We start from the raw sequence: 55342 nt of genomic DNA, 5'->3' as shown, positions 1-55342 counted from the left end.
TCGATCGGGGTCACGAAGATCTTGCCGTCGCCGATCTGGCCGGTCCGGGCTCCGGTGGAGATGACCTCGACCGCCTTGGCCGCGAGGTCGGACGCCACAGCGATTTCGAGGCGCAGTTTGGGCAGGAAGTTCACAATATACTCGGCGCCGCGATACATCTCGGTATGGCCCTTCTGCCGGCCATAGCCCTTCACTTCGGTCACCGTCATGCCGTGAACGCCGATGGCCGTCAGAGCCTGACGCACTTCATCGAGCTTGAAGGGTTTGATGATCGCGACCACGAGCTTCATGCAGGATTCCTCTTCGGGGGCGGTGTACGACCCTGCTTACGCAATCAGACAGCTTTATGCCATCCCCGTTGGCATGGCGCGTGGAAATTGGGCGGCGACCTGCCTTCGGGGCGGGCCGTTTGCACGCCAAGACGGCGAAGCGGGATTCATGGCTGGAAGCGGAGCAACTTACGTCGCCGGCTTCTCGCGGCGCTCGCGCACTGAGCCTTCCTGCGCCACGGTCGCCACCAGCGTGCCGTCGGGCTTGAAGATCAGGCCGCGCGCGAGGCCGCGACCGTTCTGGGCGCTCGGCGAATCCTGACTGTAGAGCAGCCATTCGTCGGCGCGGAACGGGCGGTGAAACCACATGGCGTGATCGAGACTGGCCGCCATCGCCTGACCGTCGAACAAAGTGCGGCCATAGCGGGCCATGATGGAATCGAGCAGCGAAAAGTCCGACGCATAGGCCAGCGCGCACATATGGAGCGCCGGATCGTCCGGCAGCTTCGCGGCGGTACGAATCCAGAAATTAATCCGCCCCTCCGGAATCTTCTCGCCAGCATAACGCTGGAATTCCACCGGACGCAGCTCGATCGGGCGATCGGACTCGTAATAGCGGCGGATGAAATCGGGCATCTTCTCGATGATCGGATGTTTCGACAGCTCTTCCGCAGTGAGCTTGTCCGGCGGCGGCACGTCCGGCATCGGATCCTGGTGGTTGAACGAGTCCTCCTCCTCGGCGTGGAACGACACCATCATCGAGAAGATCGCATGGCCGTGCTGGATCGCGGTGACACGCCGGGTCGAATAGCTCTTGCCGTCGCGCAGGCGCTCGACCTCGTAGACGATCGGAATCTGCGGGTCGCCGGGCAGAATGAAATAACAATGCAGCGAATGCGGCATGCGGCCTTCGACGGTGCGGCACGAAGCCACCATGGCCTGGCCGATCACCTGGCCGCCGAACACCCGCTGCCAGCGCGTTTTCGGGCTGCGCCCGCGGAACATGTTCACCTCGATGGTCTCGAGATCGAGGATATCGATCAGATCGATCAGGCTCTTGGACATGTCGGCATCTTTCGCTCAGCGGCAATATTAAGGGAGGTTTACCAAGACCTTGGCCGCGCAGGCCCCGGTCCCATTGCCACCCTTGTTTCGCGATCCTGTTTCGCCCAGCTATAAGCGCGTGGCAACAGCGAGAACGGATATCATGGCGGCACAACGAGGCATTGTCATCGGCGGCGGAGCGTTTGCCGGACTGGCGCTGGCTTTGGCGTTGCGGCAGGGGCTTGGCCCCGATCTGCCGATCATTGTCGCCGATCCCGCGCTGGCGAACCGGCCGAGCCGCGATCCGCGCGCCACGGCCATCGTTGCTGCCTGTCGGCGGCTGTTTGATGCTCTCGGTGTCTGGGATGCTGTGGCTGCCGAAAGCCAGCCGATTCTCGACATGGTCGTCACCGATTCCAAGCTGGAAGACGCCACCCGTCCGACCTTCCTGACCTTCGGCGGCCATGTGGAGCCGGGCGAGCCGTTCGCACATATGGTCGAAAATCGCCGGCTGATCGACGAACTCGTGATCCGCGCCGAAGCGGCGGGCGTCGACCTGCGTGCGACCGCGGTGACGACATTCGATTCACGGGCCGACGGTGTCAGCGTCACGCTCGGGGATGGCAGCGTGATCGAGGCAGCTCTTCTTGTCGCTGCCGATGGCGCGCGCTCGAAGCTGCGCGAGCGTGCGGGCATCGCGACCCATGGCTGGGATTATGACCAGTCCGGTATCGTCGTCACTGTCGGCCATGAGCGCGATCATGACGGACGTGCCGAAGAACACTTCCTGCCCGCCGGGCCGTTTGCAATTCTGCCTTTGACTGGCAAGCGTTCGTCGCTGGTGTGGACCGAGAAGCGCGCGGAAGCCGCGCGCATCGTCGCTTTGCCAGATGATGAATTCCATGCCGAGCTCGAGCAGCGGTTCGGCCTGCACCTCGGCGAGGTCAAAGCGCTCGACAAGCCGCGGGCCTTTCCGCTCGGCTACTTCGTCGCGCGCTCCTTCATCGGCGAACGGTTGGCGCTGATCGGCGACGCCGCACATGTGATCCATCCGATCGCGGGGCAGGGACTCAATATGGGTCTCAAGGACGTCGCGGCATTGGCAGAGACCATCGTCGATGCTGCACGACTCGGCATGGATTTCGGCCAGAGCGATGTGCTTGAGCGCTACCAGCGCTGGCGCCGCTTCGACACCATGACGATGGGTGTCGCGACCAATGTGCTGAACGTCCTGTTCTCGAACGATCTGCCATTCGTGCGCAGCATCCGCGACATCGGTCTCGGCATCGTCGATCGGCTGCCGCCGCTGAAAGGCGCTTTCATCAAGCAGGCTGCGGGATTGTCGGGGGAAGTGCCGCGGCTTTTGAAGGGCGAGGCACTGTAGTCAGCACGTCATGCGGTCACGCCGCTCAACGTGGAAGATTTCTGCTTCTTCTCGCCTTCGAACAGCGGGCGCTCGCGGATCAATCCTTCGCCGACGAGATCGAAGAAGGCCCTGACGCGCGCCGTATTCTTCAAATCTGCATGAGTCACGATCCAGAGTTCACCCTCGAGTTCCTTGAGGGGCTCAGATAGTGCTCTTGCCACCCCGGCGTCGTGATCTGCGAGATAGCACGGCATCAGCGCGAGCCCGATGCCGGCTTTCGCTGCGACGAGCTGATTGACCAGACTGTTTGTCCGATAGACGAAGGCGTTCGATGGCGCGGCGCGTGACAGCCAGTCGGCAGCCCCGATGCCTGATGTTGTCTCCTCCCAGCCGATCAGGGAATGGCGATCGATCTCGGATGGATTCGATAACGGGCCGCCAATTGCCTCGAGATAGGCAGGGGCGGCGTACAGTGCCCATGCGATGGCCGACAGTCTGCGTCCCCAAAGATCGCCTTCTTTCGGACGGATAGGGCGCAATGCGATGTCGGCTTCGCGGCGCGAAAGACTCAGCACGCGGTTGTCGATCACCAGCTCCACGACAATGCCAGGGTGAGTCTGCTGGAACGCGGCGAGAAGCGGCGTCAGCCGGCTATAGGCCAGCGTTTCGGACGACGTGACCGTCAGGCGGCCGGACAAACGATGATCGCGACCGGATATATCGCGATCAAGCGCCAGCGCCTCGTCCTCCATGCGCTCCGCGCCGGCAGCCATCCGCGCACCGGCCTCCGTCGCTTGGTAGACGCCGCCTGGAAGTCGTTCGAATAGGCGCACGCCAACCTTGTCCTCCAACGCTTTCAGGCGGCGGAAGGCCGTGGAGTGATCCACGCCGAGTGCTATTGCCGCCGCTGTCAGACCGCCCGCGCGTTGGATGGCGAGCGCCAGCCGAAGTTCGTTCCAATCATCCATGCCGACGAAGATAGCAGTGTGGCTGCTTGCAGTCACGCAAGCGTCGCTGGCGAAATGCCAATGGGACTTGCGTTTTCGCGGGCGCTACCTTGCTGGTGCGATAGCGGCCCCACGACGGATGCAACGAAAGATCCAACCATGAAACTCTATTACGCCACCGGTACCTGTTCGCTCTCGCCGCACATTGTTGCGAACGAGGCGGGTATCCCGCTTGAAATCGTGCGGGTGGATATCCGGAAGTCGCCCCACGTCACCGAGGCGGGCAGCGACTATTCGGCGGTGAACCCGAATGGCTATGTGCCAGCGCTGGCGCTCGATGACGGCACAGTGCTGACCGAGGGCACCGCGATCGTTCAATACCTTGCGGACCTCAAACCCGAGAGCAGGTTGGCGCCGCCTGCCGGCACACCGCAGCGTGTCGAGCTGCAATCCTGGCTCAATTTCATTGCCACCGAACTCCACAAGATGTTCAGCCCGTGGCTGTTTCACCCCGAATATGGCGCACAGGCGGCAGATGTTGCACGCGTAAAGATCGCAGAGCGGCTGGCGTCGGTCGAGCGCCATCTGGCAGCGGGCAGGCCGTTCCTGCTCGGAGAAGGCTTCACGGTGGCCGACGCCTATCTGTTCACGATCGTTGGGTGGTCCAACTTAGCAAAGGTGGATCTGTCCAACTTTCCGTGTCTGCGCGACTTCATGGCTCGCGTCGAAGCGCGACCCGCCGTGCAGCAGACCATGCGCGCCGAGAGAATAAAGGTGAGCGCATGACCGTGGATCAACCAGACGCACCAGCACTGACGCTGGTCAGCCATCATCTCTGCCCTTACGTGCAGCGAGCGGCCATCGTGCTTGCCGAAAAGGGTGTCTGTTTCGAGCGGCGCTATATCGATCTCGCGCACAAGCCGGACTGGTTTTACGCGATCTCCCCGCTGGGCAAGGTTCCGCTTCTGCTTGTGCGACGCGACGGCAACGACACTGCCGTGCTCTTCGAAAGTGCGGTGATCTGCGAATACATCGAAGAGACGCAGACAGGCGTGCAGCTTCACCCTTCCGATCCGCTCGAACGAGCCGGGCACCGTGGCTGGATCGAGTTCGGCTCGTCGATCCTCGCGGATCTGTGGGGATTTGAGACGGCCACCGAAGCGAACAGCTATGAAGCGAAGCGGAAGATGTTGGCCGGCAAATTCGGTCGCATCGAGAAGGTGCTAACCGCAGCGCCGTTTTTCGCGGGGCAGCACTTCAGTATGGTCGATGCGGTTTACGCGCCAATCTTCCGCTATTTCGATGTGTTCGATACCATCGCTGACACGGAAGTCTTCGCCCAAATACCCAAGGTTCGGGCATGGCGCGCAGCGTTACGCAGGCGTCCGAGTGTAGCGAACGCTGTCACGGCCGACTACGCCGACCGGTTGCGTGCATTCCTCGCTGAGCGCGACGCACATCTTCTCAAGATCGCAGCATGAGGCAGCCATGAGCCAGGGCGTCGCATGGCTGCTACTGATCGTGGCCGGGCTTCTGGATGTGGGGTGGGCGATTTCGATGAAATATGCCACGGGTTACACCCGACCGGGCTGGACCATCCTGTCGCTGATTTTCCTCGCCGCGTTCGTCTATCTGCTCGGCCGGGTTCTGGAGGTTTTGCCGGTGGGGTCCGCCTACGCGGTATGGGTCGGGATCGGCGCAGCCGGGACGGTCCTGTTCGGAAGCGTGCTGTTTGGCGAATCGATGAGTCTGCTGCGCGGCGGCGGGGTCGCCCTCATCGTCGCGGGAATCGTCGCCTTGAGATTTGCGCCGGCATGAGCCGCCACATCAGAAATTCAGTCGATCTTCCGCGCTTCTTCCGGGAGCATGATCGGAATGCCATCGCGGATCGGATAAGCAAGCTTGGCCTGGCGCGAGATCAGCTCCTGGCGGGCGGCATCGAATTCGAGTTGGCCCTTGGTCAGCGGGCACACCAGAATCTCGAGCAGCTTGGCGTCGACGGTGCTTTCGGCGCGCTCGATTGGCGGTGTGGTCATGAGTGCGCTCCGGTGATGCGGTCGTTGATCATGGTTATTTATCAGAATTACTGCAGCGGTGGGTCGCCGCTGGTGCGCTTCTTGGCCAGATCCATTTCAGTGACAGCGATCAGGATCTCGGCGCGGGTCTTGAGATCGGGCGCTTCGAGCATCGCCTGTTTCTCGGGCGGACCATAGGGCGACATCATCGCCAGCGCGTTCACCAGGGCCTCGTTGGGCGCCTTGTCGATGCCTTCCCAATCCACTTTCAGGTTGTTGGCCTTGAGGAAGTCGGTGAGCACCGCGAGCAGCGCGGCCCGGTCGACATCGTCTTCGCCCTTGCGTGCGGTGAAATCGTCGATGAAGGGGAAGTAGTCGACCTTGCACTGCCGGTACGCCGTCAGCACCGAGAGTTCCCGCACCACTTCGAAACGGGAAACGCCGGTCAGTTCGAGGATGTAGCGGCCGTCACCGGATTCGGCGAGCTGGGTGATGCGCCCGACACAGCCGACTTTGAACAGTGCCGGCTTGGCCTCATCCGGCGAATGCGCCGCATCGGGCTGGATCATGCCAATCAGCCGGTGCCCGTCGCGAAGCGAATCGTCGATCATCGCCAGATAACGCTGTTCGAAAATGTTCAGCGGCATCTGGCCACGCGGCAGGAGCAGCGCGCCCGGCAACGGAAAGACCGGGATCACCTCGGGAAGTTCGGCAGGCCCGCGATAGTCGGCATTGATGGGCATGTCCGGTTCCGATTCGTCACACGAGAAGAATTACGAGAACAGGATAGTCGATAACCGCCTGCGGCCGTCAACGGTGGCCTCATCCGTTGGTCCCCAAGCGTCGAAGAACTGGATCAATTGCTTGCGGGCGCCGTCGTCATCCCATTTGCGATCACGCTTGACGATTTCAAGCAGGTGACCCGTGGCCTCACTGCGCTGATTGGCGCCATTGAGCGCGATCGCAAGGTCGAAGCGGGCCTGATGGTCGAGCGGATTCGCGGCGACCTTCTGTTCCAGTTCGGTGACCGGACCGAGCGCACTGGCCTGTTCGACCAGATCGATCTTGGCCTGCACGGCCTTGACCGCAGCGTCCTCACGCTTCGCGACCGGGACGAGCTCAAGGGTCTGCTTGGCCTGCTCGATGGCGCCGGTCTCGACGTAACAGCGGGCAAGGCCAGCAATGGCGGCGATATTGCCGGCATCGGCGGCAATCACCTCGCCATAGATCGAAGCGGCGGTGGCCGGATCGCCTTCAGCCAGAATCGCTTCGGCTTCCTGAAGCAGTTCTGCTGCCGTGGGCTCGGCGCCGGGCATGCCGGCTGTCAGCTTGTCTATGAACGCATTGACCTGACTCTCCGGAACCGCACCCATGAAGCCATCGGCCGGCTGGCCGTTGACGAAGGCGATCACGGCGGGGATCGACTGGATGCCCATCTGGCCGGGAATCTCCGGATTCTCGTCGATGTTCATCTTGACCAGCTTCACCTTGCCCTTGGCGGCGGTCACGGCTTTTTCGATGACAGGAGTCAGCTGGCGGCATGGACCACACCAAGGCGCCCAGAAGTCGATCAGGACCGGCTGGCGCTTGGATTCCTCGATGACGTCCTGCACGAAGGTGCGGGTGGTCGTGTCCTTGATGAGAGCGGTTGCTGCCTGCGGCGTCGAACCTGCCTGCGGCGTCTGTGCGCCGCCCTGATCCATGATGGTCACGTGAACCTCGCTCGATGTCTGAAAAATTTGGCTGCTTCTAGCATGGCCTGAGCGATTAAATGGCGTCCGTGACAGTAATTTGCAATCCGGTGAAATAGGTCCGGCAGGGGTCGATTCGACCCGAGAAGCGACATTTGACTGTTTTGAACCGTTTTCCGGGCCGAATCGGGCTCAAAGGGCCATAAATCGCGATTAACTCGCCGCGATCCGAGTTGCAGTCTAACTGTTGCATTCGCCACCGGCATTTGGCATAGGTCTGCGCGTCGGCGGCGAGCAATCGCCGCCTGTCTTCTCGGATGCGGGTGTAGCTCAGTGGTAGAGCACGACCTTGCCAAGGTCGGGGTCGAGGGTTCGAATCCCTTCGCCCGCTCCAGAATTTTCCTGGTTTTTTGGCATCAGTTTTATCGATCACAGGCCGCCGTCCGGCGGCCTTGTCGTTTGTGATCCGCAGGCACGTAGATCCGCCCCGCATCGCTTGAAATCATCGGGCGTTGGGCAGACAATCCACGGGCGAAGCGGGTACGAGACTGACGATGCCGTCGACCACTGATTCCAACCTGGAAATTGCCAAGCGTGCCAATGACGAGGCGCGGGCGGATTTTGCGACCTGGGTGATGATGGCGAAGCTGAAAAGCCTCGACGCGCTGCCGCAGGAAGCCCAGACATTCTATGCGGGCTATCTCGCGCTGCTGGCGCGTGGCAAACAATCCGAGCCAGCCGCGGCCGAAGCCACCATCCAGACTGTCTACCGCAGCTATTATTCCCGCATGGGCGGCACCGGCATCGCGCCCATCATCAAGACGGCTTCGAGATCAAGACCAATGCCCGACGACAACAATAACAATGTCACGCCCTTTCGCCGGATCAAGCCCAACACGCCACCGCCCCCGCGCGAAAAGAAGAAGCTGCCGGTCGCGTTGATCTTCATCGGGTTGATTTTGCTGGCTGTGGCCTGGCGCTATCTCACCAAGGGCAGCCTTTAAAAAACGTAGCAGTGATCGCGCGATGATGCGGTGCGATGCACCAATTGCATCAGGCTACTGGAACTAACTTTCAAAATTTTTTTCAAGATGTCGTCGTGATGGCGACGTCTTTCATTTGCGCGAGCGTTAGTTGCGCTTTTCACCTGCGACATTTGTGCTAGCATCTCACTGTCTGAGAAAATCACAGACCAATAAAGTTCGTCTCGAACGTTCAATAAGACATAGCAGCCGCAACAAGCTGCACAGGGAGTGACGCGATGAAATCGATGACTGGTCGATCCGTTGTTGCGTGCGCCGCCATCCTCGCTACGGCGATCGGCATGGCCTCGCTCAATCAAGCGAGCGCACAGCAGAAGCTCAAGAGCTACAAATCCGATACCAAGGAATTCTGGACCAATCCGCCGGACGACTGGTTCCTCGGTGACGAGACCGAGGCACAGAAGGGGCTGGCGCCGCCGTCGGGCCCGCCGACCGGTGCGTCCGATGCCGAACTCGCAGCCATGATGAAGAAGATCAAGCTGCCGCCGGGATTCAAGATCGAGGTCTATGCATCCGGCGTGCTGGCGGCGCGGCAGATGGCCTGGGGCGATAAAGGCACGCTCTTTGTCGGCTCGTTCGGCCTCGGCAACGTCTATGCGATCACCGACAAGGGCGGCAAGAAAGAGGTCAAGACCGTCATCAAGGGCATGAAGATGCCGACGGGCATCGCCTTCCAGGACGGTGCGCTCTATGTGATCGATATCAACAAGCTGATCAAATACGAGAATGCCGAGGCAAATATCGACAAGCTCGGTGACGGCAAGGTGGTCTACGACGACATGCCGTCATTCGCGGCACATGGCTGGAAGTATCTCGCGCCGGACAAGGACGGCTGGTTCTACGTTCCGTTCGGACCTCCCTTCAACATCGGCATTCCGCCGACCAGCCTCTCGCAGATCCGCCGTGTCGATCCCAAGACCGGCAATGCCGAAATCGTTGCGCTGGGCGTGCGCAACTCGGTGGGCGGCGACGTCGATCCCCGCACCGGCAAATACTGGTTCACCGAAAATGCGCGCGACTGGATCAGCGACGATATGCCGAGCGACAAACTCAACATGATCTCGAAGCTTGGCGAGCATTTCGGCTATCCGCATTGCCATCAAGGCAACATGCCGGATCCGAAATTCGCCATGGGTCACAAGTGTTCGGAATTCACGCCGCCGGTGTTGAATCTCGGCGCCCATGTCGCTCCGTTGGGGATGAAGTTCTATACCGGCAGCATGTTTCCTGCCGAATACAAGAACAACATCTTCATTGCGGAGCATGGCTCGTGGAACCGGCACAAGTATCAGGGCGCACGTATCAAGCGTGTGATCGCCGGGCCGGATGGCAAGAACGCCAAGCAGGAGATCTTCGCCTCCGGCTGGATCGAGGGTGACCAGGGTTATCTCGGCCGTCCTGCCGATATTGTTCTGGCCAAGGATGGATCGCTGCTGATTGCCGACGATTGGGCAGGCGCAATCTATCGCATCAGCTACGCGAAGTAAGTCGCGAATTGCGTGAGGCTGGAGTTGCGTCATCCGCAGCTCCAGCCTCATGTATTCTGGAATGGGAATGTGGCTCATGCATCGTTCTGCAATCGCAGCTGTTCTTGTCTTTCTAGTTCTTGGTTCTGGGTCCAGTCCGGCTGATGCCGCCGATATCGCCGCGGGCAAGGAGAAAGCCGAGCTCTGCAGCGGCTGTCACGGCGAAAACGGCATCTCGCAAATGGAGAACATCCCTTCGCTCGCCGCACAGCCGGATCTGTTTATCCAGTGGCAGCTGGTGTTCTTTCGTTCAGGCACCCGCAAGAACGAACAGATGCAGCCGATCTTGGAGCAGATCGACAACAACGACATCCGTAATCTCGGCGCCTATTTCGCTTCGCTGAAGCCGCCGGAGGGCAAAAAGCCCGATGACAATCCGGATCTGTCGGCCAAGGGCGCGCAAGCGGCGGTCGGCCGTCGCTGCGCGTCATGTCACACGGAAAGTTATGGTGGCACGAAGGCGGTGTCGCGTATCGCCGGACAGCGCGAGGACTATCTCGTCAAGGCGCTGCGCGATTACAAGTCCGGCGTCCGCGCCGGTGGGGGCATGGCAGCGATGGCTGAGGTTGCCTATTCGCTCAGTGAAGAAGAGATCACTGCGCTGGCGCATTATCTGGCGCATCTATGAGGGGAAATCCGTAGCCCGGATTGCGATTGGCCTGATCCGGGCTACGTTGCGATGCTTACGCTACCCGCTGATGCTCATACGCCTTGAGATGCGTATAGATCATCCGCAGTCGCGGCACGGCAACCTTGGCGGCATCGGCGCGGGCGATGACATCGCCGACGATCTGGTCGGCCTCGATCTGCGCCTTGTTGAGGATGTCGCGATACATCGAGGCGGTCATCTTCGAACCTTCTGCTGTCAGCATGCCCTCGGTGCGTTCGAGGAAGGCTGCCCGCGGTGCGAAGCCGTTGGCCTTGGCGACGCCACTCATCTCATCCCGCACGCCGAGGATGAAGTCTCGGCCGCCAGGTGCCGCGACGATGTCACCGACAGCGCCGCGCATCGCGCTGGTCGAGCCGGCAATCGTCGCCAGGAACACCCACTTCTCCCACATATCCTGCATGATATTCTCGGAGGCCGCGCCTCCAAAGTTGCCGGTCGCCATGATCGCAGCGATCGCCTTCACGCGATCTGAACTGCCGCCCTTGCGTTCGCCGAAGCTGAGCACCTGCATTGGCGCCATCTGGACGACCTCGCGCGCCTCGTTGAGCGTCGCTGCGATCTGGCATTGGCCGCCCATGACGTTCTCGGCGCCGAACTTCTTCTCCAGTACGTCGAGATGCTTCATGCCGTTGAGCAGCGGAATGATCGCCGTGTTCGGCCCAACCGCGGGTGCAAAGGACGCGATGGCGTCGTCGAGGTCGAAGGCCTTGCAGCTCAGCAGCACGACATCGAATTTCTCCTTGATCGCATCTGCCTGCACCGTCGGCGGATTCTTCAGGGTCACGTCGCCGTGCGGGCTCTTGATGACAAGGCCGGCGCTTGCCAGCTCACCGGCGCGCTTCGGGCGAACCAGGAAAGTGATGTCATTGCCGGCCTGTAACAGCCTGCCGCCGAAATAGCCGCCGATGGCACCGGCGCCGACCACGAGAATACGCATTGGGATGAGTCCATGTTGGATTGGAACGTGAAGCTGTCAAACAGTAGCCCGTCATTGCGAGCGAAGCGAAGCAATCCAGTTCCTTGTCGATGCAGGGCTGGATTGCTTCGTCGCAAGAGCTACCTGCAATGACGGCTGCGAGAAGGTGCTCGCTACCACTTCTCCCCGAACGGGCGAATCTCCAGTTCAAACGTCCAGGCGCTACGCGGCTGCTGATAGAGCTGCCAGTATGACTGGGCGACCGACGCAGGCGGCATCAACAAATCGGGATTGTTGAGCGCCTCCTTGCCCCACATCTGCTCGCGGCGTTCGCGCACCCAGGCGGTGTCGACGCCGCTGTCGATAATCAAATGGGCAACATGGATGTTTTTCGGGCCGAGCTCGCGGGCCATCGCCTGAGCTACTGCACGCAACCCGAATTTGGCCGATGCAAAAGCGGCAAAACCACTGCCGCCACGCAAGCTCGCGGTGGCGCCTGTGAAGAAGATGTTGCCCTGGCCGCGCGGCATCATCAGCCGTGCAGCTTCGCGCCCGGCCAGGAAACCGGAATAGCAGGCCATCTCCCAGACCTTGCGAAACACCCGCTCGGTTGTCTCCAAAATTGGGAAATTGACGTTGGCGCCGACATTGAAGATGCAGACCTCCAATGGCGCGTGCGCATCGGCGTCATTGAGGAAGGCGGCGATCTCGTCTTCCTTGCGGGCATCGAGCGAGCGCGCCACGATCGTGCCGCCCATAGCCTCGATCTCTGCCACCAAAGGCGCCAGCTTGTCGCCGTTACGGCGCCCAGCGAACACCGTGAAACCTTCGGCGGCGAATTTCTTGGCGATCTCCGAGCCGATAAAATCACCGGCGCCGATGACCGCGACAGTCGCGTTGCGCTTCTGCATGATGTGCTCTCCGCTATTTGCCGGCGCCGGTAATCAATTCCTCGACCTCGCGCAACTGCTCCTTGCCGAAGAACATCTCATCGCCGACGAAGAAGGTCGGTGAGCCGAACGCGCCGCGCTCGACAGCGGTCTGTGTATTGGCCACCAGTACCGCCTTCACCTCCGGCTCCTGTCCGCGTGCGAACAATCTTGCGCCATCGAGACCGGAGTCGGTGAGTGCTTTTATGGCCACTTCGGGGTCATCCATCTTCTTTGGCTCGCCCCACATATGATGGAACGCGGCGTCGACGTATTTCTCGAACACGCCGTCAAACTGTGCCGCGATGGCGACGCGCATCAGGTTCAGCGTGTTGACCGGGAAGAACGGATTCATCGTGTAGGGCTTGACGCTGAAGCGCTTCACGAACCGCTCGGTCTCGATTTGATGAAATTCACGTTTGTTCTTGACGCCGGCATAGGTCTCCGCCGGCGAGCGATTATTGGTCGCCTTGAAGATGCCCCCCAGCAGGACCGGGACGTATTCGAATGTCACGCCGGTGCGCGCTTCGATCGCCGGGATCGCCAGATGGCTGAGATAGGCGTTGGGGCTGCCGAAATCGAACAGGAATTGTGGCGACGTCTTGGTCAAGGCGGTCTCCCGAATTTTTATTGGGTGCAGTGTGGCGCAGCACGTGCGATGCGTCCACATCTTTTATGATGACCGTAATGCTATGGCTTGACGGCGCACAGTGTCAGATCAGACGCTGTACGGTCCGTTTGCGCCACACCAGCATGTAATAGCTCATCTGCAGAACAAACATGGCGCAGAAGGTGATGGGGTAGGCGGCCCAGACGCCATCGAGACCGATAGTGCGGCTGAGGATGACGGCCGAGGGCACCTCGATGGCAACGATGGCGAAAACCAGAAGCGCCAATGGTGCAAATACCGTTCCGCTGGCACGCAAATTCCGGAGAATGTTGTGGCCATGCCGAACAGGATCGAACTCCACAGTACAATGTGAAGCGACCGCTGTGCGAGTTCGAGGACCGCCGGATCGACGATGAAAAAGCTCATGAGGGTGCGGGAGAACAGGTAGGCGATCGCCACCAGTCCGCCGGTCAGGACGAGGTTCATCAGCAATCCGGTGCGGACGATGGCGCCGAGCTGGTCGGCCTGGCCGCGGCCGATGGCCTGCGCGCCGAAGATCGAGGCCGTAATCGAGATCGAAATGGCGGGAAACTGTACATAGCTCAAAATCTGGTTGACCGCGCCATAAGCGGCGGTCGCGTTGGAGCCGAAGCCGTTGACGAGGCCGAGCAGCACAAGTTCGGCGACCGACATTACGGCCATGCCGATCGCGGAAGGGATACCGATCCGCAACACCTTGCGCAGCAGCGCGGGGTCAAGCCGTATTCTGCGCAGGAACTCCGCGTCGGGCGCGAGCGCGTGTTTCTTGCGGCGCAGGTACATGGCGAGCCAGAGCAGCGTGAACGCGCTCGACGCGGCCGCGGCGCAGGCAGCGCTGGCCACGCCAAGTCGCGGCAGGCCGAACCAGCCCTGGATCAGCGCCGGTGTGACGGTGAGGCCTATGAATGTGGACAGTGCCAGCGCCCATAGCGGCGTCACGGTGTCGCCGACGCCGCGCATCATCGATGTCATCAGAATGAAGATGAAGGTCGCCGGCATCGCCAGCATCATGATCCGGGCATAGGCGCTGGCCTGGTCGAGAATATCCGCCGGTGTCGCAAGCGCAACCATCATTGGTCGGCTCAATAGGGCGCCGAACACTGCGATGATGACCGCTAGCAGAAGGGCGACAGCGAGGGTCGTGCCGGCCACCGCCTTTACCTTGTGGCGCTCGCCCGCGCCCCAGGCCTGGCCAATCAGCACCGACGCGCCCGCTCCCAACCCCACGACGAAGGAGATGAAGAAGAACATTACCGGAAAGAACACCGATGCCGCCGCGAGCGCATCGACGCCGATCATCTGGCCGACATAGATGCTGTTGATGGTGCCGAACAGCGATTGCAGAATATTGCTCAGCATCATCGGTGCAAGGAAGGTGAGAAACGTCCTCCACAAAGGACGCGGTGTCATCGGCAAAGGCTCAGACATAGCGGGTTCTCGGTTGGCACGAAGACATAACGGTCCGTTAGCGCGCGTTGATGCGCACGGTGTTGTGGTGGTCGATGGGGCCGGGTGATCAGGCCGGTGGGGCGGCGGCCTGATCACGAAATGCGAGTATTACGATGTGATCGCGGATATCGACTGGCCAGTTCGCGATGAGTTCGGTGAAGCGCCGTTGATCGCCGGCAAACAGCGCGCGCGACGCTTCCTCAAAGCCCGGCCGATCTCCGGCCATGGTCGACATGAAGTGATAGGCCGCATCGCGCGCGGCGCGTTGACGATCCCTGTCGCCACTCGCGCGGCGGGCATTTTCTACCAGCTTGCGTAGCGCGACTGAGGCACCGCCCGGCTGTGCGCTAAGCCACTCCCAATGGCGCGGCAACAGCGTTACCTCGCGGGCGACAACGCCAAGCTTCGGCCGGCCACGGCCACGGGGCTCGGTCGACGCCTCGACGTGGGGCTCGACCGCGGATAGCTGGGGCAGGCGGGCGACGACCTCGCGATGGCTGCCGCGCAAATCGATATCGAGTGACTTGCCGGTGGCGTTGTCGACAATGACGATCGGATCGGCGATTGCGCCGGTCGCGATCTTGATCGCGATCGCGACCTCGGCCAATGGCCCAGAAGCCAGCAGCTTCGGACCGGCAAAGGCGCTAAACGGAGGAACACTCATTTCAGTCATGGGAATAAGCCCGTCTCATCATCAAGATCGATGCTAATTATACCCGGATAATATATCTGTCAATATTACCCGGGCGATAATTAAGTGCGCCAGCTCGCAAAGGATCGCCATGCTCACTGTCCATCACCTGAATAACTCGCGCTCCCAGCGCGTGCTGTGGCTGCTCGAAGAGCTCGGCACTCCCTATGAGATCATCAGATACAACCGGCAGCCCAACATGCTGGCTCCGCCGGAGCTGCGGGCGATTCATCCGCTCGGCAAGTCGCCGGTCATTACCGACAACGGCAACACGATCGCCGAGTCCGGCGCGATCGTCGAATATCTCGTCAAAACCTACGGCAACGGCCGGCTGATTCCGCCTGACAACACACCGGAGCGCCTGCGCTTCACCTATTGGCTGCACTACGCCGAGGGGTCGGCGATGCCGCCGCTGCTGTTGAAGCTGATCTTCCTGATGCTGCCGAAGCGCGCGCCGCTGCTGATGCGCCCGGTGGTCAATGCCATCGCCGCGAAAGCGCTGAACACGCTGGTCGATCCGCAACTCAAACAGCACATGGCGTTCTGGGAAGGCGAACTGTCGAAGAGCGAATGGTTCGCGGGCAGCGAGTTCACCGCCGCCGATATCCAGATGAGCTTCCCACTCGAAGCGGCCTCCGCGCGCGCCGGGCTGGAGCAAGGACATCCCAAGGCGATGGCGTGGCTCGCGAAGATCCACGCGCGGCCCGCCTATCAGCGCGCGCTGGAGAAGGGCGGGCCGTATTCGGTGGGACGCTAGACCGCGGGGAAGCCGAACAGCTTCTGCGGATTGTTCGTGAGGATACGATTGCGCATCGTCTCATCCGGCACCCACTCTGCAAGCAGGTCGAGCAGATCGCTTACGCCCATCATCACATCCCAGTTCGCCACATGCGGCCAGTCGGAGCCCCAGACGCAACGGTCGGGATTGGCGGCGACCAGCTTCTGGGCGAAGGGAATCGTATCGCTATAGGGCGGCCCACCCTGAATGCTGGTGCGATACGCGCCGGACAGTCGAACCCATGCGCCGTCGCGCACGAGGCCGACCAGAGCGTCGAAGCCCGGATCGTTGATGCCGCGTGAGGTCGGGAAGTGTCCCATGTGGTCAACGAGGAATGGCACCGGCAGTTTCGCAAAGCGTGAGGCGAGAGCCGGAATATCCTTGGCATCGATCAGGAATTGCAGATGCCAGCCCATCTCGCGGCAGAGCGACGCGTAGTCCTCAAGCTGCGCGAAACCCATCCCGCCGCCATAAAGCACGTTGAGCCGAAGGCCGACGACGCCGGCTTCTTTCAGCGCCACCTTCTCCTTCTCGGGGCAATCCAGCCCGATCACCGCGATGCCACGCAACCGCTGGCGATTGGCGGTGAGCGCGTTCACCAGCAGGCGGTTGTCGGTGCCATGCACGCTGACTTGCGTTAGCACGCCGTAAGTCATGCCGGTCGCATCGAGCATCGATAGATAAGATGCCGCCGTGGCCTCCGGCGGCGTGTAACTCCGCCCGGCGACGAACGGATAGTCCGGCGGCAGACCGATCACATGGGCATGCGTATCAACCGCACCACGCCGCACGGTGAACCGTGTCGCGCTGCGCTGGCTCGGTTGCGGCCCCGGGCAAGCCCGGGGTTCGCTGGGGGATGAATCAGGCGTCTGCATAGAGAATACGTCCGCGGGTTTCGGGCAACGCATAGGCTGCGAGGAAGAACAGGCCGTAAGCCAGCACTGCGAAGATCGCGATGGCATTGCCGAGGCTGGTGGTGTTGGACAGAGCGCCGACCAGGAACGGGAACAGAGCGCCGATGCCACGGCCGAAATTGTAGCAGAAGCCCTGGCCCGATCCGCGCAGACGTGTTGGATAGAGCTCCGTGAGGAACGCGCCCATGCCGGAGAAGTAGCCCGACGCAAAGAAGCCGAGCGGGAAGCCGAGGATCCACAGCACTTCGTTGGTGAGCGTCACCTGTGTGTAGATCAGGATGACTGCGATGGCGCCGAGCGAGAAGGTCAGGAACAGGTTGCGGCGACCGATGCGGTCGGCGAGCCAGGCGCCGACGAGATAGCCGATGAAGGAGCCGACGATCAGCGCCGAGAGATAGCCGGTCGATGAGACGATCGACAGCTTGCGCTCGGTGGTGAGGAAGCGCGGCACCCAGAAGGTGATGGCGTAATAGCCACCCTGGCAACCGGTCGCAGCGAGCGACGCAAGGATCGTGGTCTTCAGCATCGGGCCGGCAAAGATTTCGCTGAGCTTGGGCCGATCGCCGCTGGCGTTCTGCTTGGCGCGGGTCTCCGCGGCGATGACCGGTTCTTCGACGTAGCGGCGCAGATACAGCACCAGCAAAGCCGGCAGTGCGCCGATGGCGAACATCCAGCGCCACGCCGTCTCTGGTGGAAGCCATGAGAACAAAACCGCTTGGGAGAGCACGGCGAGGCCCCAGCCGATCGCCCAGCCGGACTGTACAGAACCGACTGCGCGGCCGCGATATTGCGGGCGGATGGCCTCGCCCATCAGCACAGCGCCTGCGGCCCATTCACCGCCAAAGCCAATGCCGAGCAGTGCACGCGCCACCAGCAGCTGATCGAAATTCTGCACGAAGGCACAGATCAGCGAGAAGAACGAGAACCACAGGATCGTTAGCTGCAGCGTGCGGACGCGGCCGATCCGGTCGGCAAGATAGCCGCCGAGCCAGCCACCGATCGCGGAGGCAAGAAGTGTCACGGTGCCAGCGAGGCCGGCAGTACCGGGATCGACCTTCCACATCACGATGATGGTGCCGATCACCAGCGGATAGATCATGAAATCCATGCCATCGAGTGCCCAGCCTGTGGCGCAGGCCCAGAACGTGCGGCGCTCCGGTGGATTCATATCGCGATAGAAGGCCAGAAGGCTGGTGTCTTCGATTTCCGCGCGCTCAATGGCGCCGGGATCGGTTGGTCGGTTGCCGCTCATGGTTATTTCCCCCGTTTGTCATCTTGGTTCGGGGGGCGCTCACCCGCGCGCCCCTGGGGGCACCGGATATGTCATTGGACGTCAGTACCCAGATGCCTCAGCGCCACGCGTACGCGGATCAGGGGCACCAAGCAAGCCGTCTGGCGTCACCAGAATAGAATTGGCCGAAGTCTGGCCCATCGGCTCGACCACCTTGTGGCCCATGGCACGCAGTGCGTTGAGAGTCTCTTCGCTAAAGCCGCGTTCGATGCGGACTTCATCGGGCAGCCACTGGTGATGCAGGCGCGGCGCGGCCACGGCCGACATAATGTTCATCCTGTAGTCGATCACATTGACGATCACCTGCAGCACCGTCGAGATGATGCGGCTGCCGCCGGGCGAACCGGTGACGAGTACCGGCTTGCCGTCCTTCAGCACGATGGTAGGTGACATCGATGACAACGGGCGCTTGCCGGGACCGGGCAGGTTGGCTTCGAAGCCGACAAGTCCATAGGCATTGGACGCGCCAGGTGCGGCGGTAAAGTCATCGAGCTCGTTGTTGAGCAATACGCCGGTGCCGTCGGCGATCAGGCCAACACCATAACTGAAGTTCAGCGTGTAAGTGTTGCTCACCGCATTGCCGGCGCTGTCGACCACCGAATAGTGGGTCGTATTCTGTCCTTCGCGCGGCGGTACGGCCGAGAGGGCATCGGTCCACGGCGTTGCCTTGTTGGGATCGATCGAGGCGCGCTGCCCGGTAGCGTAGTCCTTCGAAGTCAGCGTCGTGATCGGCGCGTTGACAAAAGCGGGATCGCCCAGATAGCGCGCGCGATCCGCATAAGCACGCTTCATGGCTTCGACCAGCAGATGCAGCGACGGTGCGGAGGCCTGCCGCATCTCGCCCAGCGGAAAGCCTTCGAGAATATTCAGTGTCTCCAGCAGCACCGTTCCGCCGGATGACGGCAGCGGCATTGAGATGATGTCGTAGCCGCGATAGCTGCCGCGGACCGGCGTGCGAACCACGGGCTGATAGATCTTGAGGTCGTCTGCCGTGAAAATGCCGCCTGCCGCATTGATGCTGCTGACCAGCTTCTCGGCGACGGGGCCTTCATAGAAGCCGCGGGGTCCCTGCGCGGCAATCGCCGTGAGCGTTGTTGCGAGGTCTGTCTGGATCAACCGGTCGCCCTCGCGCAGCGAGGTGCCGTCGTCACGCGAAAAGATCTTCTTCGTCGCGGGCCAGCGCGCCAGGCGTCTGTGCCAATCCGGCAGCGTATCTGCGCCATCGTCAGTCAGGATGAAGCCGTCGCGGGCCAGCGCAATCGCGGGCTGTAACAGATCCGACAGCGTGAACTTGCCCGAGCCATATTTTTCCAGCGCCAGCGCCAGCCCTGCGACCGTGCCGGGGATGCCGATGCCCAAAGCGGAATCGCGGGATTTCGCGGTGTCCGGTTTGCCGTCGCTGCCGAGAAACATGGTGCGGGTGGCCGCGGCCGGCGCGGTCTCGCGATAGTCGATGGTGACGTCTTCGCCGGAGGCTGTGTGGATCACCATGAAACCGCCGCCGCCGATATTACCGGCGCGGGGATAGGTGACAGCCATGGCGAAACCGCTCGCAACAGCCGCATCGATCGCATTGCCACTGCGCGCCATGACATCCGCACCGACCTTGGCGGAGATCTTCTCCTGGGCGACGACCATGCCATGCTTGGCCGCGATGGGTTTGAGCGTGCCTGACGGTGCGGGGGTATAGAGGTCACGCGCCTGCTGCGCGTTTGTCGATGCCGGGACGACGAGTATAAATGCGAGTGCTGCGACGCACGTACAACGCAGGAAAGCAAACGGTACCATCGATCACTCCGGCTGACAGCGGACATGATCGCATCGCCGTCTCGAATGCTATATGGCTTGTGAAACGTACGAGACAACACTCTGTGATTCGCGGGGGATACCACGCATGGCGGTCGCCGCCGCTTCATCAGCCTCTGTGACAGCGGCGCCAAAGACCTATCCACCGCGCTCTGCGGTGATCAGCTGGATGTTTTTCGACTGGGCGGCCCAGCCTTACTTCAGTCTCATCACAACCTTCGTTTTCGCGCCCTATTTCGCCACGCGCGTGGCATCCGACGCCGCCACCGGGCAATCGCTGTGGGGCTTCGCCACCGCTGCGGCCGGGTTGGTCATCGCGCTGGCATCGCCGATGCTTGGCGCGATTGCCGACGCGAGCGGCCGCCGCAAGCCTTGGATCGCAAGCTTCGGTGCGATCTTCGTGATCGGCGCCTGCATCATGTGGATCGGCAAGCCCGGCGATCCCGCTATCATCCTGCCGCTGCTGATTGCCTATGGCTTGGCGACCATCGGCGTGGAATTTGCCACCGTGTTCAACAATGCGATGATGCCGACGTTGGTGCCGCCGGATAAAATCGGCCGCCTGTCCGGTTCGGGCTGGGCGCTCGGCTATGTCGGCGGCATTCTCAGCCTGATCATCGTGCTCGGCTTCATGGCCGCGAACCCCACCACCGGGCGCACGCTTTTCGGCCTGGTCCCGATCCTCGGTCTCGACCCCGCGACGTTCCAGGGCGATCGCATTTCGGCGCCGCTGTCGGGCCTGTGGTTCGTCGTCTTCGTGCTGCCGATGTTTCTGCTGACGCCGGATTTTCCTGCAAAGGTTTCGCCCGATCACGCCGTGCGTGCAGGTCTGACCGATCTCAGGCACACGCTAAGTGATCTGCCGAAGCATCGCTCGATGATGGCATTCCTGATTGCCAACATGATCTACACGGACGGGCTGGTGTCGCTGTTTGCTTTCGGTGGCATCTATGCGGCCGGCACGTTCGGTTGGAATACGATTCAGATCGGCACGTTCGGTATCATCCTGGCCATCGCCGGAACGTTCGGCGCCTTCGTCGGCGGCAAGCTCGACGATGCGTTCGGACCGAAGCGTGTGATCACTGGCAGCATCCTGCTGCTGCTGACCTCGATCATTGCGATCCTGCTGATTGATCGCGAAACCATCTTCTTCATCAAGGTCGCGCCGCCGGTGCCGGGTGGCGGCCTGTTCGCGGCGCCTGCGGAGAAGGCCTATCTCGCGCTGGGTTGCCTGATCGGCATGGCGGGCGGTCCGCTGCAGGCGGCATCGCGCACGCTGTTGATCCGGTTGGCACCGCAAGATCGCATCGCGCAGTTCTTCGGTCTGTTCGCGCTGACCGGAAAGGTGACGTCCTTTATGGGGCCGTTGCTGATCGGCCTCGTCACCGCGGTCACCGCCAGCCAGAAGGCTGGCATGGCGGTGCTGGTGCTGTTCTTTGTCGGTGGCCTCGGTCTGCTCGCGCGGGTGCGGGAAGCTTGAGCCTCGAAAGTCTCAGTGCTTGAAGTGGCGGACGCCGGTGAACACCATGGCGATTCCGGCGTCATCCGCCGCCTTGATCACTTCATCGTCGCGCACCGAACCGCCGGGCTGGATCACCGCAGTGGCTCCGGCCTCGATGGCAACGAGCAAGCCGTCCGCGAACGGGAAGAATGCGTCTGACGCGACCACCGATCCCTTGGTCATCGGCTGTGCGAGCTTCATCTCAGCGGCCGCATCTTGCGCCTTACGGGCGGCGATGCGTGCGGAATCGATGCGGCTCATCTGGCCGGCGCCGATACCGACAGTGGCGAGGTCCTTGGCATAGACGATGGTATTCGACTTGATGTGCTTGGCTACGCGAAACGCGAATTTGAGATCGCGCAGTTCGGCGTCGGTCGGCTGACGCTTAGTCACGGCCTTCAGCAACATGTCGTCGACAACAGCATTGTCGCGGCTCTGGATCAGCATGCCGCCAGCCACGGTCTTGGCCGTGAAGCCCGGCGCGCGCGGATCCGGCAATCCGCCGGCCAAGAGCAGGCGCAAGGTCTTCTTCGCGGCGACGATGGCGATGGCTTCCTCGGTGGCGTCAGGTGCCACGATGACCTCGGTGAAGATCTCGGTGATGACGCGCGCGGTGTCTGCATCGAGCGTCTTGTTCAGCGCAACGATGCCGCCGAACGCCGAGGTGGAATCGCAGGCCAGTGCCTTGCGATAGGCCTCAACCAGGCTGCTGCCTTCGGCGACGCCGCAGGGATTGGCGTGCTTGACGATGACACAGGCCGCGGTGCGCTTCGGATCGAACTCGGCGATGCATTCATAGGCCGCATCGGTGTCGTTGATATTGTTGTAGGACAGTTGCTTGCCCTGTACCTGCCGCGCCGAGGATACGCCGGGGCGGAGTTCGGGTGTGCGATAGAATGCAGCGGTCTGGTGCGGGTTCTCGCCGTAACGCAGCGCTTCGACCAGTTTGCCGCCGACGGCACGGAAATCCGGTGCGGTGATCTTCAACTGATCCGCGAACCAGTTCGAGATCGCAGCATCATAAGCTGCGGTGCGCGCATAGGCCTTGGCTGCCAGACGACGGCGCAGCGTCAGCGTGGTCGCGCCCTTGTTGGTCGCGAGTTCATCGAGCACCGACTGATAATCGGAGGGCTCGACGACGACGGTGACGTCGTCATGGTTCTTGGAGGCTGCGCGGATCATTGCCGGACCGCCGATGTCGATATTCTCGATACAATCCTCATAGGAGGCGTTCTTCGCGACGGTCTCCTCGAACGGGTAGAGGTTCACGACGAGCAGATCGATCTGCGAAATTCCGTGATCCTTCATCGCCTTGGCGTGTTCGGCATTGTCGCGGATCGCGAGCAGGCCGCCATGGACCTTTGGATGCAGCGTCTTGACCCGGCCATCCATCATTTCCGGGAAGCCGGTGAGGTCGGACACGTCCGAGACCTTCAGGCCCGCCGCAGCGATCGCCTTGGCGGTACCGCCGGTGGAAACGAGGTCGATGCCGTGAGCGGACAGCGCCCGCGCGAATTCGATCAGCCCGGACTTATCGGAAACGGACAATAGAGCGCGAGTAACCTTGCGCGGATGGTCGGTCATGATGCGTATCCCGTGGGAGAAGGACGCCGCGTAGCATGGTTTCGCGGTGCAAGAAACTGCAAGGGCTTGCATGCCAGCAATTTCGTCGTGAAGGCCTGATTTACAACGGCAATTCCGGCTCGCGGCGGGCGTTGCGGCGGGCCGTGGTCTGCGACGGCGAGGAGGCCGAGCGGGCAAAACTCCAGCGGATGCTGGAGGTCTGCTGGGCGTTCTGGTGGATCACGATCTGGGCCGTCCGGCGCGGTCCGTCATTGCCCGCCAGAAACACGCTGTCCTCAAGTTCGACCTTGTCGTCGAGTGCCTCGAAGGTCCAGACGTCGCGGTTCGGCAATACCAGCATGACGCCGCGGGCGTCGCTGAGCCGGCTGGCTTTCACCGAGGGATGCAGGTGGAAGCGCAGGGCGTAGTCGGTATTGCTGCCTTTGAGCCGCGCGCCGGGCGCGGCCGCAACGATGTCCTCGCCCTCAAGTTTCGACCCGTCCTCGGAGATCATCAGCACGCGCCGATGCGTGACACCGAAGCGTGGGTGATAGCCGTCATGCGCGGTGGTCAGGATGGTGCCGTTCGAGGTGATCTCGCGATAGCTCTCCACCACATGCGGGCCGTTGACGATCGGGGCGCCCTGCAGAAACTTCTTCATCGCGCTGCGTTCGACGAACTGGCACGACGAGGTGTTGTGATAGGTCATCGTCGAATGCGCGGGCGTGCCGCGCGCGAAAGCGCGCCAGTTGTCGCGCCCGGTCGACGGCATGCCGCAATTGATGACGATGCGGCTCGGGCCGGACGACAGTTCGAACGACAACGTGCCGGCATGCGCGTCATGACTGACGCTCGGAGGCGGCGGCGGGCCGGTATCGATGATCACGGTCATCTGGCCGGCTTCGAGACGCTGGAAGCCGGTATGCGGCATATGCGCCATCGGCACGCCATGCGTGTCGTCATAGGCCAGCAGCGTTGCCAGCAGATGCGATGGCGCATTGCTCATACCGTTGAACAGTGCGAACGAGCCGTCGCCATGACGGAAGAATCGCAGCATCGGCATCATGCGATCGATCGCATTCAGTAGCGCCGGCGGTGGCGCGATGTTACGGGCGGCAAAAGTCTGCCGCAGCGGCAGCAGATCGATCAGCAATTCGATCAGCGCGCCGGGGTTGCGCGAGATATGTCCGCCATCGGGCAGGATCTGGCGCTGCATTTCGTCGGAGAGTTTGCGTGTGGCGGTACGGATGTGGCGCGCTTGATTGGCGAGGCACAGCGATGCGTAGCACAGAGCAATGACCACCTGCAGCTTCGGTACGCCGTCGGGTGCATGCGACAGTGCGTAGCGTAGCGAGCGAATCTCGCGGCTGAGCGAGCGCAGATAGCGGCGATAGAATTTGCCGTCGGTATCGCCGAGTACCAGCGGTGCCTGCGATAGCAGCGAGATCACACGGCGAGCGATGACGTCGGCGCGGCGTCCGACCGGGCGCTTGCGCGACGTATTCGACATCCAGTCGTCGATCAGCGAGCGCGCATTGGCGCGGGTGATGGCAGTGTCGGCGGCGCGCAGATGCCTCAGCCAGCCAAAGCCGAGCAGCGAGACTTCCCAGTCTTCCGATGGCGGCTCCAGATCGAAGATCGAGCGACCGTGGCAGGTGACGATCTTGCCGGCGAAGACGAAGCGCCCGGCATAGATTTCGGCGGCGCGGGTGGCGTCGGTGGTGCGCAGGTCATGCGGAGCGATGATCAGGCGATCGGTGCGTCCGGGCCAGAGCCGGGCCAGCGCTGCCGATCCGCCAGACGCGCGTGACATCGCGCTCCGCGCGAAGCGGCCGAGGATCAGCCCCGAGATACGTCTGCGATGTGCGACCACGCGCGCCTTGAACTGGAAGAGAAAGGGTTGTTGCGAATCCTTTTAGCCGGAAACGCGATCCGCACACAGTACAAGGAAGCCCCCTGTGGAAGCCTCGCGAATCGGGAGATTACTCTGTGAATATCAGGATTTAATGAGTCGCGCCGCATAGAAGCCGTCGAGCCCGCCAAGCCGGGGGTCGGCATGGGGCAGATGGCTCGGCAGAGTGCGCAGATCGCCCTCGGGGGTGACGATCTCGGCCAGGCCGGCAACTTCACTGGCGTCGGCCGGGGCGCGGCGCATGCTGGAATCCTTGGCCAGCAGGTCGGCGATGGCTTGTTCGCCTTCTTCTGGCTCCAGCGAACAGGTGCAATAGACCAGGGTTCCGCCGGGCTTCAGGATGGAGGCGGCCTTCTGCAGCAGGCGCCGTTGCAGCGCGGTCAGCATGACGATGTCGGAGTCCTGCTTCAGCCAGGCGACATCGGGGTGCCGCCGGATCGTGCCGGTAGAGGAGCAGGGCGCATCCAGCAACACGCCGTCAAAACCCTCGCCGGGATATTCGGTGCCGTCGACGACGACGGTTTCGGCCTCGAGCGACAGCCGCGCCAGATTTTCGCGCAGCCGCGCCACACGGTTCGGCGAGCGGTCGATAGCAGTGACCTGTGCGCCGCCCTGGACCAATTGCGCAGTCTTGCCGCCCGGCGCGGCGCAGAGATCGACGATGCGTTTGCCCTTGAGGTCGCCGAACAGTCGTGCCGGCAGTGCCGCCGCGGCATCCTGCACCCACCACTGGCCGTCATCGAAACCGGGCAACATGGTCACCGAGCCCTGCAGCAGGGTTCGGACGGAACCGGTTGGAAGCACTTCGCCGTGCAGGCGCGTGGCCCAGGCATCGGCTTCGGATTTGACGGTGAGATCGAGTGACGGCTCATGGCTCAGCGCCACGGCCATTTCCTTGGCTGCCGTCCCGCCGTAATGGGCCGTCCAGCGCGCCATCAGCCAGGGCGGGATGTCGAGAGTCTGGGCGGCAACTTCGTCGATCAGCGGCTGGCCTTCACGGGCGCAGCGTCGCAACACGGCATTGACCAGCCCTGCATATTTCGCGGCCTTACGGTCGGATTGCACCATGCGGACCGAGAGGTCGACGGCGGCGTGATCCGGCACATCCATCCAGAGGATCTGGGCAGCACCGATCAGGAGCGCGCTCTGCGCACGCGGGGCATCGGTGGGGACACCGCGGTCGAGCAGGCGGGAGAGAATATGCCCGAGCGTACCGAGCCGGCGTAGGATCGTCGCAACCAGACGTCGCATCAGCGCGCGGTCGCGGTCGGATAGCGTTTTCAGGCCGGGATGGGCCGCGGCGCCTTCGAGCTGGTCGTCGAGGGTCCGATGCTTGTGCAATACGCCGTCGAGAATATCCGCCGCAATCCGTCGCGCGGCGAGGCCGGGGACCTCGGTTGGCGGTGCGTATCTTACTTGCGACATGCGAAAACATCACGACGGAGGGCGGGCAATGGCGCGGGCAGGCTCAGCATGCGGCCACTGGATGGGAGCGATTCTGTCGCATGCGAATATGCCAAATGTAAGAATCGCCCTTATATGCTCACAGTCGAACGGCAACTGTTCGACATTGATTTATGTAACGCGTGCCGCCCTTGCCGGTTCAGCAGGAAACCTGAGATGAACGACATTCCTTCCGAGTCCGCAACGTCTTTGCCGGAGCCTGAGCCGGTACCGAAGAAAGTTTTGACGCCCGCCGCGCAGCGCGCGCTGGCCGAGGCAGAAGAACGTCGGGCTGCAGCTGCAGCAGCACATACTGCGGCGAAAGCGAAAGAGTTCCAGGGACCTGAAGGCCCGGAGCCCACGCGCTTTGGCGACTGGGAGCGTAAGGGCATTGCGTCCGACTTCTAACTCTTCGGATCACTGAGCCAGATTCTTCTGGCTGGTTGTTTCGACTCACATTATCGCAGGACGATGACCCCAGCATCGCGCATTCACCGTGCGTCGCCGTGGCGATCCCGCATGTCCGCGGCGATGCCGTGGGTATTCGTGCTTGGCCTGGCCGCCGGCACCATGCTGCCGGTGAAGCGTTGGCTGCCGTTCCTGCCCGGCGCGGATCAGACCGAGGCGGCCCGCGATTCCGAGGCGATCGTCAGGCGCGCCGGCAATGCTGAGGCGCGCTACTCGATCGAGATGCGCTATGCCATCGACGGCGATACTTTTGGCGCGCGCGTGCATCTTGGGTCGGGTGAAGACGTCAGCGTGCGCATTCGTTTGCGTGGCATCGATGCGCCGGAGCTGAAGGGGCAATGCGCGCGCGAGATTCAGAAAGCAGAAACCGCGACGGCTGCACTGACCAAGTTGCTCCGCGAGGGAAGTCTCACGATCTACAATATCGGACCTGACAAATATCCCGGCCGCGTGGTCGCCGATGTCGCGACCAGGCAAACGCCCAACGTGTCTGCAGCAATGCTCAACGCAGGGCACGCGCGCCCGTATGGTGGCGGTCATCGTAGCGGCTGGTGCGATAGCCGATGAGATCAGCAAAACAAAAAGCCGCGCATCATGCGCGGCTTTTCAGAATAGCGAAGCTGCCAGCGATCAGCGCTGGGTGACGATCACCGGCGTGCCGACCGAGACGCGCGAATAGAGGTCGGTGATGTCTTCGTTGTACATGCGGACGCAACCGTAAGAGACATAGCCGCCGATCGAATTGGGGCGGTTGGTGCCGTGGATGGCATATTCGCCGCCGGCGAGGGTCATCGCAGCAACGCCCATCGGATTAGCTGGCGAACCGCCCGCAATCACATCGGGGATATTCGGATTGTCACGCTTGACGTCGGCGGGCGGAGCCCAGGCCGGCTGGCGGTACTTGCCGTCGATCTTGGTGGCGCCGGCCCACTGTTTGCCGGGCTTGCCGACACCGACGGGATAGCGCACGGCCTGACCCTGTTCGAGCACGAGATACAGCTTACGCTCATTGGTCTTCACGACGATGGTGCCGGGGGCATAGTCGCCGTGGAAGCCGACCACATTGGGCGCTGCCTGCGCGGCAGGGGACATCAGGGCGCCAATGACAACGGTGGCTGCCAGCGCACTAGCAATTTTCAGGGACATCGATCTCTCCAGTTCGGCCCGGCCGGTAGCGGCCGACGAGGTCGTGCCGCCTCTCAAGGCGACGAAAACAATTGCACACGGGAAATTCTCAACCAGTCGCGTAAACAACCGGTCTCTGCCAGCGCGGGGGAGTGCGCCAACGAGCGCCTAAAGAGGAAATCCACTGAACAAAGTAAATGCCCGGAAAACAACACTCGCTCTAAATTGGCCGGGGGTGGCCATCCGGCCCTGACAATCGCGTGAGGCCAGCCAGATGCAATGCGTTGGAGGTCACTAGGCCAGCGTAAAGGCCTCATGGACGGCGGATTGTACCGCGCCGCCGAGGACAGCGCCGCCACCGGCCACATAGATCCAGTCACCAATAACTGTGGCGCCGACCGCATGGCGCGGGGTCAGCATCGGCGCGTGGCTCTGCCAGGTGTCGGAGGCCGGATCGTAGCTTTCCATCTGTCCGTACACCTTGCCCTGGGTGAGCTGGCCGTTCTGCACCACGCCGGATTCTCCGCCCATGGCAAACAGCCGGTCGCGATACACGACAAGGCCATGGCCCGAACGGGTCGTCGGCAGTGCGGCGCGCAGCTCCCATGTGTCGCGCTCGGGCAGATACACATGGTGCAGATCGGTATTGTACTCGAACGTATTGAAACGCCCGCCGATCACATGGATCACGCCGCGCGTGGCGACGCAGCCGACATGGTCGCGCGCACCGGGCAGTGCCTTGCGGGTCTCCCATTTGTCGGTCTTGGGATCATAGACTTCGTGCCAACTGACACTGGCGCGCTCAGCCGCCGGTTCCGACGCGCCGCCGATCAGATGGATCTTGCCGTTCAGCGCGACCGCAGCGCCGGCACCGCGCGGTCTCGGCAACGGCGCGATCGTATCCCAGCGATTGGCAGCGACATCATAGGCATAGGCGTTCTGGTTCGAGCCGCGGTTCTGCTGCATGAAGCCGCCGAGCGCATAGACGCGGCCGGCATCGGCAGCGACCGAGACATGGTTGGCGCCGCGCGGCAGGGGCGCTGCGTCGAGCCACTGATCTGAAGCGGGATCGTAGACATGGTGATAGGGGCGGTCGACACGGCCTTCGCCGTAGCCGCCTACGATATGCATACGATCGGCCCATGATGTCGCCCAGGCCATCTCGCTGCGCGGCAACGGCAGTGCCGCACGCGATATCCACTTTCCTTGCGGCCCTTTCGGCGCCGGACTCTCTGTGACGCGCTGCGCCTCCTGCTCGGGCGTCATGTGATGCGGTACGCCGCCTTGCAATTTGGCGTAGGGCTCTTTCGACGATGGTGCCGCAGGCAATGCGGGATGACCGGCATGTTGCGCACGGGCGGAGGCTCCGCCCGCAACAACTGCAGCACTTCCCAACACGAATGACCGACGATCCACCACATCACTCCGTGTTTGCCGACAGATTGGGCGAGCGGTTACGCCCCCGGCTTCTTGTTCTGCCGATGCTCGACGAGGTCGGTGACCACGGCGGGATCGGCCAGTGTCGATGTATCACCCAGAGATGACGGTTCGTCTTCGGCGATCTTGCGCAGGATGCGGCGCATGATCTTGCCGGAGCGGGTCTTTGGCAGGCCCGGTGCGAACTGGATCAGGTCCGGCGAGGCGATCGGGCCGATGTCCTTGCGAACCCAGGCCACCAGCTCCTTGCGGAGCTCTTCCGTCGGCTCGACGCCGTTCATCAGCGTGACATAAGCGTAGATGCCCTGGCCCTTGATGTCGTGCGGATAGCCGACCACGGCGGCCTCGGACACTTTCTCATGTGCGACCAGCGACGATTCCACTTCCGCGGTGCCCATGCGGTGGCCGGAGACATTGATGACGTCGTCGACGCGGCCGGTGATCCAGTAATAACCGTCGGCATCGCGGCGGCAGCCGTCGCCGGTGAAGTACTTGTTCTTGTAGGTCGAGAAATAGGTCTGTTCGAAACGGGCGTGATCGCCATAGACCGTCCGCATCTGGCCAGGCCATGACTTGGCGATGCAGAGATTGCCCGAGGTTTCGCCCTCCAGCACCTTGCCATCGGCATCGACGATCTCGGGGACGACACCAAAGAACGGCCGCGTCGCCGAACCCGGCTTCAGTTTCGTCGCGCCGGGCAGAGGCGTGATGAGAATGCCGCCGGTCTCGGTCTGCCACCAGGTGTCGACGATCGGCGCACGCGCCTCGCCGACCACGTGATAGTACCACTCCCAGGCTTCCGGATTGATCGGCTCGCCGACCGAGCCGAGCAATCGCAGGCTCTTGCGCGAGGTTTTCTTCACCGGCTCGTCGCCGGCCTGCATCAGCGCGCGGATCGCGGTTGGCGCGGTGTAGAAGATGTTGACCTGATGCTTGTCGATGACTTCCCAGAAGCGCGACATCGACGGATAGTTCGGCACGCCTTCGAACATCAGCGTGGTCGCGCCGTTGGCCAGCGGCCCATAGAGAATGTAGCTGTGACCGGTCACCCAGCCGACGTCGGCGGTGCACCAGTAGATGTCACCCTCGTGATAGTCGAACACATATTGATGCGTCATCGAGGCGAACAGCAGATAGCCGCCGGTGGTGTGCAGCACGCCCTTGGGCTGGCCGGTGGAGCCCGACGTATAAAGGATGAACAGCGGATCTTCCGCATTCATCGGCTCGCAGGGGCATTCGGTGGTGACGACTTCGGCGGCTTCGCGGTACCAGAAGTCACGGGCCGGATCCATGTTCACCGGTGTGCCGGTGTGCTTGACCACGACGACCCAGTCGACGCCGCCGGCTTTCGCGACGGCCGCATCGACATTGTTCTTTAGCGGCACTTTCTTGCCGCCGCGCAGGCCTTCATCGGCGGTGATGATGATCTTCGACTGGCAGTCAGTGATGCGCTGCGCCAGCGAGTCCGGCGAGAAGCCGGCGAAGACCACCGAATGGACCGCGCCGATGCGCGCGCAGGCCAGCATCGCGTAGGCGGCTTCCGGAATCATCGGCAGATAGATGGTGACGCGGTCGCCTTTGCCGACATTGCGGTTGCGCAACACGTTGGCCATCTTGCAGACTTCGTCGTGCAGTTCCTGATAGCTGATGTGCTTCGACTGCGAGGGGTCGTCGCCTTCCCAGATGATCGCGGTCTGGTTGGCGCGCTTCGGTAGATGGCGGTCGATGCAGTTATAGGCGGCGTTCAATACGCCATCCTCAAACCACTTGATCGAGATCTTGCCTGGGGCAAAGGACGTGTTTTCGATCTTGGTGGGGGCGTGGCTCCAGTTGAGGCGCTTGGCCTGCTCGGCCCAGAAGCCGTTGGAATCGCTGATCGAGCGCGCATACATCTCGTTGTATTTTGCGTCATCGACGAAGGCGCGCGTCGTCCACTCAGCCGGTACGTCGTAAATCTTGTCGGACATCGTCCCCTCCACCACCGTGCGACCGCTGCGCGAATTCGCCGCCAGCCGGTTCTCGTTGCGCGCAATATGCGCCGGCGCGAGATAGCTGGACAAGCGGGGCCGGACTAGGCCTTTGGTCGGTCCGCAAGGTCGCAGCCCCAATCACGTTCGCGTTTTGACGGCCTGGAAACTTCATCATAAAGCCAATTCAGGCGCTAAACGGTAACCAGTAACCGAAATTGCGTGCCTGTGGACTCGCAATAGTTGCGGGAAGCCCCTAAATCGCCCTCGCAGGGACGGCCAAGCGGCCCGGAACCAAAAATCAATAAACGGCATTAGCAGAGACACAGGGCCGACGAGGCAGATAACACTATGATGGAACAGCAGAATTTCGCGCCTTCCCGGGCCGTTTCCGCCCGTTCCGTCGCGCGGCCAGCCCGTATGGCCAAGCCAAGCCCCGCGAGTGTGGAGGTTTTGGCCCGTGAAATGGGCCTGAAGCTCGGAGATCAGTCTGAGCTGACGATCCGCCGGCTCAAGCGCGGAAAATCTTATTCCTTCGTCAGGGCCAACGGCACCCCGATCAAGCATATCGGGACGATCAAGCGGCTGAACTCCATGGCAGTGCCCCCGGCCTATGCCGAGGTCCGCTATGCCGCTGATCCTACGTCGCATTTGCAGGCCGTAGGCCGCGACGCGGCCGGCCGCCTGCAATACCGCTATCACTCGGATTGGGAGAAAGTCCGCGAGCAACGCAAGGCGCATCGGCTGGCGAAGCTGGTGGCGGCACTGCCGAAGATCCGCCGCAACGTCTCGGCGCTTCTGGCAGGCGACGAGCCGACGCGTGAGTTCGCGCTCGCCGCTGTCATCGAACTGGTCACGCGCACCGCGATCCGTGCCGGCAATGAGAGCTATATGAAGCTGTCGGGCACCCGCGGCGCTACAACGCTGATGAAGTCGAACGTGCAGCTCGAAGACGATTGCATCGTGCTCACCTTCAAGGCCAAGGGCGGCAAGGCAGTGCGCAAGGAGTCCTATGCGTCGAAGCTCGTCCGCGCGATTGGTATCCTGCACGATGTGCCGGGCAAACGCCTGTTCCAGTATCGCGACAATGCTGGCCGCATTCACAAGGTCAACACGGCAGCAGTGAACGCCTTCCTGCGCGATATCGCCGGCATCAAGATTTCACTGAAGGATTTCCGCACTCTGATGGCGTCGGCGACGGTGGCTGAAACCCTGTCACGGATAGAGCCGGCAGCCAGTGAGCGCGGACGCAGGAAGCAGGTGCTCGAAGCCGTGCGGTCGGCGGCAGACGAGTTGCAGAACACGGCGGCGATTTGCCGCAAGAGCTATGTGCACGACACCATCGTTACGGCCTTCGAGGACGGTGTCCTCGCTCGCATCGCCGCGACGCAAACGGGCTATCGCTCGCAATCGAAGCGCGAGCAGCTTCTGGCGCAGGTGGTGGCTGAGGCGGGGTAGTTAGGCCAGCGTCCACACTGCCGTGTTCTTGATCTCTGCATCTTCAAGATCGCGCGTCACGGGCACTCTGTATTCCGCGAGCTTGCGCAATTTGTCTTTCGGCAGATAGCTGCGGCCGGGGTCGCCGATCAGGACCGTTGCACCGCGCGCCGCTTGCGCTGAAAGAAATGCAAAGGCGCGCTCGGCGGTGTCGCGTTCATAGAAAATATCGCCTGCCAGAATCGTTTGTGCGGGCGGGACAGATGAGCCGCCGAGCAGATCGTCACCGCGAGCATTGATCGTAACGCCATTTTCAGCCGCGTTCAGTGCGATGGCCGTGCGCGCAAAGGCGTCGATGTCATAGGCGAAGACGCTGCTTGCCCCTGCTTTCATCGCGGCGATGGCCACAAGCCCCGATCCTGATGCGAGATCGATGATGGTCTTTTCAGCAACATGCCCGGGATGATCGAGAACAAAGCGCGCCAGTGCCTGTCCGCCGGCCCAGGCGAAGGCCCAGAACGGTGGCGGCAGTCCGGCTTCGCCGAGTTCTTCCTCAGTCTTGCTCCACAGCGGTACGGCCTCGTCGGCTGTGTGCAGCACAATGTTCGGCACCAGTGGCACCGGTCGCAGGCGCGTATTGGCGCGGATGAAAGCTACGGGATCAGTGATTGCAAGATTGGCCGCGCCGTTGGCGCTCACAATCCGCCCATTTTGCAGACGAGCTTCCACTCCTCCGCGGTCACCGGCTGCACCGAGAGCCGCGACAGTTTCAGCAGCGCCATCTCGCCGAGCTTTGGCTCGGCCTTCACGGCAACGAGCGTCACCGGCGTCTTCAAAGGCTTGTCGGCGGCAATGTCGACGCAGACGAACTTGCCGGATTCATCGGTCGGGTCGGGATAATGCTCTTTCACGATCTCGACGATCCCGACAACTTCCTTGCCTTCGTTGGAATGATAGAAGAAGGCGCGATCGCCTTTCTTCATGGCCATCATGTTGAGCTTGGCGCTGTGGTTGCGCACGCCGGTCCAGGCTTCGCCCTTTTTGCCCTTGGCGACCTGTTGATCCCATGACCATACAGATGGCTCCGATTTCACCAGCCAGTATTTCATCTTGCCTCTAACCTTCTGCCTTGAACGGCCGCGTCAGCAGGCCATCGATTGCCTGATCGATGGTTGCCTGGCCGGCCAGAATTGCCGCCACGGCCTTTGCCACCGGCATATCGACGCCCTTCGATGTCGCAAGCTCGATCAGCACCGGCGCCGTGAACTCACCTTCGGCAAGTTTGCCAGGCGCCGGCTGTTCACCGCGGCCCAATGCAACGCCGAGCGAAAAATTACGCGATTGCGCGCTCGAACAGCTCAAGATCAGATCGCCAAGACCTGACAGTCCCGACAGCGTCTCGGTGCGCGCGCCACATGCGATGCCTAGTCGCAGTAATTCGCTGAAGCCGCGCGTCGTGAGTGCTGCAAGGGCCGACGCGCCGAGCTGCTTGCCGGCGACGATACCCGCCGCAATTGCCAGTACGTTCTTCGCCGCACCGCCGATCTCGACGCCGCGCACATCGGTGGAGTGATAGGGACGGAACGTCGCCGAACCCAGGGCCTGCACGAGCGCGACAGCGATATCTTCGTCGGCGCAGGCGAGTGTCACTGCTGTGGGCAGGCCCGCTGCGACATCGTCGGCGAAATTCGGTCCCGACAGAATGGCAGGGATCGCATGCGGTGCGACGTCGGCGATGACTTCCGTCATGAATTTGTGACTGCCGCGCTCGATGCCCTTGGCGCAGGCGACCACCGGAACGCCTGCCGGCAATAGCGGCGCGAGCGCCGTCAATGCCTCGCGCAACTGTTGCGACGGGACGGCGAGCAGAATGATATCGGCGCGCGCTGACAGCGAAAGATCGGCGGTGACGAAGACAGAGTCATCGATGGCAGCGCCGGGCAATCTCGGATTGGCGCGCGATACCTGCATCAGTTCGGCGGCTGCAGTCGAGCGTGCATAGAGCACGACCTCGCGGCCGGCGCGCGCCGCGACATCGGCCAGCGCCGTGCCGTAAGCACCAGCGCCGATCACCGCCACAGAGTTTAAGTCGGCCATGATGTTCCCGTCAGTAAGCCGCGCGGGATTTGGAATGGCCTGCCGGCGCGTTGGCGTCAGCGTCGAGCAGCCAGCGCGCGCGGGGCGGTGCTTCCATCGTGTCGGTGAGTCCCAGCGCAAGGCGCTCTGCGCCGGCCCAGGCGATCATCGCGCCGTTGTCGGTGCACAGTGCCGGCGGCGGGATGATCAGCGTGGTCTGCGCTTTTGCGGCGACGGCCTGCAGCGCACCGCGGATCGCCTGGTTGGAGGCGACACCCCCTGCCGCGACCAGTGCATGCGGCGGGCCGAATTGGTCTTCGAACAATCTGAGGCCGACGCTCAATCGATCCGCCGTCGATTCCAGCGCCGCCGCCTGGAAGCTGGCGCAGAGATCCGCGATGTCCTGCTCTTCCAAAGGAATGAGCCGGCTGGCCTCGTTGCGTACCGCAGTCTTGAGACCTGACAGCGAAAAATTCGCATCGGGCCGGCCAAGCATCGGCCGCGGAAACGCAAAGCGCTTGGGATCGCCACCGGCAGCAGCCCGCTCCACTTGCGGACCGCCGGGATAGGGCAGGCCGAGCATCTTGGCGACCTTGTCGAAGGCTTCGCCCATGGCGTCATCGACGGTGGTGCCGAGCCGGACGTAGTGGCCGACGCCGAGCACCGCGACGATCTGGGTATGACCGCCGGAAACGAGAAACAGGCAATACGGAAACGCCAAGGAAGTGGTCAGCCGCGGCGTCAGCGCATGGGCTTCGAGATGGTTCACGGCCACCAGCGGGGTGTCATGCACCATGGCTATGGCTTTTGCGGTGGTGAGACCAACAATGACGCCGCCAATCAGGCCGGGTCCGGCGGCTGCGGCCACACCGCTCAGTTGCGCGAAATTGACGTCGGCGTCCTTCATGGCGCGGCCGACGATGCCGTCGAGCAGGTCGATATGGGCGCGCGCGGCGATCTCGGGCACCACGCCGCCATAGGGCGCGTGGTCACCGATCTGCGAATGGACGATATTGGACAGGATCTTGCCGCTGCCGTCGGGCTGGCGTTCGATGACGGCGGCCGCGGTCTCATCGCAGGTCGTCTCGATTCCCAGCACCAGCATCGGTTGGTCGGTGGTCACTATCGGTCCTTGCTAAATCAGCCAAATCCGGGCTTTTCCTGTCCCCGGCGTAGCATTGCGGGGTTGCAAGGTGCAATCACTCGATGCCCTGCGTGGCATGCGAGACCCCCGAAACCGGACCTCAGATATGGCTATTCTCGTCACTCGCCCGCAGCCGGACACTACCAGCACCGCCGCCGCCTTGCGCGCGCGGGGCTTTGAGGTGCTGGCGGCGCCGATGCTGCGCTTCGAAAAGGTGATGCTGTCCATCGATTCGGATGCGGATTTCGGCGCGGTGATCGTGACGTCCTCCAATGCGCTACGCGCACTCGCCGATCAGCCGGTGCAGGCAACCCTGCTTCACCTGCCGCTGTTCGCGGTCGGCGACCGGACCGCAGAGGCCGCGCGCGATCTCGGCTTTGCCAAGGTCGTGTCCGCCGAAGGTGATGCTGCGGCGCTGCGGGACCTATTGACGGAGAGCAGCAAGAGCAAGCTGCTGAACAAGACCCGCCCGCTCCTTTATCTGGCCGGCGCCGATCTTGCGCGGGATCTCGCTGGCGAACTCGGTGCGCGTGGTTTCACGGTGGTGACACAAACCACCTACCGGATGATGCCGGTGGCCGATCTGCCGAATGATGTTGCTGCGGCCTTCGTGGCCGGCAGAATCGAGGCCGTGCTGCATTATTCGCGGCGGAGCGCGCGGGCATTCTTCCAGGCGGTGGGCTTGTCGGGCGTCGAGATCGCTGCCCTCGCAGTTCCACACTATTGCCTTTCAGCTGCGGTCGGCACGATTGCGCATGATGCCGGGGCTACCCAGGTCGTGGTGGCGCAGACTCCGGACGAAAATGCCCTGTTCGCTGCGCTGGAACGTGCCATCGCGCCATTATCGCGTTAAGACTGCTGTGACCAAATCCCGGTAGGGATCGGGCATGCCACGAGGGAACCGACGCGATGGCCGACGATAGCGATACAGGATCGTCTCCGGATGCCGGTCGGCCCAAGCGGCCGCCGCCAACCATCGAATTGACGGCTGCCGAGGTCACCGAGCGTCCGGCTGCAGCGGAGCCTGCGCTACCGGAAACAGCATCGGAGTCCATCGATACCGCGCCGTCGGACATGCCGCCGTCCGAACCCGCCGCGGAGGCTGGGGCTGAAAAGCAGGCGCCCGTCTCGCCTGCGCGTGCACCTGTCTTGGTTCCCGCCGCCGTTGGCGCGGTTGCCGGTGCGTTTGTCGCCGGGATCGCATGGTTCGGCCTGAGCGGCATTGCTTCGAGCGACAAGGCAGATGTCGATGCGCTGACCTCTCGCGTTGCACAGATCGAAGCGCGCCCGCTTGCTGCGCCGGATACGGGTCTGGCAACGCGGATCGATACGCTTGAGAAATCCATCGTGGGATTGCGCGGCGATCTCACTGCCGCGAAGGCGCAATCGGATCGTGTCGTCGCCGACATCAATCAACTCAAATCCGCGCCGCGCACCGCGACCGGTGTGGTCGATCTCGGGCCGATCAATGAGCGGCTCGGGCAGATCGAACGTGCAGCCGACGAGTTGAAGTCTTCGGCCGCCCAACAGAATACCAAACCTTTCGATGACACGGTCTTGCGCCGTGTCGTTGTGGCATCGTTGCTCGATACGTCGGTGCGCCAGGGTGAGCCCTTTGCGACGGCGCTTGCGGCGGTCAAACCGCTTGCCGGCAATGCCAATCAGCTGAAGCCGCTCGATGCGTTTGCAATGACGGGCGTACCAAACGCAGTCGCACTCAGCCGTGAACTGCTTGCAGTGTTACCGAAGCTCACACCCGCGCCGGCGGACACGCCTGCGGTAGGCGCAGGTTTCATGGATCGTCTGCAGGCCGGCGCGGCCAAGCTGGTGCGCATCGAGCGCACCGATGCTGTCGGCGCGGGTAGCAACAGCGGCGCTGTGTCACGCGCGTCTGCGGCTGCGCGCAGCAACGATATCGCCACGGCCAGGCGCGAGTTGCTGACGCTGTCGCCAGCGGATCGTGCCGTGGTTCAGCCCTGGCTCGATAGAGTCGATATGCGCGATGCAGCGCTGGCGGCTTCACGTCAATTCGCAGCCGACGCGATGGCGGCGCTTTCCAAACCAGCGCCATAGGAATCCGATGTTCCGCATTATTCTGTTTCTTGTGTTGATAGCACTTGCGGCCGCTGGCGCCGCCTGGGTCGCCGATCAGCCCGGCGATGTCGTGATATCCTGGGGCGTCTGGCGCGCTTCGCCGTCGGTGCCGGTGTTTGTGCTGGTGCTCGGCCTGACAATCGTCGCGGTGGTGTTCGCCTGGTCGCTCCTGCGTGGTTTGTGGGGCGCGCCGAAGCGAATGCGCCGTCGTCGCCATGAAAAGCGTCAGGCGCGCGGGCGTCAGGCCATCACCCATGGTCTGCTGGCGATCGGGCAGGGCGATGGCCACGCCGCGCGGCGTCATGCCGATATCGCCAAACGTTTGACGACTGACGATCCGCTCGCTCTGTTGCTGCATGCCCAGTCCGCCCAGCTCGATGGCGACCGCGCCGGTGCGCATCGTGCGTTTCAGGCGATGGCTGAGCGTGGCGATACGCGGCTGCTGGGTCTGCGCGGTCTGTTCATCCAAGCGCAGCGCAGCGACGATCCCGTCGCCGCCGTGACGATTGCCGAAGAAGCGCTTAAATTATCGCCGGCATCGACATGGGCGTCGCAAGCCGTTCTTGGCTTCCGCTGCGCGCAGAGCGATTGGACCGGCGCGCTGAAAATCCTCGACAACAATTTTGCCTCTGGCCTGATCGATCGCGCGGCGTTTCGTCGGCAGCGCGGCGTGCTGCTCACCGCGCGTGCGCTGGAGCTTGAGACACAAGATCGCGATCTGTCCCGCGACAGCGTGACCGAGGCGATCAAGCTTGCGCCAACTTTGGTGCCGGCCGCCGTTCTCGCCAGCCGATTCCAGAGCGAGGCGCATCAGACCCGTCGGGCAATGAAGATCATCGAGACAGCGTGGCTGGCGCAGCCGCATCCGGATCTCGCCGACGCCTATGCCCATGTGAAGCTCGGCGATTCCGCGCGGCAGCGGCTGGTGCGTGTCGAGACGCTGGCGTCGAAAGCGCCAGGCCATATCGAAGGCGCGCTGGCGATTGCCCGAGCGGCCATCGATGCCGCCGAATTCACACGCGCCCGCGAAGCACTGGCGCCGTTCACGACCGATTCCACCCAGCGCGTTGCGATGCTGATGGCGGAAATCGAACGTACCGAACATGGCGACAGCGGCCGCGCCCGCGCCTGGACATTGCGTGCCGTGCGAGCGTTGCATGATCCGGTCTGGACCGCCGACGGCTATGTGTCCGATCGCTGGCGGCCGGTGTCGCCGGTCACCGGCCGAATTGATGCGTTCCAGTGGCAGACGCCGCTGGCCGCGCTGCCGTCGGACAGGGCCTCGACGATTGAGACCGAGATTTTGCGCGAAACCGTGCTGGCTCCGCCGCCCGCGATGCCAAAACCCGTGGTGCCCGTGCCAGCCGAGATCACGCCTGTCGCGCCGGTTCAGGATCTCGCGGCGGAACCTGAAGTACCAGCACAGCCCGAACCGGTGGCCGCTGCCACGCTCGAGCCCGCCGAGGCGCCGCCGCCGCTCCCGAAACCGGCCCCCGCGCCGCCACCGCTGTTCCGTGATCGCACCGATATCGCCAGCGCCGCTAAGCCCGCTGTCGCCATTCCAGCCGTCATTCCCATCGTCAGGCCCCCGGACGATCCCGGCGTGGACGAGGCAGACGATTATCGCGATGAATTCGCCGAGCTGAATGCAGGCCAGCAACAGGGCGGTTGGCGCGGGTTTCTACGGCGCTGGGGCGGATAACAGCCCCGATTCAGGCCCAAATGGCCGGTTTCAGTGGGTGGTTCGTTGCGCTTTTCGGTCGCGAGATTAGCCGCCGCTTCTTGCAAAGCAACGCCACGGGCGATATCAGATGCCCCAGCGTTTTCGGCCGAAAAGCCGAATCGCCGCTTGGTTCGCCGCAATAGCTCAGTTGGTAGAGCACGTCATTCGTAATGACGGGGTCACAGGTTCGAGTCCTGTTTGCGGCACCAATTGCGCTCCGGCGCCATCCGTTTCAGTCGCAGCAGTCAGTCGCAGCTTTGGTGCCTTACGCGGCGGTGGCCGGCATTTCCAGGTCGGCCCAGATCTTGGCGAAATAAGCCTGGAAGGCAGCGTCGGTGCGCAGCGCCACGGGATCGCGGCCTGCTTTGGGCAGATCGATGACATGCAGCGCCCGCACGGTCGCCGGACGTGCGCTCAGCACCAGAACGCGGTCGGCCATGGCGATGGCTTCGCCGATGTCATGGGTGACCAGAATGGCGCTCTTGCCGTTTTCGGCGATGATGCGTGACACGTCGGCCTGCAGCAGCAGGCGGGTCTGGAAATCCAGCGCCGAGAACGGCTCATCCAGCAGGATCACCTGCGGGTCGAAGGCCAGCGTGCGCATGATGGCCACGCGCTGGCGCATGCCGCCTGACAAGGTTGCGGGCTTGGCGTTCTCGAAACCGGCCAGGCCGTAGGCGCGGATCAATTTCATGGCGATGTCGCGCGACGTCTGTCGCGGCGCACCGCGCACTTCCAAGCCGAGCATCACATTGTCGATGACGGAACGCCACGGCAGCAGCAGATCCTTCTGGAGCATATAGCCGACATGTCCTGCGGCGTCGTCGACGCGAATGCCTGCGACCTCGACATGGCCGCGCGTCGGTTTCAGCAAACCGGCAATGACATTGAACAATGTGGACTTGCCGCAGCCGGACGGGCCGACGATCGCCAGCGTCTCGCCCTGCCGCAGCTCGAAGCTGACGTCGCGGATGGCTTCGACATATTGCTTGCCGCTTCCGAATGATGCGCCGACCTGTTCGGCCTTGAGTACGGCGGATGTGGTCGAGGTCGGTGTTGCGAGTTGCGTCATAGCGTTCATGCGTCCACCTCGCTGCAGAAGCCGAGCAGCATGTTATTGAAAACATCGGGTATCACGGCGGTGAAGGCATGGGCGCCCCATTCCACTTCGCGCATGCGCGCGCCCGGAATGGCGGCAGCCAGTTGTTGCGAGAGATAGGCCGGCACCAGACTGTCGTCTCGCGATGAGGCCAGCAGTGTCGGCGTTGCAATGGTCGCGAGAGCGTCGCCGGGGTCGAAGGCGAGAAACATGTCGATCCGTGCGTTCATCGTCGCCGCTGTCGGGAAGTGTGCGAGGATGCGCTCTTCTTCCGCGTCAAGCTGCGCGGCATTGTCGGAAATCCATCGCGGCGGATAGAGAAACAGCGGCTGCGCACGCACATAGGCTTTCGGGCCGGACTGATTCAGGATCTGTTTGCGCACTTCAAAACAGCGCCGCAGGAACGGATCGGCGCGACCCCAGCCGTTCACCACCACCAGGCTGCGCAAGCGCGCGGGGTCGCGCAGGGCAAGTTCAATTCCGACGATGCCGCCGATGGCATGGCCCACTACATGTGCATTGCTGACACCGGCATGGTCGAGCACATGCGCGATGTCGTTGGCCATGCCCGAGATTGATCGTGGCGGCGCGGTGTTATCAGCGCTGCGGCCGGTGCCGACGTGGTCGTAGAGGATGACCTGGTGGCGCTGCGCGAGTGTTGCGACCTGTGGCGTCCAGAACGATCCGCTGCCGCCCATGCCGGCCGACATGAGGATCGCCGTTCCGTGTCCATGAGTTTCGTAATAGATGTCGGCGTCACCGCCGCTTGCATAGGGCATGGGTTGTCTTGCGGGTTCGAGCGATGGAAAGTCAGAAGCGCAGGCGGCGTTCGAGAATGTCGATCGCGCCGTACATCAGTAGCGCCACGGCCATGAGCGCGGCGATGCCGACCCACACGGCGTTCAAATCGTAGAGCACGCCGGCATAATAGATCATGTAGCCGAGGCCCTCTTTCGAGGCGATGTATTCGCCGACGACTGCGCCGATCAGCGCGAAGCCGACATTGAGACGGAAGGCGGACACGATCCACGGCATGGCGCCCGGAATGACGACAGTACGCCAGGTCTTCCATCGGCTGGCACCGAGCGAGCGCATCAACTTGATCAGGTCGCTATCGACTTCCTTGGCGCCCTGTTGCGCGGTGATCACCGCGACGATGAAGGTAATGATGGCGGCGATGGCGATCTTCGACGAGATGCCGATTCCGAACCACACGATAATCAAGGGTGCGAGTGCGATCTTCGGCAAGCCGTTGAGCGCGATGAGATAGGGGCGCAGCACCGCCGCGCTGGTGGGAAACAGCCAGAGCAGCAGCCCGACGGCGCTGCCGGCAATAGTGCCGATCAGGAATCCGGCGATGGCTTCCCAGGCAGTCAGCGCAGCATCGCGCAGGAGTTCTCCGTTGGCGATCAGAATAGAGGCCTTGGCGAAGATGCCGCTTGGCCGTCCGTAGAGATAGACCGCGATCCATTTGAAGCTAATCGCAATTTCCCAGGCAGCAAGTAACAGAGCTAGCAGTGCCACTTGCAGCAGCGCGATCCGCAGGACCGGCGGCATCAGCCGCCGCGCGACATTGGCTTGGGTGGCTTCGATGGTCGTCACATCAAGCTCGCTTGTGTGCGATCGACGCGATCTCGACGAGGCAATCCGGTTTCACCAGTCCGCACTGGATGCAGTAGCGAGCCGGCTTCTCGCCGGGGAAGTATTCGGCATAGACCTTATTGACGGCGCCGTAATTGGCCCAATCGGTTACGAAGATGGAGTTGAAGGTGACATCGGCCATCGTGGCGCCTGCGGCAGTCAGCACGCTCTTGATCGTCTCAAGGATGTGCCGGGTCTGCGCCGCCGCATCGCCGACATGAACGACGTCGTTGTTCTTGTCGAAGGCCAGCGTGCCGGACACATAGATCACGCCGTCGGCCATCATGCCGGGCGAGTAAGGTGCGAGCGGCGGATGAGTGCCGGGCGGAATAATCGCGCGATCTGTCATGGGATCCTCAGGCTTTCGTGGAGGTTTCAGTCTGCGCGAATGCGCGGCGGAAATCGGCCGTGCTGGAAACCCAGCCGAAGAAGGTTTCGATGTTGAAGACAGCCGCCTTCTGGACGTAGTCGGGGCCGGCCTGATGCGTGGCGTCTTCGAGCATCACGCCGAAATATTCGAGATGGAAGCCGTCGCGCAGGGTCGATTCCACGCAAACATTGGTGGCAACTCCGCAGAAGACGAGATTGCGGATGCCGCGCGCGCGCAGGATGCTGTCGAACTGGCTGTTGAAGAAGCCGCTGTAGCGCGGCTTCGGTACCACGATGTCGCCGGGCTGCGGCTGGAGTTCATCGACGAGCGCATAGTCCCAGCCACCCTTGGCGAGTAGGCTGCCTTGCAATTCCGGGCGCGCGCGCATGGTCTTGAGTGCGTTCGATTTGTGCCAGTTCGGGGATCCCGGACCGCCGGCCTCGACATAGTCGGCGTCCCAGCCGTTCTGGAAATAGATCACAGTGACGCCGGCCTCGCGCGCGACCTCCAGCGTCTCCTTGACGGCCATGATCGCTGCCTTGGCGCCGGTCACGTCGAAGCCCGCGAGATCCAGATAGCCGTTCGGCGACGCGTAGGCGTTCTGCATGTCGACCACGATGACTGCGGTCTCCTCGACCGCGAGCCGCAACGGCTCGGGGCGTGCGGGCAAGGTGACGTAGCGCCGTTCAGGCGGAAAGCTGGTTGAGACCGACATCACGCCAATCCGAATTCTTTGGTCGCTTTCTCGGCGAAGCGATTGTCGACCATTTGTGCATAGGGAAGCGTCGTTGAGACTGCGCCGCCGCCTTGTTCCAGCAACATCGCGCGATCCCATTCCTCGGCGGAGATGGTGGGGTTTTTCGGAATCGCCGTCTTGCTGCCAAAGAAATTCTTCGTCGCATTTCCGACGACCGAGGGCGAGACTTTCGGAAAGTACTTCTCTGCGACCTCGGTGAAGACCGCATTGTTCTCGTGCATCATCTTCTGCGCCTCGGCGATGGCGTTACAGAAGCCTTGCACCGCCTCCGGGTTGGAGGCGATCACGTCTTCGGTGGCCATGGCCGTCGTGAAACACAGCGGACCAAGCAGATCGGCAAATGATAGCGACGGTACGAGGCCAAACTGTTCGGCGCCGATGCTGATGTCCCATTCGAATGCGGTGGCGATGTCGGCACGGCCATCCTTGACGGCTGCAGCCTGGGCGCCCGGTGGCAATTCCAGGAAGGTGACGCCGGCTTCCTTGGGGTCGAACTTGCCGACCGTCTTCATGGCATAGGTTGGGACCTGGATCGTCGAGGACGGGAATTTCAGCGTCGCGATGGTCTTGCCGCGCAGATCATCGATGGTGGTGATCTTGGTGTCCGGGCGGGTCATTCCCCACATCGACACGCCGCCGACGATCTTGGCGATATTCTTGATCTTGCCGCCTTCACGCGTGGCGTTGACCGACATGCCAGGGCTGGTGACGCCGATCTGGCCGCGGCCGGACAGCAGGATCGGCACCGGCAGGGCGATGCCGCCCGCGGTCGACAGGTCGGTGTCGAGGCCGTGCTTGGTGAACAAGCCTTTGTCGGTTGCGACATAGAGCGAGGCATACATGCCGAGCCGGATGGCTTCCGACACCAGCACCTTGCGGCCGGCGGCAAAGGCCGGGCCTCCCAGGCCAGCAAACGGGGCCGCTGCGGCGCCGATGAGCGAATATTTGAGTAGGTTGCGCCTGTCGATCATGCCTCTGTCCCTCGCCGCCATTGCCGATGTCAGATGGTGCGCTGCATAGTTTTTAGCCGCTGCGCGTTTTCGCATAAAATTCTTGCACCCGTTAATTTCATTAACAAGTCGGGAAAAACAGATATATTTATCTGTGATGCTTATGAATATTGACCTCCGGCAACTCCGTGCCTTCGCCGAGGTGGTTCAGGCTGGCAGCTTCAGCCGGGCTGCGCGGAAACTTGGCGTTTCCCAGTCCGCCCTCAGCCAGGCCGTTCGCCAGCTCGAGGACGAGCTGCAGGTCCGGCTGCTGGACCGGACGACGCGCAGCGTCCAGCTCAGCAAGGTCGGTGCCGAATTCCTGCCGGGGATCCAACGCCTGATGGCGGATCTCGATCACCAAATTCAGGATTTACGCGATCTGCGCGAGCATCGCCGCGGCCATGTTACGGTCGCCTGCGTGCCGTCGGTGGCGTTGCGTCTGATGCCGGTGGTGTTGGCGAACTTCCAGCGCGAATATCCCATGGTGAGCGTGACGCTCAAGGAAGTGTCGCGGCATCAGATCATTGCCGGGCTGCGCAGCGGTGATGCTGAACTCGGTATTGCCAATGTGCCGGGTGAGGATGCCGATCTCGATGCCACAAAGCTGCTGACAGATCGTTTTGCGCTGGTGATGCGGCGGGATCATCAGCTGGCGTCACAAAGCACCGTGAACTGGATGGACGGCGTCGCTGCAGGCATGATCGCAATGGCGACCGGCACCGGGATCCGGTTGGAAATGGAACGCGGTCTGCAGGAACTGGGGCGTAGCAACCCGCTGCATGAGGCCGAACACCCGGCGACCCTGCTCGCCATGGTCGAGGCCGGCGTCGGCGTGGCGCCATTGCCAGGTCTGGCGTTGCCGGCGACGGACCACCCCGTGCTGACCTTCCGCAGGCTGCTCGATCCGGTCATCGAGCGCGATCTGTATCTGATCCGTCGCGTGGGGCGTGACCTGTCGCCGGCCGGTCGCGCGCTTTACCGCGGCATCCAGCTCGTGGCGCAATCGATCCGCGAGCGCACTGCTGCCGGGTGGTAGCGAACACGCTTTGACCTTGCTCCCATGAGTCCCTATTTTGGGATGAACAGTCCTATTCCGCTAATTTGAGCCCCTTATGACCGCCTCGCTGAAAGCCATCGACGGATCGGCAGATTTGCCTGTCCTGATGAACGACCTCGCCCGGAGCGCCCGTGCGGCTGCGCGTGCGTTGGCGGTGGCTCCAACGGAGCAAAAGAACCGGGCGCTTGCGGCCATGGAGCGCGCGATCCGTGCCGGTGCGCCGGCGATTCTGGCGGCCAATGCCGAGGATGTCGCCGAGGTGCGCGCCAATGGCGCCACATCGGCCTTTATCGATCGGCTGACCCTGACCGAGGCGCGCGTGCATGCGATGGCCGACGGCATTCGTGTGATTCATGACATCGCTGATCCCGTCGGCGCCGTCACCGAAAGCTGGCAGCGGCCGAATGGCATGACCATCGAACGCGTGCGCGTGCCGCTCGGCGTCGTTGCGGTGATTTTCGAGAGCCGTCCGAATGTTGCGGCGGATGCCGGCGTGCTGTGCCTGAAGTCCGGCAATGCCGTGATCTTGCGCGGCGGCTCGGACAGTTTCCGCTCGTGCCGTGCAATTCATGAATGTCTGGTGCAGGGCCTGCGTGAAGCCGGTCTGCCGGAAGCCGCGATTACGCTCGTGCCGACGCGCGATCGTGCGGCGGTTGGCTTGCTGCTCACCGGCCTCAATGACGGCGTCGATGTGATCGTGCCACGCGGCGGCAAGAGCCTGGTCGCGCGTGTCGAGGCCGAAGCGCGGGTCCCGGTATTCGCGCATCTCGAAGGCGTCAATCACGTCTATGTCGATCACGCCGCGAGGCTCGATATGGCGAAGTCGATCGTGCTGAACGCGAAGATGCGCCGTCCCGGCGTCTGCGGCGCGACCGAAACGCTGCTGATTGACCGCGCGGTGGCGGGCACGCATCTCAAGCCTTTGGTGGAAATGTTGATCGACGCCGGCTGCGAGGTGCGCGGTGACGCCGCCGTGCAGCAGGCCGATGCGCGCGTCAAGCCTGCAACGGACGAGGATTGGGACACCGAATACGAAGACGCGATCATTTCGGCCAGGGTCGTCGATGGTGTCGATGATGCGCTTGCGCATATTCGCGATCACGGTTCGCATCACACCGATGCGATCGTGACCGAGGACGTCGCGGTGGCCACGAAGTTTCTCAACGAAGTGGATTCGGCGATCGTGCTGCATAACGCCTCGACGCAGTTTGCCGACGGCGGTGAATTCGGCTTCGGTGCAGAAATCGGAATCGCCACCGGCAAATTCCATGCGCGCGGCCCGGTCGGTGCCGAGCAGCTCACCAGTTTCAAATATCGCATTCACGGCACCGGACAGACCAGGCCGTGATGATGTGCGTTTCGGCGCGTGGAGACTGAATTGGATTTGCATTCAGTCCCGCCGGCGCAGGGCATACCGCCACATAGTCCCGGCATGCGGATCGGTCTGCTTGGCGGATCGTTCAATCCGCCGCATGCCGCGCATCGGGCTATCAGCCTGTTCGCGATGAAACGGCTGCAGCTGGATCGCGTCTGGTGGCTGGTGTCGCCGGGCAATCCGCTGAAGGATCAACGCAATCTGCACGATCTCGCCGAGCGCGCGGCTGCTGCGAAGGCGACGGCCGATCATCCGCGCATCGATATCACCTGTCTCGAGAGTGTCATCGGTACGCGCTATACCGTCGACACCATCAGCTACCTCCGACGTCGATGTTCGCAAGCACGATTTGTCTGGATCATGGGTGCCGACAATCTCGCCCAGTTTCACCGCTGGGAGAGCTGGCAGGTGATTGCGGGAGAGGTGCCCTTTGCGGTCATCGACCGACCGCCGCAGAGCTTCCAGGGACTGGCATCGACCGCCGCCCAGGCCCTCGGCCGTTACCGGATACCGGAGCAGGACGCTGGGTCATTGGCCGACCTGAAGCCCCCCGCATGGGTATTTTTGACCGGTTTGAAGCTGAATCTGTCCTCCACCCGGCTGCGGAACCCGGATGGCAGCTGGAAGACGTAATTCCACAACACTCGCCCGATAAGTGCTATAGGGCGGGCGCTGGAATATTGAATCCGGCATTCCCACATGCATACTTGATCTCACCGGGCGTCGGATTCGGCGTCCCAATACAGTGAAAGGAATGGTCCTCTGGCCACTTCTGTATTGTCCAAGACGGGTGCCAAGAAAGCCTCGTCCAAGGTTGTCCCACCCAAGAAGTCCGCTTCGGTAAAGAAGGCTGCCGCGCCTAAAAAGGCTGCCGCAACCAAAACCGCAAAGCCGAAGGCTGCAGCTAAGACACCTGCTGCGGCAAAAGCTGCACCGAAGGCTGTCATTCCGAAGAAGATTGCTTCGCCCAAGGCGAAGAAATCTGCTGCGGCAGTGCGCGATAGCGCGACCGAAACGCTCAATCTCGTTCTCGCCCGCCTTGACGACATGAAGGCCGAGGAAACGGTGACCATCGACCTGCGTGGCAAGTCGGCTTTCTCCGATTACATGGTCGTGACCACCGGCCGGTCAAACCGCCATGTCGGCGCGGTGGCCGAAAATGTCGCCAAAGGTCTCAAGGAAGCCGGTCAGAAGAAGCTGCATGTCGAAGGCCTGTCCAATTGCGATTGGGTGCTGATCGATACCGGCGAAGTCATCCTGCATGTCTTCCGGCCTGAAGTTCGCGAATTCTACAATCTGGAACGTCTGTGGACGCAGAGTCCGTCGGATGAACCGCGGATCGACCTGAAGGCTGTTTGAGCCAGCGGCCATTCGGCAACGGCGCGACGCGTGCTAGTCTGTGCTGATGCATCTTCTTGTGATCTCCATCGGCAAGCTCAAGCAGGGTCCGGAACGCGAGCTCGCGGAACGGTACCGTGATCGCTTCGACGATATTGGCCGCAAGCTCGGTTTTCGCGGCCTTGCGATTCATGAAATTTCGGAAAGCCGCGCACGCGATGCGGCGACCCGGATCAATGAGGAAGCAGCGGCGATTTCGGCGCTGATTCCGGAAAAGGCTGTATTAGTAGCGCTCGACGAGCGTGGCAGCAGCGTCGACAGTGCCAGTTTCGCTCGCCATATCGGGCAGTGGCGGGACGAATCGGTGCCGCATAATGTTTTTGTCATCGGCGGGGCGGACGGACTTTCGCCCGAATTGCGGCGCAAAGCCAAACTGAGCATTGCATTCGGCTCGGCGACCTGGCCGCATCAAATGGTTCGCGTCATGCTTCTGGAACAGATTTACCGGGCAGCTACAATTTTAGCTGGCCACCCGTATCACCGCGTTTAGCTCACTATATTGAGCGTATCGCGTTTGAAAGAAGGCGCTGTCGAAACCACGATGCTGTCACCGCGGTCCATTCCATCTGAACACGACGCCGTTCGCCGCGGGATGTCGAACGCATCGTCGTTATCCATGATGCTGGTATCAGCGTCTCTTGCAGGTTTGATGACGACGTCAGTCCGTGCGCAAACCGCTGCGCCGATCCAGCAAGCGAATGCGCCGTCACCCGATATCATTCGTCAACGCGAGCAGGAGCTTGAAGCGGTCCGCGCGCAGCAGAAGAGCGCTGCGGAGCTGCAGGCGAAATTGAAAGCCGATATTGCGGCGATCGGACAGGATCGCGGCAAGCTCAGTCAGCAGCTCATCGATATTGCCGCCCGCGTCCGCAGCGTCGAAACCCGGATCGACGATGCCGAAGTACGATTGCGGCCGCTGGATGCGCGCGAGCAGAAGATCCGCGGCACGCTGGAATCGCGCCGCGGCGAAATCGTCGAAGTGTTGTCCGCCTTGCAGCGCGCCGGCCGCCGTGCGCCGCCGGCTTTGCTGGTGCGTCCCGAAGATGCGCTGAAGTCGCTCCGCACCGCGATGTTGCTCGGCTCCGTTGTGCCCGAGATGCGCGCGCGCGCCGAGCAACTGGTGGCTGACCTCAGCGAACTCGTGAATTTGCGCAAGGCGATCTCGACGGAGCGCGATCGGCTTGCCGGCGATCGCGACAAGCTGAAGGAAGAACAGACGCGCCTCGCGTCCTTTACCGAGGAGCGCCAGAAGCAGCAGTCGGCTGCGGAAAAGGACATGGAAGCGGAAGCCGCGCGTGCGCTGACATTGTCCCGTCAGGTTGACAGTCTGCAGGGCCTGATCGCGAAGATGGAGCAGGATTCCAAGGCGGCGGCGAAGGCAGCGGCCACAGCCAATCTGCAGGGCACGCCGGCGGCGCTCAGCAACGGCAAGCCGAATATCGGTGCCTTCAAGGATCCCGGCAGGCTCAGTCCGGCGATCGCCTTTGCTTCGGCAAAGGGCATGCTCGCACTTCCGGTCAACGGGGTTAAAATTCGCAATTTTGGCGGTTCCGACGGTGTCGGTGGCGTCGAAAAGGGCATGTCACTGGCCGCACGGGCGGGTGCGCAGGTCACAACACCGTGTGACGGCTGGGTTGTTTATTCCGGTCCGTTCCGTAGCTATGGACAACTCTTGATCCTCAACGCTGGGGGCGGGTATCATGTCTTGATCGCCGGGATGGAGCGTATTTCGGTGAACATTGGTCAGTTCGTCCTTACCGGGGAACCGATCGCTGTCATGGGATCAACATCCCGGGTAGCATCCGTCCTTGCGGCCAATGCCAGCCAGCCTGTGCTTTATATCGAGTTCCGGAAAGACGGGACTCCCATTGATCCAGGCCCATGGTGGGCCGCTAACGAAGGCGAAAAGGTTCGCGGATGATGCGCAAGACTTCCATAATTCTGCTGAGTGCTGCCACTGGCGCCGCCTTGACGCTCTTCGTGACTCAGCCACGCGCCGTGTTCATGGGCACCAGTGCCCGCGCAGCGACCTCGGATACCTATCGTCAACTCAACCTGTTCGGCGACGTGTTTGAGCGCGTCCGCAGCGACTATGTCGAGAAACCCGACGACAGCAAGCTGGTCGAGTCGGCGATCTCCGGCATGCTCACCGGCCTCGATCCACATTCCAGCTACATGGACGCCAAGAGCTTCCGCGACATGCAGGTGCAGACCCGCGGTGAGTTCGGTGGCCTCGGCATTGAAGTCACTATGGAAGACGGCCTGATCAAGGTGGTGTCACCGATCGACGATACCCCGGCATCGAAGGCCGGTATCATGGCCAACGACATCATCACCAGCCTCGATGAAGAAGCCGTGCAGGGTCTCACCCTGAACCAGGCCGTCGAGAAGATGCGTGGCCCGGTCAACACCAAGATCAAGCTGAAGATCATCCGCAAGGGTCAGGACAATCCGCTCGACGTCACTCTCGTGCGCGACAACATCCGTGTTCGCTCGGTGCGTGCTCGCGTTGAAAGCGACGATATCGCTTACATCCGCATCACGACCTTCAACGAGCAGACCACCGAAGGCCTGAAGCGCGAGATCGCGGCTCAGACCGCGGCGATCGGTGCTGACAAGGTCAAGGGTTACATCATCGACCTCCGCAACAATCCGGGCGGTCTGCTTGAAGAAGCCGTCACCGTTTCCGACGCGTTCCTCGAGCGTGGCGAGATCGTCTCGACCCGCGGTCGTAACGCTGAAGAAACCCAGCGCCGCACGGCGCATGCAGGCGATCTGACCAAGGGCAAGCCGGTGGTCGTGCTGATCAATGGCGGTTCGGCTTCGGCATCGGAAATCGTCGCCGGCGCGCTGCAGGATCACAAGCGTGCGACCACGATCGGTACGCGCTCGTTCGGTAAGGGCTCGGTGCAGACCATCATCCCGCTGGGCTCCGGCAACGGTGCGCTGCGTCTGACCACGGCGCGTTACTTCACGCCGTCGGGCAAGTCGATCCAGGCCAAGGGTATCGTCCCGGACATCGAAATCGTGCAGGACGTGCCGGATGAGCTGAAGTCCCGCGACATCAAGGGCGAGGCTTCGCTCCGTGGCCATCTGAAGAACGATGGCGACGAGAAGACCGGTTCGCAGTCCTATGTGCCGCCGGATGCCAAGAATGACAAGGCGCTGAAGGCCGCTGCCGATTTGCTCCATGGCATCAAGGTGACGTCGAACGCAATCATCACGCCGCCGCCGGGAGCCGCTGCTGCTGCGGACAAGCCAGCAGACGATAAGGCGGCCGCCAAGCCGAACTGATCGGCGAATACGCATCAATTCTGCGGAAAGGGCGGCCTTCGGGTCGCCCTTTTTGTTGCAATCCTTCCAGGTGATCCCGCGCCCTTCCGGGTGCCGTGGCCGCGACCGGGCGTGTTATTGTCCGGTCGGCTGATTCGGGAGATCCATGGCAGTGTCGGCGGACGATCTGAGCGCCCCGCTTGGACAAAAATCGACGCGTAAGCGGCGGTTCCGGCTGCCTTTTTCCGGAACGCAGGCGCTTGCCACGATCCTCGCCTTGCTGCTGCTCGGTTTTCTCGGTGTTGCCATCTTCAATAACAACCCGATGGGCGGCGAGCCGGTAGCGCGCGTAGCGATCAAGGCGCCTGCCGCGACTGATGATCAGAAGGTCGCCGCCAAGCCGCCGGTCGAGGTCAAGCACGGTACGCCCGAGACGGCCAAGGCACCCGAGGTTCCCGGCCAGAAGACCATTACCATCATCGACGGCTCCAGCGGCGCCCGTAAGGATGTCGTGGTGTCGAGCGAGGGGTCGGACAACGCTGCGGCCGATGTGTCGCCGCCGGTCATGACGGGGATCGATCAGAAACTGCTGGAGAAATCCCGCCACGGCATGGTGCCGATCGCCATCGGCGCGCTGAAGCCGGTCACGGTCTATGCCGCCGGCTCCGAAGCCGAGCGCGCCAGGGCGATGAAGACGCCGAGCATTTCCATCGTGATCGGCGGCCTCGGCGTCGGCGCGGCCAAGACCACCGATGCTATCATGAAGCTGCCGCCGGCCGTGACGCTCGGCTTCACGCCCTATGGTTCGGATCCCGGCAAACTGGTCGAACGCGCCCGTGCGCAGCGCCACGAGGTGCTGCTGCAGCTGCCGATGGAGCCGTTCGACTATCCCGACAACGATCCCGGCCCGCAGACGCTGTTGTCCTCGGCTACGGCCGAGCAGAACCTCGATCGCATGATGTGGCATATGAGCCGCTTCCAGGGCTATGTCGGCGTGGCCAATTTCATGGGCGCGCGCTTCATCGCCACGGATACGGCCATGCAGCCGATTGCACGCGAGGCCAGCAAGCGCGGGCTTGCGTTGTTCGACGATGGCTCGACGCCGCGCAGCGTTGCCGCCGCAGCCGCCGAAGGGCAGGGCATGCCCTTCGCACGCTCCGATGTTGCCATCGACGCGGTCCCGACCTCCGCAGACATCGACAAGGCGCTGGCGCGGCTCGAGGGGCTGGCCAAGGAGCGGGGTGTGGCTGTCGGCGTCGCTTCGGCGCTGCCGATCTCGATCGAACGTATCAGCGCCTGGGCGAAAACCCTTGAAAGCCGCGGGGTCATGCTGGTGCCATTGACAACCGCGATGCTGAAATCAAAATCAAGCTAGCGTCTTTGGGCTAGGGTGAATTCGGCACGGCCGAATCGCTGCGATTCAGCAAGGTCGAATCGCTGCGTAAAGAGTGCTCGAACGGACGCGAGAGGCATTGACGGAATGGCGCGCTACGAAGACCTGCCCTATCGAACTTGCGTCGGAATGATGCTGATCAACCCGCAAGGGCTCGTCTTTATCGGCCGACGTGCCGGCGGTATCGAGCACGTCGATGATATGCATGTCTGGCAGATGCCGCAGGGCGGCGTCGATCCCGGTGAGGACACCTGGGAGGCCGCAAAGCGCGAGCTCTACGAAGAAACCAGCGTCCAATCGGTCGAGAAGCTCGGCGAAGTGCCAGACTGGTTGATCTATGACATTCCCCGCACGGTGGCCGGGCGGGCCTGGAAGGGTCGCTATCGTGGCCAGCGGCAGAAATGGTTCGCCGTACGCTTCACCGGCGATGACAAGGAAATCAACGTCACGCATCCACCTGGTGGCCACAAGGCCGAGTTCATTAATTGGCGCTGGGAGCCAATGAAGAACCTTCCGGAGCTGATCGTGCCGTTCAAGCGCCCCGTCTATGAGCGGGTGGTGAAGGAATTCGCCGGTCTGGCGGACGGCTAGCGCCGGAATGACGGACAACCGGCCCTATCGCCCCAATGTGGGCGTCGCACTGTTCAATGCCGACGGCAAAGTTCTGATCGGCCGCCGTTTCAAGGATGACGGGCCAGAGATCGTCCTGCCGGGCCTGGAATGGCAGATGCCTCAGGGTGGTATCGATCCCGACGAAGATCCTCGCGTCGCCGTGATGCGCGAATTATGGGAAGAGACTGGCGTCAGCCATGCCGACTATCTCGGCGAGACCGGCTGGATGACCTACGACTTCATCCCGTTCGAGAACCCCAGCCATCGCTTTGCGCAGTTCCGCGGGCAGCGGCAGAAGTGGTTTGCGCTGAAATTCACTGGGGATGATGCCGAAGTCGATCCGCTGACGCCGCGCAACGGTCAGCCGGCTGAATTCGACGCCTGGCGCTGGGAGCGGCTGGATCGCGTCGCGGATCTCGTGGTGCCGTTCCGGCGGGAGGTCTATCGCGCCGTGGCCGAGAGTTTTGCGAAATTTGTCTGAGGCGAAGCCCTGACGAAACGAAGCGCTACCCGGGCTATAGCGCTTAGTGCATCGCCGTCGAGGTGATGTGCTGCTGGATGACCTTGAAGTGGTCGAGGCGCTCGATGGCACGGTCCAGAGCGGAGCCCTCCTTCTCGGCCAGCTTCTCTTCCATCTCCGCGATGTCCTTGGCGAAAGCTTCGCGGTCAAGCTCGGCGATCGACGTCGCGACGTCAGCAAGAACCGTCAAGCCCTTGTCCGAGACTTCGGCAAGGCCGCCGAGCACAATGATCTTCTCATGCTTGCCACCGGTGGTGACAGTCATGATGCCCGGACGCAACGCGACCACCACAGGCGCGTGGCCGGCCATCACACCGACATCGCCCTCGGCGCCGGGAATATCGACCTGCTCGACTTCACCCGTGAAAGCGAGCTTTTCCGGTGAGACGAGATCGAAGTGGAACGTGGCCATGTCGTTATCCGCTGACTGCTCCCTCCCCCCTTGCGGGGGAGGGTTGGGGAGGGGGGTAACCATGGGTGAAGGCGCTTGTGGCACCCCACCCCGGCGCAAATGCGCCGACCCTCCCCGCCTAGCGAAGCTTTGCTTCGCGCGGGGGGAGGGTAAGAACTTTATGCCGCTTCCGCAGCCAGCTTCTTGCCCTTCTCGACGGCTTCTTCGATCGCACCGACCATGTAGAAGGCGGCTTCCGGCAGATGATCGTACTTGCCTTCGCAGATCGCGCGGAAACCCTTGATGGTATCGGCGAGCTCGACGAACTTGCCCGGCGAACCCGTGAAGATTTCAGCGACGAAGAACGGCTGCGACAGGAAGCGCTCGATCTTGCGGGCGCGGGCCACGGCCAGCTTGTCCTCTTCCGACAGTTCGTCCATGCCGAGAATGGCGATGATGTCCTGCAGCGACTTGTACTTCTGCAGCACCTGCTGAACCATACGCGCGGTCTCGTAGTGCTCCTGGCCGACGATCAGCGGGGACAGCATGCGCGAGGTGGAGTCGAGCGGATCCACTGCGG

The 55342-nt window shown here is 62.5% G+C and carries 56 protein-coding genes, 2 tRNA genes and 1 pseudogene (2 of these 59 running past the window's edge); 27 read left to right on the top strand and 32 right to left on the bottom strand.

All coding sequences use genetic code 11. The features are described 5' to 3' along the window. On the bottom strand, positions 1-290 hold the 5' portion of the coding sequence (locus tag AB7813_RS19980; RefSeq protein ID WP_089263151.1) for a P-II family nitrogen regulator. 49 nt of this gene lie to the left of the window's left edge; 290 of the gene's 339 nt are visible here — the first part of the coding sequence; its start codon is at positions 288-290; its stop codon lies off the left edge, out of view. Between the two features lie 168 nt (positions 291-458). Next, the gene (gene tesB / locus AB7813_RS19975) at positions 459-1334 is read right to left on the bottom strand and encodes an acyl-CoA thioesterase II (protein WP_089263153.1); all 876 of its coding nucleotides are present in this window, start codon (positions 1332-1334) and stop codon (positions 459-461) included. 142 nt (positions 1335-1476) lie between these two features. On the opposite strand from tesB, the gene AB7813_RS19970 reads away from it, so the two are divergent. Continuing rightward, a complete protein-coding gene (locus tag AB7813_RS19970; protein WP_089263155.1) occupies positions 1477-2697 on the top strand; it encodes a ubiquinone biosynthesis hydroxylase in 1221 nt (406 codons plus the stop codon). Between the two features lie 8 nt (positions 2698-2705). On the opposite strand, the gene AB7813_RS19965 is transcribed toward AB7813_RS19970, so the two are convergent. Next, on the bottom strand, positions 2706-3683 hold the full coding sequence (locus AB7813_RS19965) for a LysR family transcriptional regulator (RefSeq protein WP_244628357.1): 978 nt from the start codon (positions 3681-3683) through the stop codon (positions 2706-2708). A gap of 102 nt (positions 3684-3785) precedes the next feature. Between AB7813_RS19965 and gstA the strand changes: the two genes are divergently transcribed. Genes gstA through AB7813_RS19950 form a run of 3 tightly spaced genes read left to right on the top strand, consistent with a single transcriptional unit; the run spans position 3786 to position 5444 of the window. Beyond that, complete coding sequence (gstA, locus tag AB7813_RS19960; protein ID WP_439065413.1) at positions 3786-4412, top strand: glutathione transferase GstA; 627 nt, start codon at positions 3786-3788, stop codon at positions 4410-4412. Continuing rightward, positions 4409-5107 carry a glutathione S-transferase family protein gene (locus AB7813_RS19955; RefSeq protein ID WP_439065412.1) on the top strand — a complete coding sequence of 233 codons (699 nt, stop codon included), beginning with the start codon at positions 4409-4411 and terminating at the stop codon, positions 5105-5107. The genes gstA and AB7813_RS19955 overlap by 4 nt, the downstream gene beginning before the upstream one ends. 7 nt (positions 5108-5114) lie before the next feature. Further along, a complete protein-coding gene (locus AB7813_RS19950; RefSeq protein ID WP_441228305.1) occupies positions 5115-5444 on the top strand; it encodes a DMT family transporter in 330 nt (109 codons plus the stop codon). A 17-nt stretch (positions 5445-5461) separates the two neighbouring features. On the opposite strand, the gene AB7813_RS19945 is transcribed toward AB7813_RS19950, so the two are convergent. Genes AB7813_RS19945 through trxA form a run of 3 tightly spaced genes read right to left on the bottom strand, consistent with a single transcriptional unit; the run spans position 5462 to position 7353 of the window. After that, positions 5462-5662: a Trm112 family protein gene (locus AB7813_RS19945; protein ID WP_068730204.1), complete on the bottom strand. Its 201-nt coding sequence runs from the start codon at positions 5660-5662 to the stop codon at positions 5462-5464. A gap of 47 nt (positions 5663-5709) precedes the next feature. After that, positions 5710-6384: an LON peptidase substrate-binding domain-containing protein gene (locus AB7813_RS19940; protein ID WP_089263165.1), complete on the bottom strand. Its 675-nt coding sequence runs from the start codon at positions 6382-6384 to the stop codon at positions 5710-5712. Between the two features lie 30 nt (positions 6385-6414). Further along, positions 6415-7353: a thioredoxin gene (gene trxA, locus AB7813_RS19935; protein WP_439065410.1), complete on the bottom strand. Its 939-nt coding sequence runs from the start codon at positions 7351-7353 to the stop codon at positions 6415-6417. A 298-nt stretch (positions 7354-7651) separates the two neighbouring features. Here trxA and AB7813_RS19930 point away from each other — a divergent pair. The 4 genes from AB7813_RS19930 to AB7813_RS19915 all read left to right on the top strand — a co-directional run bounded on the left by AB7813_RS19930 (position 7652) and on the right by AB7813_RS19915 (position 10529). Further along, positions 7652-7726 (top strand) — tRNA-Gly (locus AB7813_RS19930). Between the two features lie 160 nt (positions 7727-7886). Beyond that, positions 7887-8336, top strand: coding sequence for a hypothetical protein (locus AB7813_RS19925; protein WP_170849625.1), 450 nt, complete (start codon positions 7887-7889; stop codon positions 8334-8336). Positions 8337-8593: 257 nt separating this feature from the next. Continuing rightward, positions 8594-9862, top strand: a complete 1269-nt coding sequence (locus tag AB7813_RS19920; RefSeq protein ID WP_120287658.1) for a PQQ-dependent sugar dehydrogenase — start codon at positions 8594-8596, stop codon at positions 9860-9862. A 76-nt stretch (positions 9863-9938) separates the two neighbouring features. Beyond that, positions 9939-10529 (top strand): c-type cytochrome, encoded by a 591-nt coding sequence (locus tag AB7813_RS19915; protein WP_175369328.1) that lies wholly within the window; start codon positions 9939-9941, stop codon positions 10527-10529. A 55-nt stretch (positions 10530-10584) separates the two neighbouring features. Here the strand turns inward: AB7813_RS19915 and panE are convergent, their stop codons facing one another. The 5 genes and pseudogenes from panE to AB7813_RS19890 all read right to left on the bottom strand — a co-directional run bounded on the left by panE (position 10585) and on the right by AB7813_RS19890 (position 15187). After that, the gene (panE, locus tag AB7813_RS19910; protein ID WP_184512487.1) at positions 10585-11508 is read right to left on the bottom strand and encodes a 2-dehydropantoate 2-reductase; all 924 of its coding nucleotides are present in this window, start codon (positions 11506-11508) and stop codon (positions 10585-10587) included. Positions 11509-11660: 152 nt separating this feature from the next. Continuing rightward, a complete protein-coding gene (locus AB7813_RS19905; RefSeq protein ID WP_120287656.1) occupies positions 11661-12398 on the bottom strand; it encodes an SDR family oxidoreductase in 738 nt (245 codons plus the stop codon). Between the two features lie 13 nt (positions 12399-12411). Further along, positions 12412-13026, bottom strand: coding sequence for a 2-hydroxychromene-2-carboxylate isomerase (locus AB7813_RS19900; protein WP_439065409.1), 615 nt, complete (start codon positions 13024-13026; stop codon positions 12412-12414). Between the two features lie 103 nt (positions 13027-13129). After that, positions 13130-14475 (bottom strand): annotated as a pseudogene (locus tag AB7813_RS19895) (MATE family efflux transporter). A gap of 106 nt (positions 14476-14581) precedes the next feature. Further along, positions 14582-15187: a DUF2239 family protein gene (locus AB7813_RS19890; protein WP_441228304.1), complete on the bottom strand. Its 606-nt coding sequence runs from the start codon at positions 15185-15187 to the stop codon at positions 14582-14584. Positions 15188-15296: 109 nt separating this feature from the next. Here AB7813_RS19890 and AB7813_RS19885 point away from each other — a divergent pair, with 109 nt between their 5' ends. Next, a complete protein-coding gene (locus tag AB7813_RS19885; protein WP_439065406.1) occupies positions 15297-15962 on the top strand; it encodes a glutathione S-transferase family protein in 666 nt (221 codons plus the stop codon). Here AB7813_RS19885 and AB7813_RS19880 read toward each other — a convergent pair. The 3 genes from AB7813_RS19880 to ggt all read right to left on the bottom strand — a co-directional run bounded on the left by AB7813_RS19880 (position 15959) and on the right by ggt (position 19976). Next, positions 15959-16858: an amidohydrolase family protein gene (locus AB7813_RS19880; RefSeq protein ID WP_441228303.1), complete on the bottom strand. Its 900-nt coding sequence runs from the start codon at positions 16856-16858 to the stop codon at positions 15959-15961. The two genes, AB7813_RS19885 and AB7813_RS19880, sit on opposite strands and share 4 nt — an antisense overlap. Continuing rightward, positions 16845-18149 carry an MFS transporter gene (locus AB7813_RS19875; protein ID WP_089263183.1) on the bottom strand — a complete coding sequence of 435 codons (1305 nt, stop codon included), beginning with the start codon at positions 18147-18149 and terminating at the stop codon, positions 16845-16847. Before AB7813_RS19875 ends, AB7813_RS19880 begins: the two co-directional genes overlap by 14 nt. Positions 18150-18230: 81 nt before the next feature. Continuing rightward, a complete protein-coding gene (gene ggt, locus AB7813_RS19870) occupies positions 18231-19976 on the bottom strand; it encodes a gamma-glutamyltransferase (protein ID WP_441228302.1) in 1746 nt (581 codons plus the stop codon). A gap of 106 nt (positions 19977-20082) precedes the next feature. Between ggt and AB7813_RS19865 the strand changes: the two genes are divergently transcribed. Then, positions 20083-21474, top strand: a complete 1392-nt coding sequence (locus tag AB7813_RS19865) for an MFS transporter (RefSeq protein WP_441228301.1) — start codon at positions 20083-20085, stop codon at positions 21472-21474. A 12-nt stretch (positions 21475-21486) separates the two neighbouring features. On the opposite strand, the gene purH is transcribed toward AB7813_RS19865, so the two are convergent. From purH to AB7813_RS19850, 3 genes are all read right to left on the bottom strand, one after another. Continuing rightward, on the bottom strand, positions 21487-23079 hold the full coding sequence (gene purH / locus AB7813_RS19860; RefSeq protein WP_441228300.1) for a bifunctional phosphoribosylaminoimidazolecarboxamide formyltransferase/IMP cyclohydrolase: 1593 nt from the start codon (positions 23077-23079) through the stop codon (positions 21487-21489). Between the two features lie 100 nt (positions 23080-23179). Beyond that, complete coding sequence (locus tag AB7813_RS19855) at positions 23180-24871, bottom strand: heparinase II/III family protein (protein WP_441228299.1); 1692 nt, start codon at positions 24869-24871, stop codon at positions 23180-23182. 183 nt (positions 24872-25054) lie between these two features. Beyond that, on the bottom strand, positions 25055-26395 hold the full coding sequence (locus tag AB7813_RS19850) for a transcription antitermination factor NusB (RefSeq protein ID WP_120287647.1): 1341 nt from the start codon (positions 26393-26395) through the stop codon (positions 25055-25057). A gap of 195 nt (positions 26396-26590) precedes the next feature. Here AB7813_RS19850 and AB7813_RS19845 point away from each other — a divergent pair, with 195 nt between their 5' ends. Both AB7813_RS19845 and AB7813_RS19840 read left to right on the top strand, forming a co-directional pair. Beyond that, positions 26591-26821 (top strand): DUF1674 domain-containing protein, encoded by a 231-nt coding sequence (locus AB7813_RS19845; protein WP_441228298.1) that lies wholly within the window; start codon positions 26591-26593, stop codon positions 26819-26821. Positions 26822-26932: 111 nt separating this feature from the next. Further along, positions 26933-27448: a thermonuclease family protein gene (locus AB7813_RS19840; protein ID WP_441228297.1), complete on the top strand. Its 516-nt coding sequence runs from the start codon at positions 26933-26935 to the stop codon at positions 27446-27448. Positions 27449-27511: 63 nt separating this feature from the next. Here AB7813_RS19840 and AB7813_RS19835 read toward each other — a convergent pair whose 3' ends face one another. From AB7813_RS19835 to acs, 3 genes are all read right to left on the bottom strand, one after another. Continuing rightward, positions 27512-28027 carry a L,D-transpeptidase gene (locus AB7813_RS19835; protein WP_309941643.1) on the bottom strand — a complete coding sequence of 172 codons (516 nt, stop codon included), beginning with the start codon at positions 28025-28027 and terminating at the stop codon, positions 27512-27514. A 273-nt stretch (positions 28028-28300) separates the two neighbouring features. Further along, positions 28301-29422 (bottom strand): Kelch repeat-containing protein, encoded by a 1122-nt coding sequence (locus tag AB7813_RS19830; RefSeq protein ID WP_441228296.1) that lies wholly within the window; start codon positions 29420-29422, stop codon positions 28301-28303. A gap of 38 nt (positions 29423-29460) precedes the next feature. Further along, entirely contained in the window at positions 29461-31410 is a 1950-nt protein-coding gene (gene acs, locus AB7813_RS19825) for an acetate--CoA ligase (protein WP_441228980.1), read from the bottom strand. 351 nt (positions 31411-31761) lie between these two features. Here acs and AB7813_RS19820 point away from each other — a divergent pair, with 351 nt between their 5' ends. Further along, the gene (locus AB7813_RS19820) at positions 31762-32868 is read left to right on the top strand and encodes a DNA topoisomerase IB (RefSeq protein WP_441228295.1); all 1107 of its coding nucleotides are present in this window, start codon (positions 31762-31764) and stop codon (positions 32866-32868) included. Here the strand turns inward: AB7813_RS19820 and AB7813_RS19815 are convergent, their stop codons facing one another. Genes AB7813_RS19815 through tsaD form a run of 4 tightly spaced genes read right to left on the bottom strand, consistent with a single transcriptional unit; the run spans position 32869 to position 36028 of the window. After that, positions 32869-33546 (bottom strand): class I SAM-dependent methyltransferase, encoded by a 678-nt coding sequence (locus tag AB7813_RS19815; protein WP_441228294.1) that lies wholly within the window; start codon positions 33544-33546, stop codon positions 32869-32871. After that, complete coding sequence (locus AB7813_RS19810) at positions 33543-33956, bottom strand: EVE domain-containing protein (protein WP_093757772.1); 414 nt, start codon at positions 33954-33956, stop codon at positions 33543-33545. Before AB7813_RS19810 ends, AB7813_RS19815 begins: the two co-directional genes overlap by 4 nt. Positions 33957-33963: 7 nt before the next feature. Next, positions 33964-34944, bottom strand: a complete 981-nt coding sequence (locus tag AB7813_RS19805; protein ID WP_439065397.1) for an NAD(P)H-dependent glycerol-3-phosphate dehydrogenase — start codon at positions 34942-34944, stop codon at positions 33964-33966. Between the two features lie 10 nt (positions 34945-34954). Beyond that, positions 34955-36028 carry a tRNA (adenosine(37)-N6)-threonylcarbamoyltransferase complex transferase subunit TsaD gene (gene tsaD, locus AB7813_RS19800; RefSeq protein WP_439065937.1) on the bottom strand — a complete coding sequence of 358 codons (1074 nt, stop codon included), beginning with the start codon at positions 36026-36028 and terminating at the stop codon, positions 34955-34957. A 145-nt stretch (positions 36029-36173) separates the two neighbouring features. Between tsaD and AB7813_RS19795 the strand changes: the two genes are divergently transcribed. The 4 genes from AB7813_RS19795 (at position 36174) to AB7813_RS19780 (ending at position 40093) form a co-directional block, all read left to right on the top strand. After that, on the top strand, positions 36174-36920 hold the full coding sequence (locus AB7813_RS19795) for a uroporphyrinogen-III synthase (RefSeq protein WP_231078673.1): 747 nt from the start codon (positions 36174-36176) through the stop codon (positions 36918-36920). 56 nt (positions 36921-36976) lie between these two features. Next, positions 36977-38140 (top strand): COG4223 family protein, encoded by a 1164-nt coding sequence (locus AB7813_RS19790; protein WP_439065396.1) that lies wholly within the window; start codon positions 36977-36979, stop codon positions 38138-38140. A gap of 7 nt (positions 38141-38147) precedes the next feature. Then, positions 38148-39863, top strand: coding sequence for a heme biosynthesis protein HemY (locus AB7813_RS19785; protein ID WP_441228293.1), 1716 nt, complete (start codon positions 38148-38150; stop codon positions 39861-39863). Between the two features lie 154 nt (positions 39864-40017). Next, positions 40018-40093, top strand: a tRNA-Thr gene (locus AB7813_RS19780). Between the two features lie 56 nt (positions 40094-40149). On the opposite strand, the gene AB7813_RS19775 is transcribed toward AB7813_RS19780, so the two are convergent. The 6 genes from AB7813_RS19775 to AB7813_RS19750 are packed head-to-tail and all read right to left on the bottom strand — an operon-like array spanning position 40150 to position 44722. Next, the gene (locus tag AB7813_RS19775; RefSeq protein ID WP_231078676.1) at positions 40150-40965 is read right to left on the bottom strand and encodes an ABC transporter ATP-binding protein; all 816 of its coding nucleotides are present in this window, start codon (positions 40963-40965) and stop codon (positions 40150-40152) included. Further along, on the bottom strand, positions 40962-41762 hold the full coding sequence (gene rutD, locus AB7813_RS19770) for a pyrimidine utilization protein D (protein ID WP_439065394.1): 801 nt from the start codon (positions 41760-41762) through the stop codon (positions 40962-40964). The genes AB7813_RS19775 and rutD overlap by 4 nt, the downstream gene beginning before the upstream one ends. 31 nt (positions 41763-41793) lie before the next feature. Further along, positions 41794-42585 (bottom strand): ABC transporter permease, encoded by a 792-nt coding sequence (locus AB7813_RS19765; RefSeq protein ID WP_089263216.1) that lies wholly within the window; start codon positions 42583-42585, stop codon positions 41794-41796. 1 nt (position 42586) lies between these two features. Beyond that, entirely contained in the window at positions 42587-42973 is a 387-nt protein-coding gene (rutC, locus tag AB7813_RS19760; protein ID WP_093757765.1) for a pyrimidine utilization protein C, read from the bottom strand. 7 nt (positions 42974-42980) lie between these two features. Then, positions 42981-43709: a pyrimidine utilization protein B gene (gene rutB / locus AB7813_RS19755; protein WP_184512468.1), complete on the bottom strand. Its 729-nt coding sequence runs from the start codon at positions 43707-43709 to the stop codon at positions 42981-42983. Continuing rightward, positions 43709-44722 carry an ABC transporter substrate-binding protein gene (locus tag AB7813_RS19750; RefSeq protein WP_309941677.1) on the bottom strand — a complete coding sequence of 338 codons (1014 nt, stop codon included), beginning with the start codon at positions 44720-44722 and terminating at the stop codon, positions 43709-43711. Before AB7813_RS19750 ends, rutB begins: the two co-directional genes overlap by 1 nt. A gap of 142 nt (positions 44723-44864) precedes the next feature. On the opposite strand from AB7813_RS19750, the gene AB7813_RS19745 reads away from it, so the two are divergent. The 10 genes from AB7813_RS19745 (at position 44865) to AB7813_RS19700 (ending at position 54332) form a co-directional block, all read left to right on the top strand. Further along, positions 44865-45779: a LysR family transcriptional regulator gene (locus tag AB7813_RS19745; RefSeq protein ID WP_441228292.1), complete on the top strand. Its 915-nt coding sequence runs from the start codon at positions 44865-44867 to the stop codon at positions 45777-45779. A 76-nt stretch (positions 45780-45855) separates the two neighbouring features. Then, positions 45856-47148 carry a glutamate-5-semialdehyde dehydrogenase gene (locus AB7813_RS19740; RefSeq protein ID WP_439065392.1) on the top strand — a complete coding sequence of 431 codons (1293 nt, stop codon included), beginning with the start codon at positions 45856-45858 and terminating at the stop codon, positions 47146-47148. A gap of 30 nt (positions 47149-47178) precedes the next feature. Beyond that, positions 47179-47808 carry a nicotinate-nucleotide adenylyltransferase gene (locus AB7813_RS19735; RefSeq protein ID WP_309941682.1) on the top strand — a complete coding sequence of 210 codons (630 nt, stop codon included), beginning with the start codon at positions 47179-47181 and terminating at the stop codon, positions 47806-47808. 324 nt (positions 47809-48132) lie between these two features. Further along, positions 48133-48534, top strand: a complete 402-nt coding sequence (gene rsfS / locus AB7813_RS19730; RefSeq protein ID WP_420882365.1) for a ribosome silencing factor — start codon at positions 48133-48135, stop codon at positions 48532-48534. Positions 48535-48580: 46 nt separating this feature from the next. Next, positions 48581-49063: a 23S rRNA (pseudouridine(1915)-N(3))-methyltransferase RlmH gene (gene rlmH, locus AB7813_RS19725; RefSeq protein WP_184512464.1), complete on the top strand. Its 483-nt coding sequence runs from the start codon at positions 48581-48583 to the stop codon at positions 49061-49063. 126 nt (positions 49064-49189) lie between these two features. Next, positions 49190-50494, top strand: a complete 1305-nt coding sequence (locus AB7813_RS19720) for a murein hydrolase activator EnvC family protein (protein WP_439065391.1) — start codon at positions 49190-49192, stop codon at positions 50492-50494. Next, on the top strand, positions 50491-51867 hold the full coding sequence (locus tag AB7813_RS19715) for a S41 family peptidase (protein WP_120287632.1): 1377 nt from the start codon (positions 50491-50493) through the stop codon (positions 51865-51867). The genes AB7813_RS19720 and AB7813_RS19715 overlap by 4 nt, the downstream gene beginning before the upstream one ends. 145 nt (positions 51868-52012) lie before the next feature. Then, positions 52013-53221, top strand: a complete 1209-nt coding sequence (locus tag AB7813_RS19710) for a divergent polysaccharide deacetylase family protein (protein ID WP_441228291.1) — start codon at positions 52013-52015, stop codon at positions 53219-53221. 105 nt (positions 53222-53326) lie between these two features. Then, positions 53327-53830, top strand: a complete 504-nt coding sequence (locus tag AB7813_RS19705) for an RNA pyrophosphohydrolase (protein ID WP_068730156.1) — start codon at positions 53327-53329, stop codon at positions 53828-53830. A 7-nt stretch (positions 53831-53837) separates the two neighbouring features. Beyond that, a complete protein-coding gene (locus AB7813_RS19700; protein ID WP_439065389.1) occupies positions 53838-54332 on the top strand; it encodes an RNA pyrophosphohydrolase in 495 nt (164 codons plus the stop codon). A 43-nt stretch (positions 54333-54375) separates the two neighbouring features. Here AB7813_RS19700 and AB7813_RS19695 read toward each other — a convergent pair whose 3' ends face one another. After that, positions 54376-54783: a F0F1 ATP synthase subunit epsilon gene (locus tag AB7813_RS19695; protein ID WP_120287630.1), complete on the bottom strand. Its 408-nt coding sequence runs from the start codon at positions 54781-54783 to the stop codon at positions 54376-54378. Between the two features lie 158 nt (positions 54784-54941). Further along, on the bottom strand, positions 54942-55342 hold the 3' end of the coding sequence (gene atpD, locus AB7813_RS19690; RefSeq protein WP_089263243.1) for a F0F1 ATP synthase subunit beta. It continues 1042 nt past the right edge of the window; the window shows 401 of its 1443 coding nt (coding positions 1043-1443); the start codon falls outside the window, past its right edge — the gene reads right to left on this strand; the stop codon is at positions 54942-54944.

Origin of the sequence: Tardiphaga sp. 20_F10_N6_6, assembly GCF_052076045.1 — a bacterium.
GTDB classification, from domain to species: domain Bacteria; phylum Pseudomonadota; class Alphaproteobacteria; order Rhizobiales; family Xanthobacteraceae; genus Tardiphaga; species Tardiphaga robiniae.
The sequence above is the reverse complement of the archived record's forward strand: the minus strand, read 5'-3'. Positions and strand labels throughout refer to the sequence as shown.

What these genes read in the sequence shown, in the direction of transcription:
- AB7813_RS19845 (WP_441228298.1), top strand. Translation starts at nt 26,591, where the DNA reads ATGAACGACATTCCTTCCGAGTCCGCAACGTCTTTGCCGGAGCCTGAG.
- AB7813_RS19850 (WP_120287647.1), bottom strand. Translation starts at nt 26,395, where the DNA reads ATGTCGCAAGTAAGATACGCACCGCCAACCGAGGTCCCCGGCCTCGCC.
- AB7813_RS19840 (WP_441228297.1), top strand. Translation starts at nt 26,933, where the DNA reads ATGTCCGCGGCGATGCCGTGGGTATTCGTGCTTGGCCTGGCCGCCGGC.
- AB7813_RS19915 (WP_175369328.1), top strand. Translation starts at nt 9,939, where the DNA reads ATGCATCGTTCTGCAATCGCAGCTGTTCTTGTCTTTCTAGTTCTTGGT.
- AB7813_RS19945 (WP_068730204.1), bottom strand. Translation starts at nt 5,662, where the DNA reads ATGACCACACCGCCAATCGAGCGCGCCGAAAGCACCGTCGACGCCAAG.
- rutB (WP_184512468.1), bottom strand. Translation starts at nt 43,709, where the DNA reads ATGTCGGTCTCAACCAGCTTTCCGCCTGAACGGCGCTACGTCACCTTG.
- AB7813_RS19805 (WP_439065397.1), bottom strand. Translation starts at nt 34,944, where the DNA reads ATGGCCGACTTAAACTCTGTGGCGGTGATCGGCGCTGGTGCTTACGGC.
- AB7813_RS19875 (WP_089263183.1), bottom strand. Translation starts at nt 18,149, where the DNA reads ATGAGCGGCAACCGACCAACCGATCCCGGCGCCATTGAGCGCGCGGAA.
- panE (WP_184512487.1), bottom strand. Translation starts at nt 11,508, where the DNA reads ATGCGTATTCTCGTGGTCGGCGCCGGTGCCATCGGCGGCTATTTCGGC.
- AB7813_RS19715 (WP_120287632.1), top strand. Translation starts at nt 50,491, where the DNA reads ATGATGCGCAAGACTTCCATAATTCTGCTGAGTGCTGCCACTGGCGCC.
- AB7813_RS19795 (WP_231078673.1), top strand. Translation starts at nt 36,174, where the DNA reads ATGGCTATTCTCGTCACTCGCCCGCAGCCGGACACTACCAGCACCGCC.
- gstA (WP_439065413.1), top strand. Translation starts at nt 3,786, where the DNA reads ATGAAACTCTATTACGCCACCGGTACCTGTTCGCTCTCGCCGCACATT.
- AB7813_RS19790 (WP_439065396.1), top strand. Translation starts at nt 36,977, where the DNA reads ATGGCCGACGATAGCGATACAGGATCGTCTCCGGATGCCGGTCGGCCC.
- AB7813_RS19705 (WP_068730156.1), top strand. Translation starts at nt 53,327, where the DNA reads ATGGCGCGCTACGAAGACCTGCCCTATCGAACTTGCGTCGGAATGATG.
- AB7813_RS19880 (WP_441228303.1), bottom strand. Translation starts at nt 16,858, where the DNA reads ATGCAGACGCCTGATTCATCCCCCAGCGAACCCCGGGCTTGCCCGGGG.
- AB7813_RS19885 (WP_439065406.1), top strand. Translation starts at nt 15,297, where the DNA reads ATGCTCACTGTCCATCACCTGAATAACTCGCGCTCCCAGCGCGTGCTG.
- rutC (WP_093757765.1), bottom strand. Translation starts at nt 42,973, where the DNA reads ATGACAGATCGCGCGATTATTCCGCCCGGCACTCATCCGCCGCTCGCA.
- AB7813_RS19865 (WP_441228301.1), top strand. Translation starts at nt 20,083, where the DNA reads ATGGCGGTCGCCGCCGCTTCATCAGCCTCTGTGACAGCGGCGCCAAAG.
- AB7813_RS19920 (WP_120287658.1), top strand. Translation starts at nt 8,594, where the DNA reads ATGAAATCGATGACTGGTCGATCCGTTGTTGCGTGCGCCGCCATCCTC.
- AB7813_RS19925 (WP_170849625.1), top strand. Translation starts at nt 7,887, where the DNA reads ATGCCGTCGACCACTGATTCCAACCTGGAAATTGCCAAGCGTGCCAAT.
- ggt (WP_441228302.1), bottom strand. Translation starts at nt 19,976, where the DNA reads ATGGTACCGTTTGCTTTCCTGCGTTGTACGTGCGTCGCAGCACTCGCA.
- tesB (WP_089263153.1), bottom strand. Translation starts at nt 1,334, where the DNA reads ATGTCCAAGAGCCTGATCGATCTGATCGATATCCTCGATCTCGAGACC.
- AB7813_RS19695 (WP_120287630.1), bottom strand. Translation starts at nt 54,783, where the DNA reads ATGGCCACGTTCCACTTCGATCTCGTCTCACCGGAAAAGCTCGCTTTC.
- AB7813_RS19720 (WP_439065391.1), top strand. Translation starts at nt 49,190, where the DNA reads ATGATGCTGGTATCAGCGTCTCTTGCAGGTTTGATGACGACGTCAGTC.
- AB7813_RS19775 (WP_231078676.1), bottom strand. Translation starts at nt 40,965, where the DNA reads ATGAACGCTATGACGCAACTCGCAACACCGACCTCGACCACATCCGCC.
- AB7813_RS19950 (WP_441228305.1), top strand. Translation starts at nt 5,115, where the DNA reads ATGAGCCAGGGCGTCGCATGGCTGCTACTGATCGTGGCCGGGCTTCTG.
- rutD (WP_439065394.1), bottom strand. Translation starts at nt 41,762, where the DNA reads ATGCCCTATGCAAGCGGCGGTGACGCCGACATCTATTACGAAACTCAT.
- AB7813_RS19820 (WP_441228295.1), top strand. Translation starts at nt 31,762, where the DNA reads ATGATGGAACAGCAGAATTTCGCGCCTTCCCGGGCCGTTTCCGCCCGT.
- AB7813_RS19750 (WP_309941677.1), bottom strand. Translation starts at nt 44,722, where the DNA reads ATGATCGACAGGCGCAACCTACTCAAATATTCGCTCATCGGCGCCGCA.
- rlmH (WP_184512464.1), top strand. Translation starts at nt 48,581, where the DNA reads ATGCATCTTCTTGTGATCTCCATCGGCAAGCTCAAGCAGGGTCCGGAA.
- AB7813_RS19940 (WP_089263165.1), bottom strand. Translation starts at nt 6,384, where the DNA reads ATGCCCATCAATGCCGACTATCGCGGGCCTGCCGAACTTCCCGAGGTG.
- tsaD (WP_439065937.1), bottom strand. Translation starts at nt 36,028, where the DNA reads ATGCTGGTGCTGGGAATCGAGACGACCTGCGATGAGACCGCGGCCGCC.
- AB7813_RS19970 (WP_089263155.1), top strand. Translation starts at nt 1,477, where the DNA reads ATGGCGGCACAACGAGGCATTGTCATCGGCGGCGGAGCGTTTGCCGGA.
- AB7813_RS19810 (WP_093757772.1), bottom strand. Translation starts at nt 33,956, where the DNA reads ATGAAATACTGGCTGGTGAAATCGGAGCCATCTGTATGGTCATGGGAT.
- AB7813_RS19785 (WP_441228293.1), top strand. Translation starts at nt 38,148, where the DNA reads ATGTTCCGCATTATTCTGTTTCTTGTGTTGATAGCACTTGCGGCCGCT.
- AB7813_RS19855 (WP_441228299.1), bottom strand. Translation starts at nt 24,871, where the DNA reads ATGTCACGCGCGTCTGGCGGATCGGCAGCGCTGGCCCGGCTCTGGCCC.
- acs (WP_441228980.1), bottom strand. Translation starts at nt 31,410, where the DNA reads ATGTCCGACAAGATTTACGACGTACCGGCTGAGTGGACGACGCGCGCC.
- AB7813_RS19710 (WP_441228291.1), top strand. Translation starts at nt 52,013, where the DNA reads ATGGCAGTGTCGGCGGACGATCTGAGCGCCCCGCTTGGACAAAAATCG.
- purH (WP_441228300.1), bottom strand. Translation starts at nt 23,079, where the DNA reads ATGACCGACCATCCGCGCAAGGTTACTCGCGCTCTATTGTCCGTTTCC.
- AB7813_RS19905 (WP_120287656.1), bottom strand. Translation starts at nt 12,398, where the DNA reads ATGCAGAAGCGCAACGCGACTGTCGCGGTCATCGGCGCCGGTGATTTT.
- AB7813_RS19835 (WP_309941643.1), bottom strand. Translation starts at nt 28,027, where the DNA reads ATGTCCCTGAAAATTGCTAGTGCGCTGGCAGCCACCGTTGTCATTGGC.
- AB7813_RS19740 (WP_439065392.1), top strand. Translation starts at nt 45,856, where the DNA reads ATGACCGCCTCGCTGAAAGCCATCGACGGATCGGCAGATTTGCCTGTC.
- AB7813_RS19955 (WP_439065412.1), top strand. Translation starts at nt 4,409, where the DNA reads ATGACCGTGGATCAACCAGACGCACCAGCACTGACGCTGGTCAGCCAT.
- AB7813_RS19700 (WP_439065389.1), top strand. Translation starts at nt 53,838, where the DNA reads ATGACGGACAACCGGCCCTATCGCCCCAATGTGGGCGTCGCACTGTTC.
- AB7813_RS19745 (WP_441228292.1), top strand. Translation starts at nt 44,865, where the DNA reads ATGAATATTGACCTCCGGCAACTCCGTGCCTTCGCCGAGGTGGTTCAG.
- AB7813_RS19890 (WP_441228304.1), bottom strand. Translation starts at nt 15,187, where the DNA reads ATGACTGAAATGAGTGTTCCTCCGTTTAGCGCCTTTGCCGGTCCGAAG.